A 44,686-nucleotide genomic window follows, 5' to 3' on the forward strand; every position below is an offset into this window, starting at 1 on the left:
GCAGCTTCACGCACGCGAAGAAACCCATGACGCAGTACGACTAATCCGCCCTACGATCTACCATCAATCCGGCAGCATCTCGCCGGAGCCGCCGAGCTCGGCGGGCAGGTCGGCATATTTCGGCAGGCCATCCCTGACCGAGACCATCTTGCTTACATAGTTCGCGTGCAAGGTCGGCTGGTGCTGATACCCCTTCAGCACATTGGCGTAGACGTCGATCAGGCGCATGCGCGGATGCTCGGTCATGACGTGGCCGCCGCAGCGCTTGCAGAACTTCCGATAGGAATGCTCGGTCTTGTTGAACGTCCCGAGCTCTGCTTCACCTTTGGTGATGCGCACGCTGTCCGACTTCCAGAGGCTGAAAGCATTGATCGGCGCAGCCGACCACGCCTGGCAGTCGGCGCAATGGCAATAGCCCGAAAACATCGCCTTGCCTGTGACCTCGACCTCGACGGCGCCGCAGAAGCAGCCGGCGCGATAGCTTACTTGCGGCTCGGCATGCGCATCGCCGTCATCCGCCAGGAGGTCGTTGTAGGCGGGATCCTTGCGCATGAAATTGCGGATGAAGTCGCACTCGACGGAAAGCGTGCGGCCCTGCGCCCGCACTGCATCCAGCGTGGCGCGGCCGAGCCTGGAGCCGATGCCGCGGCCACCGAGTTCCGGCGGCACCTCGGTATGCACCAGCGTGATCGCGCCGTCGGTCTTGCGGTAGGTGACGAAGGCGATCGGCCCGTCGACATCGAGCTCGAACCGCTCACGTTCTTCGTTGTCGCGAAAGGCTTCCGGCATCATCTCGCTCCCGGGTTCGGCTATTTGGTCTTGGCGCCTTCCGCCGCCGGAAACACCACGCGGTCGTCGGTGCGGCAGTAGCGGTCGGCGAACATGCGGCCGATCGGGTGATAGCGATCCATGTGCACGCGCATCGCCTCGTCGTCCCACAGCTCGTCGCGGATGTGGAAGTGGAGGCCTTCGCCCATGATCAGCTTGCGGTCGTCGTTGACGTCGATCAGCTTCCAGAGCTTGCACTCCATCGCCCAGGGCGTGTCGGCAAGCCGCGGCACGGCAACCTTCGTCGAGGGCGCGAGCTTCAGGCCTAGATAATCGGGCTCGCCGATTTCAGGGGGAAAGTCGCCGCTGCTCTCGTGCATCGCCCGCGCCAGCGGCTCGTCGGTGAGGTTGACCACGAACTCGCCGGTGCGCTGGATGTTGAGGAAGGTATCCTTGTCCTGCCCGTCAGGCTTGCGGTTCGCTGCGAACATGCACAGCGGCGGATCCTCGCAGAAGGCGTTGAAGAAGCTGAAAGGTGCGGCGTTGACCACACCCGTCGGCCCGATCGAGGTCACCCAGGCGATCGGCCGCGGCAGGATGAAGGACGTCAGCACCTTGTAGCGCTCGCGTGGCGTCAGCTCGCTGGCGGCGTAGTCCATGGTGGCTCCGTGGCAAGTCGTTATTGCCGGGCTTGACCCGGCAATCCATCAATCCCGAAGAATTGTTCTCTTCGACGGATGCGCGGGTCAAGCCCGCGCATGACGAGGAGGGCTCACGCCATGCTCAGCTCATGCCGGCCGACCACCATCCAGTGCACCTCGTCCGGACCATCGGCAAAGCGCAAATGGCGCACGTCCTGGTACATCTCGGCGAGCGGGGTCCAGTGCGAGATGCCGGTGGCGCCGTGCATCTGGATCGCCTGGTCGATGATCTTGCAGGCGCGCTCCGGCACCATGGCCTTGACCATGGAGACCCAGACGCGGGCTTCCTTGTTGCCGAGCACGTCCATCGCTTTCGCGGCCTTCAGCACCATCAGCCGCATCGCCTCGATTTCGCAGCGGGCCTGCGCGATGATCTGCATGTTGCCGCCGAGATGGGCGATCTTCTTGCCGAACGCTTCGCGGGTAAGGCCACGCTGCACCATCAGGTCGAGCGCCTTCTCGGCCTTGCCGATGGTGCGCATGCAATGGTGGATACGGCCCGGTCCGAGGCGAAGCTGCGAGATCTCGAAGCCGCGGCCTTCGCCGAGCAGCATGTTTTCCTTCGGGACTCGCACGTTGTTGAAGCGCATGTGCATGTGGCCGCGCGGAGCGTGGTCCTGGCCGAACACATACATCGGGCCGAGCACCTCGACGCCGGGCGTGTCGCGCGGCACCAGGATCTGCGACTGCTGCTTGCTCGGCGCCGCGTCCGGATTGGTCTTCACCATCACGATGAGGATCTTGCAGCGGGGATCGCCTACGCCCGAGATGTAATATTTCTCACCGTTGATGACCCATTCGTCGCCGACGAGCTTGGCGGTGGTCGAGATGTTCTTGGCGTCGGAGGAGGCGACGTTCGGCTCGGTCATGACATAGGCCGAGCGGATCTCGCCGTTCAGCAGCGGCTTCAGCCACTTCTCTTTCTGCTCCTTGGTGCCGACGCGCTCCAGCACCTCCATGTTGCCGGTGTCGGGCGCCGAGCAGTTCATGGTCTCGGATGCCAGCGGGCTCTTGCCGAGCTCGGAGGCGATATAGGCGTAGTCGAGGTTCTTCAGGCCCTGGCCGGTCTCGTCATCGGGCAGGAAGAAGTTCCAGAGGCCTTCCTGCTTGGCCTTGTTCTTGGCCTTCTCCAGCACCTCGAGCTGCTTCGGCGTGAAGCTCCAGCGATCTTCCTTGCCTTCGCCCGCCTTGGCGAACTCGATCGACATCGGCTCGACGGTGTCGCGGATGAACTTCTTGACGTGATCGTAGAGCGGCCGGACCTGGTCCGACATCCTGAGGTCGTTGAGCTCGTCGCCGGGATTGAGGGTGTAGTTGGTGGTGCGGGGAATGTAGGTGTGTTTTGTCATTGTTCCTCCCGGGGACGCTGAGATCGAATTGGCCGGAAGAATAGTCGCAGCGCCGCCAAAGTGCGAGCGCGTATTTTCTCACGCGAGCCATGCCATGCGATGGAATTTCGCGGGGACGTTTGAAATGTTGTTTGAATGGGGGTACGAGAAATCTTTCCAGTGTCGTCCCGGACAAGCGCGCCCCAAGCGCGCGCAGATCCGGGACCCATAGCCACAGGAAGAAGTTTGGCGAAGACTCGGAGTGTCCAGCTCGCCCCATAACCGCTCCCTGTGGTTATGGGTCCCCGCCTTCGCGGGGACGACACCGGTATTGTGGGCAACTCAGTTCGGCAGCCGATGCATCGCGCAGATCTTGTTGCCGTCGAGGTCGCGCAAGTAGGCGAGATAGAGCTTGCCACCCGGACCCTGGCGGATGCCGGGCGGATCCTCGATCGGCTTGCCGCCGGCGGCAAGGCCGGCTGCGTGCCATTGGTCGACCTGCTCGGGCGAGCTGCAGGCAAAGCCGATCGTGCCGCCATTCGCGCACGTTGCCGGCTCGCCGTTGATCGGCTTCGACACCGAGAACACGCCGGTCTTGGTGATGTAGAAAATGCGATGGCCGTCGACCCTGGCCGGTCGCACCTCGAGCGTGCTCAGCAAATTGTCGTAAAACGTCTTGGCCTTGTCGAGATCGTTGGTGCCGATCATGATGTGCGAGAACATTTGCCCATTCCCTCAGTGTTGTAGCCCGGATGGAGCGAAGCGAAATCCGGGTCTTGCTTGCTTTTGGCCGTCCCGGATCGCGGTTCGCTCCATCCGGGCTACGAGAATCAAAACGCCGTATAGCCACCGTCGATCACGAACGTATCCGCGGTGTGATACGACGACGCCTTGCTCATCAGATACACGGCGATGCCGCCGAAATCGCTGGGCTCGCCGAAGCGGCGCATCGGAATGCGCGGCATCACGTTGGCGACGAATTTGTCGTTGGCCATGATGCCCGCGGTCATGTCGCTCTTGATCCAGCCGGGCAGGATCGCGTTGGCGGTGACGCCGTGGCGGGCGAGCTCGACACCGAGCGCGCGCACCAGCGCGTTGATCGCGGCCTTGGTCGCCGCATAATGCTCGTTGCGCGCCGTGCCGAAGATCGAGGCGAGGCTCGAGGTCGCCACCAGCCGGCCGAAGGGATCGCCGGCATTGGCGCGTTCGGTCATGTGCTTGGCCGCGGCCTGAAACGCGTGGAATACGCCGTCGAGATTGGTTGCGAACATCGTGCGCCATTCCTCCTCGGTGCGCTCGATGAAGGACCTGCGGCCGCCGCCGCCGATGCCGGCATTGGCGAAGCAGCCATCGACCCGGCCAAAGGTGTCGAGCGTCGCCTTCATCGCGGCATTGACCGAGGCCGGATCGGTGACGTCGCAGACACGGGTGTCGACCTTGCCTGACAGGCCCGCCATGCTTGCGGCGGCGGCCTTGTTCTTGTCGGCGTTGCGGCCCCAGATCGAGACGTTGCAGCCCTGGCCCGCGAGCGCCTGCGCGATGCCGAGGCCGATGCCGCCATTGCCGCCGGTGATCACGGCGACGCGGCCGGAGAGGTCGAAAATCGTCATGGCGCGTTTCCTGTTTTTTGGTCTGCAGCCCATCAGCCGCTGCGCGCAAGATTGCTTGCTATGCTCTGATCACCATGGACAAGACCGCGCCAAAAATCAAATATGCGCCCCGACAAAGCGAATTCCGGTCTGCGAAACTGACGCAGGCCGCAACCGACGAGGAAACCATGCAGTTCAAACACGTCACGCTCGATTTCGATGGATCGGTCGCAATCCTCAGGCTCGACCATCAGGAGGTGATGAACGCGGTGTCCGTCGACATGCTGGGCGGCCTTGCCGAGGCGCTCGATGCGATCGAGGAGAAGAAGGACGAGGTGCGCTGCGTCGTGCTGACCGGCGCCGGCCGCGCCTTCTGCACCGGCGCGAATCTGCAGGGGCGCAACAACCAGTCGAAGAAGACCAAGGCCGGCCTGACGCTGGAGACGGGCTTTCACCCGTTCCTGCGCCGCATCCGCAATCTGCATTGCCCCATCGTCACTGCGGTCAACGGCCCGGCTGCCGGCGCCGGCATGAGCTTTGCGCTGCTCGGCGATATGATCCTGTGCGCGCGCTCGTCCTATTTCCTGCAGGCTTTCCGCCGCATCGGCCTCGTGCCGGATTGCGGCTCGACCTGGCTCTTGCCGCGTCTCGTCGGCCGGGCGCGCTCGATCGAATTGTCGCTGATGGGCGAGCGGCTGCCGGCGGAGAAGGCGCTGGAATGGGGCCTCGTCAACCGCGTCCATGACGACGCCGTGCTGATGGAGGAGGCGATGAAGCTCGCGCGCGATCTCGCCAGCGGCCCGACTGTGGCGCTGTCGCTGATCCGCAAGCTCTATTGGGACAGCCCCGAAAACTCCTTCGAGGATCAGCTCAATCTCGAATTCCAGTGCCAGCTCCGTGCCGGCGACACCCAGGACTTCCGCGAAGGCGTCGGCGCGTTCCTGGAGAAGCGGCCCGCGCAGTTCAAAGGCAAATGATCGAGGCCGAGCTTTCCCGCAGCGTACGGCGCTGGTGCAAGGGCGCGACCGGCGCGACCTCTGCGGCCAAACTGTCGGGCGGCGCCAGTCAGGAAACCTGGCGCTTCGACATCACCCATCCCGATGGCGCGATCGGCGCGATCCTGCGGCGCTCGCCGAAGGGCTATGGCGCCGCGCCGACGCGCGCGGCGGGCCTCGCCGCCGAAGCGCAGCTGATGCAGCTCGCCTTCGATGCCGGCGTGCCGTCGCCGCGCGTGCTGCACGTGCTGGTGCCCGAGGACGACCTCGGCACCGGTTTCATCATGCAGCGGATCGAGGGCGAGACCATCGCGCGCAAGATCCTGCGCGACGACGATTATGCGGCGGCAAGGCCGCGTCTGGCGCGGCAGATCGGCGGCATTCTCGCCGGTCTCCATCGCCTGCCCATGGACAAGCTGCCGGAGCTGCGCAGCCGCGGCGCGACCCAGGAGATCGCCGAGTTCGATCGCGACTATCGCAGCCTGAACTGGCCCAAGCCCGTGTTCGAGCTGGCGCTGCGTTGGCTCCGGGATCACGATCCCGGCCCGTCGGCCGAGACGACGCTGGTGCACGGCGATTTCCGCAACGGCAATCTCATCATCGGTGCGGATGGCGTGCGCGCCGTGCTGGACTGGGAGCTCGCCCATCTCGGCGACCCCATGGAGGATCTCGGCTGGGTCTGTGTCAATTCCTGGCGCTTCGGCGAGATCGACAAGCCTGTCGGCGGCTTTGGTTCGCGCGAGGAGCTGTTCGCGGGCTATGAGGCTGCGGGCCGCAAGGTCGACCCTGCGCGCGTGAAATTCTGGGAAGTGATGGGCACGCTGCGCTGGGGCATCATGTGCGGGGGCATGATGCAGCGGTTCCGCGACGGCCCGGATCATTCCATGGAGCGCGCCATGATCGGCCGCCGCGCATCCGAGACCGAGATCGATCTGTTGCGGCTGCTGGCGCCGCGCGGGAGCTGACACATGCAGGACGAGCCGACCCCGATCGAGCTGACCAGATCGGTCGCCGATTTCCTCCGCAACGACATCACCCCGCTGATCTCCGGCCACCAGGCCTTCAAGCTCCGCGTCGCCATCAACATCCTCGACCTCGTGACGCGGCAGATGACGCGCGAGAAGGGAAGCGATGCTGCGGAAGTCGAACGGCTGCGCGCGCTGCTTGGTGTCGATGGCTCGATTACCGACCTCAACCGCGCGCTCGCCGAGCGCATCGCCAAAGGCGAGGTCGATCTCGCGACGCCGGGCCTTGCCGAGCACCTCTGGGCGACCACGATGGACAAGCTCGCGGTCGATCAGCCGAATTACGCGTCGTACAAGCGCGAACAGAGACGAGGCGGGTAGCTCTCTCGCCGTCATTGCGAGCGCAGCGAAGCAATCCAGGCTGCCTCCGCGGAAAAGAGTCTGGATTGCTTCGCTGCGCTCGCAATGACGGCGGTGAGAGCGGCGTCGCTCTCCATCGTCATGCCCGGGCTTGTCCCGGGCATCCACGTTCTTCGTGCCGCCTCAAGACGTGGATGGGACAAGCCCGGCCATGACGCTGAGACAGCGTGCTTTATTTCCCCACCCATTTCGGCGGCCGCTTCTCTGAGAACGCCTTCGGGCCCTCGATGTAATCCTGCGAGGCCGCCATCGCCTTCACGGCCGGATAGTCGCGCTGCTCCGCGATCGCCTGCTCCAGCGAGACGCCGAGGCCCTTTTGGATCGCCTGCTTCGAAGCCCGGATCGACATCGGCGAATTCTTGGTGATCATCTCCGCCCAGCGCAGCGCGCCGGCGAGTGCTTCGCCCTGCGGCACCACCTCGTTGACGAAGCCGAGCTCGAGGCCTTCCTTGGCGCCGACATGGCGTGCGGTGAGGATCATGCCCATGGCGCGCTTCAGCCCGATCTGCCGCGGCAGGCGGTGCAGGCCGCCGGCGAGCGCGGCAAGGCCGACGCGCGGCTCGGGCAGGGCGAAGGTCGCATTCTCCGAGGCGATGATGAGATCGCAGGCGAGCGCGATCTCGAAGCCGCCGCCCATCGCGACGCCGTTGACCGCCGCTATGATCGGCTTGTCGCAATCGAATCGCGCCGTGAGGCCGGCGAAGCCGCCCTTGTCCCAGCCGCGCTTGCCGCCCGCGGCCTGCCACTTCAGGTCGTTTCCGGCGCAGAACGCCTTGTCGCCGGCGCCCGTGACGACGGCGATCCACTGCTCGGGATCAGCGGAGAAATCGTCGAACACCTTCTGCAGCTCGAAATGGGCGTCGGTGTGCAGGGCGTTGTAGACCTCGGGCCGCGACAGCGTCACGATCGTGATCGGTCCCTTGCGTTCCACCTTGGAAAATTTCAGCTCCATCGCGCGCTCCCCGCATTTTCTTCCGAAGGAATATTGGCGGCATACTACCGCGCCACAGTGCCCGGGCACCATCCAATTGCGCAAGGAGCCTTGCGTATCCGTCACGTCTCACCTTGCTTGACTTGGATGCGCTCTTCTCCGCTTAATCGTTGCGAAGCAAAAATGCGCCTAGCGCCTTAACGCAAAACGATAAAATCAATCCGGGAGAGAACCTGTGGACTTCTCATTGCCTGCCGATCTCGTCGCGTATCTCGGAGAGCTGGATCGTTTCATCGAACGCGAGATCAAGCCGCTGGAAGAGGCCGACGACAACATCCGCTTCTTCGATCATCGCCGCGAATGGGCACGCACCGATTTCGAGAATGGCGGCCTGCCGCGTCACGAATGGGAGGCCTTGCTGCGCAAGGCCAAGGATCTCGCGGATGCCGCCGGGCATTTGCGCTTTCCGGTGTCGAAGCAATACGGTGGCAAGGAAGGCTCCAATCTCTGGATGGCCGTGATCCGCGAGCATTTTGCCGCGAAGGGCCTGGGTCTGCACAACGATCTCCAGAACGAGCATTCGATCGTCGGCAATTTTCCCGTGGTCACCATGCTCGACCGCTACGGCCGCGACGACCAGAAGGCGATGATCGACGGCTCGATCAAGGGCAAGTACCGCATCACCTTTGGATTGACTGAGCCGCATCACGGCTCCGACGCCACCCACATGGAGACGCGCGCGGTGCCGGCGACCCGCGACAACGTCAAGGGCTGGATCATCAACGGCGAGAAGATGTGGACCACCGGCATGCATGTCGCCACCCATTGCGCGCTGTTCGCGCGCACCAGCGGCAACGACGGCGATGCCCGCGGCATCACCTGCTTCCTGGTGCCGGCCAAGAGCGATGGCGTCAGGATCGAGGAGTACATGTGGACCTTCAACATGCCGACCGACCATCCGCGCGTCAGCTTCACCGACGTGTTCGTGCCTGAGGATGCGCTGTTCGGCGAGGTCGGCCGCGGCCTGTCGCTGGCGCAGTGCTTCGTGCACCAGAACCGCATCCGCCAGGCGGCGAGCTCGCTCGGCGCTGCCGTCTACTGCATCAACGAGAGCGTGAAATACGCGCGCGAGCGAAAGCCGTTCGGCCGGGCGCTGGCGGAGAACCAGGCGATCCAGTTCCCGCTGGTCGAGCTCGCGACGCAAGCCGAGATGCTGCGCCTTCTGATCCGCAAGACCGCCTGGGAGATGGACCAGCTCACCGAGGAGCAGATCGAACGCACGCTCTCCGACCGCGTCTCGATGTGCAACTACTGGGCAAACCGCCTCTGTTGCGAATCCGCCGACCGCGCCATGCAGGTCCATGGCGGCATGGGCTATTCACGCCACAAGCCGTTCGAGCACATCTACCGCCACCACCGCCGCTACCGCATCACCGAGGGCAGCGAGGAGATCCAGATGCGGAAAGTGGCGGGATTCCTGTTCGGCTATATGGGACCGGGGAAGCACTAGAGGCCTGCACCGCTCGCGTAGGGTGGGCAAAGCGTAAGCGTGCCCACGCATTTTACATGATCGAGAGAAAGCGTGGACACGGCGCCTTGCGGCTTTGCGTACCCTACGGCACCGCGTCCTAGTTCACCCGCCGATCCTTCCCCGCCCAGTGCGGCTCGCGCAACTGCCGCCGCAAGATCTTACCGCTCGGATTCCGCGGCAGCGCCGGCAGGAATTCCACGCTCTTCGGCGTCTTGAAGCCGGCGATGCGCGTCCGGGTGAAGTTGATGATGTCGGTGGCGCTCGCCTCCTTGCCCGGCTTCATCACCACCACCGCCTTCACGGCCTCGCCCCATTTGTCGTCGGGCACGCCGATCACGGCGGCCTCGGCGACGTCAGGGTGATCGCACAGCGCGCTCTCGACCTCGGCAGGGTAGATGTTCTCGCCGCCGGAGATGATCATGTCCTTGATGCGGTCGTGGATGTAGAGATAACCGTCCTCGTCCATGTAGCCCGCATCGCCGGTGCGCAGCCAGCCATCGCCGCGCAGCGTCGAAGCGGTTGCTTCCGGCAGGTTCCAGTAGCCGGCCATGTTGGAGCCCGAGCGTGTCGCGATCTCGCCGACTTCGCGCGGCGGCAGCGGCTTGCCGTCCGCGTCCAAAATCGCGATCTCGACGCCCGGCAGCGCCTTGCCGGCGGAACGCATCCGCTCCAGGCCCTCGACGTGGTCCTCCGGCGGCAGCGCGACGATCGTGCCCGTCGTCTCGGTCATGCCGTACATCTGCACGAAGCCGCATTTGAAGACCTCGATGCATTCCTTCAGCAGCGCCGCCGGGATCGGCGAGGCCCCGTAGAGCATGTATTTCAATCGCGAGAAATCCACGGTCTTCGCGCGCGGCTGCCGCACCACGAACTGCATCGCCGCCGGCACCATGAACAGCTTCGTGATGCCCGACTGCTCGAAGAAATCCAGCACCCTGGTCGGATCGAACTCGCGCGCGATCACGCCGCGGGCGCCGTGATAGAGGCCCATCACGCCCCAGCCGGAGCCGCCGATGTGGAAGATCGGCATCGCGACCAGCGAGACGTCGTCGGTCGACCACCGGTTCCATTCCGGCTTGTCCTCGGCATTGCCGGTTTGAACGAGGTTGAGGAAGTTGGCGTGGCTCAGCATCGCGCCCTTCGGCTTGCCGGTGGTGCCCGAGGTGTAGAGCTGGATCGCGATGTCCTTCGTGTCGATCGGCAGCTTCGGATCATCGCCGCTCTGCGCATCGCGCCAGGCCGTAAAATCCTGCCATTCCGGCGCGCCGCCCTCGGTGGTAATGATGGTGCGCACGCCCGGCAGCTGGTCCTTGATCTGCCGCACCTGGGTGATGAACTCCGGCCCGACGAACAGCACCGGCGCCTTGCAGTCGGCAACGATGAAGGCGACCTCGGGTCCCGCGAGCCGCCAGTTCACCGGCGCCATGACGATTCCGGCCTTCATCGCACCCATCAGCAATTCGAAATAGAGATCGCTGTTCTTGCCGAGATAGGCGATGCGGTCGCCCTTCTTCACGCCCATCGCGACAAGCGCGTTCGCGACCTTGTTGGTCTTGACGTCGAAGTCGGCAAAGGAGGTCGCGCGTCCCTCGAACTCGTAGGCGATCGCATTGCAGCGGCTCCTGGCGCGCTCGCGCACCATGTCGGCAAGATTAGCCAATGGCTGTGTGGACATGTCTCTCCCTTAGGCGGTGTTGTTTTTATGCCGGAGAGTGTGGCGGCATCCGCGGGGGAAGACAAGATGAAGGGCCCGCTGTCGTCCCGGACAAGCGCGCCTTAAGCGCGCGCAGATCCGGGACCCATACGCCGCAGCAAGGATTTGGCGAAGGCTCGGAGTTGCCTGTCTCGCGCCACATGTCTCCCTGTGGTTATGGGTCCCCGCCCCCGTGCGCAATTGCGCACTAGGCGGGGACGACAGCTGAGAGCGTGGTGAATGCTGCAGTCCCTGACGCCTCCTCGCGACCTCACCCCCGCTTCGCGCGATCCTTCTCGTTCTGCGCCATGATGCTCTCGCGCGCGGTCTTCCAGTCGTCGTCGCTCCAGTCGCGCAACTGGTAGAAATTGCCGCCCATGGCGAGCGCCTGCGCGCCGTCCATTGCGATGGTCTCGCCGTTGATCCAGTCGCAGCCGCCGGAGATCAGGAACGTCGCGAGGTTCTGCAATTCCTCCATGGTGCCGACGCGGCCCATCGGGTTCATCGCCTTGGTGCGCGCGCCGGCCTCGTCGCCGGGCTTGATGCGCTTGCTCATGCCCTCGGTCGGGATCTCGCCGGGCGCGATGGTGTTGAGGCGGATGCCGTAGCGGCCCCATTCGGTGGCGAGCGACATCGTCATGGCATGGATTGCCGACTTGCTCATCGCTGATGGCACCACGTAAGGCGAGCCGTTGCGCACCCAGGTCACGGTGATCGAGACGACGTTGCCGGGTTGCTTCGCCGCGATCCAGCGCTTGCCGACCGCCTGCGTCACGTAGAACGTGCCGTGCATGACGATGTTGGCGACGGCGTCGAAGCCGCGCGGCGACAGCTCCTCGCTACGCGAGATGAAATTGCCGGCGGCGTTGTTGATGAGATCGGTGAGGCCGCCGTCGCGGAAGATGTTCTCGATCATCTCCTCGACCGCGAGCGCGTTGCGGATGTCGACGCCGTGGCTGGTGACGCGGCCGCCATAAAGATCCATCAGCTCGGTCGCGGTCTCGTCGCAGACGATCTTGCGGCGGCCGCAGATGTGAACTTCGGCGCCGAGCTGGAGGAAGCGCGCCGCCATCGACTTGCCGAGACCGGTGCCGCCGCCGGTCACGAGAATGCGCCGCCCAGCCAGAAGATTTTCCTTGAACATGGCTGTTTCTCCCGTAGGGATTGTCAGTTAATTGGTCGATTGACTAAATCCGGCCGCCGTCTTTCTGTAAAGCGGCACCGAACAAGAACAGGCAGGAACCAGGGGAGAATTCGTCCATGGAAGAGCGCGTCTCGATCTCGATCTCGGAAGGCGTCGCCGACGTGCGCCTGGTGCGCGCGGACAAGATGAACGCGCTGGATCAAGCCATGTTCGAGGCTCTCGTCGCCGCAACCGACCGGCTTTCGAAGGAGAAAGGCGTGCGCGCCGTCGTGCTCTCGGGCGAGGGCCGTGCCTTCTGCGCCGGACTCGACATGGGTCGTTTTGCCGCCATGAAGGAGAAGGGCGGCAACGGAATTCCGGGTGGCGAAAATCGCGATCTCACCAAGCGCACGCACGGCCAGGCGAACTTCCCGCAACAGGCGGTATGGGGATGGCGCCAGCTTCCGGTGCCTGTCATCGCAGCCGTGCATGGCGTCGCCTTCGGCGGCGGCTTCCAGCTCTCGCTCGGCGCCGACATGCGCTTTCTCTCGGCGGATGCGCGGATGTCGATCATGGAGATCAAATGGGGCCTCGTGCCTGATATGGCGGGCACGCCGATCCTCGCAAGCCTGGTGCGCGACGACATCCTGCGCGATCTCACCTACACCGGGCGCATCTTCTCGGCGCAGGAGGCGATAACTTACGGCCTCGCCACCCGCATCTGCGACGATCCGCGCGCCGCGGCGCTCGAAGTCGCGCGCGAGATCGCCGGCAAGAGCCCGGATGCGATCCGCGCCGCCAAGCGCCTGCTGAACAATCTCTCGGTCGATCCCGGCCCGGCCCTGCTTGCGGAATCCGTCGAGCAGCAAAAGCTGATCGGCAGCGCCAACCAGACCGAAGCGGTGCGCTCGAACCTGGAGAAGCGCGCGGCGAAGTACGCGGATTAGCAGCTCCCGTCATTCCGGGGCGCCGCGTAAGCGGCGAGCCCGGAATCCATAACCCCGATCCGTGGTTATGGATTCCGGGCCTGCGCCTTCGGCGCATCCCGGAATGACGAGTGAGTTTGTGACTAAGCCCTTCAACCCGACGAAAGATCGGAAAAACAACAATGAGCGAAACGCCTCCATTTCTCGGCATCGTCTCCGGCGACCGCCGCCGCACCCACGCCGAGGTCGCATCCCGCGCCGACCGCATCGCATCGGGCCTTGCCAAACTTGGCGTCCGCCAGGGCGATTGCGTCTGCATGCTGATGCGCAACGACATCGCGTTCATCGAGGCCGCCTACGCCGCGATGCGCCTCGGGGCCTATGGGGTGCCGATCAACTGGCACTTCAAGCCGGAGGAGATCAATTACATCCTCGGCGACACCGGCACGTCCGTGCTGATCGGCCACGCCGACATGCTGCACGCCTTGCGCGATGCGATCCCCGCCGGCGTCACCGTGCTCAGCGTGCCGACTCCGCCGGAGATCCTGTCCAACTACAAGATCGATCCGGGTCACCTGACGACACCGGACTTCGCGATCGATTTCGAACCCTGGCTTGCACAATTCCAGCCCTATGAAGGGCCGGTGGTGCCGCAGCCCATGAACATGATTTACACCTCCGGCACGACCGGCCATCCCAAGGGCGTCCGCCGCAACGCGCCGACGCCGGAGCAGCAGGCCGCCGGCGAGCGCATGCGCGCGATGATCTATGGGCTCAAGCCCGGCGCCCGCGCGATCCTGCCGGGGCCGCTCTATCATTCCGCGCCGAATTCGTTCGGCATCCGTGCCGGCAAGCTCGGCGGCGCCTTGGTGCTGATGCCGCGCTTCGAGGCGGAGGAGTTCCTGGAAGCGATCGAGCGCTACAGGATCGACACCATCTTCATGGTGCCGACCATGTTCATCCGCCTGATGAAGCTGCCGGAGGCGGTGCGCATGAAGTACGACGTCTCCTCGCTGCGCCACGTCATTCATGCCGCAGCGCCGTGTCCGGCCGACGTCAAGCGCGCCATGATCGAATGGTGGGGTCCGGTGATCTATGAGTTCTACGGCTCGACCGAATCCAGCGCGGTGACCTTCGCAACCTCCGAGGACGCGCTAAAGAAGCCCGGCACGGTCGGAAAGGTCTCGCCCGGCGCCGAGCTGCGCTTCATCGGCGACGACGGCCGCGTGCTCGGCGTCGGCGAAATCGGCGAGATCTATTCCCGCATGGCCGAGCTTGCCGATTTCACCTACCACAACAAGCCGGAGAAGCGTGCCGAGATCGACCGCGACGGTTTCATCACCTCGGGCGATGTCGGTTATATCGACGCGGACGGCTACGTCTTCATCTGCGACCGCAAGCGCGACATGGTGATATCGGGCGGTGTCAACATCTATCCGGCCGAGATCGAATCCGTGCTGCACGCCGTACCAGGCGTGCACGATTGCGCGGTGTTCGGCATCCCCGATGTCGAATTCGGCGAGGCCTTGATGGCGGTCGTGGAGCCGCAGGCGGGCGCCACGCTCGATGCCGCCGGCGTTCGCGCCGCGCTGAAAGCGCATCTGGCCGACTACAAGGTGCCCAAGCACATCGAGATCCGCAGCGGTCTGCCGCGCGAAGACTCCGGCAAGATCTTCAAGCGCCGCTTGCGCGATCCCTATTGGGAGCAGGCGGGACGGAATATCTGACGAGGTGCCGTAGGGTGGGCAAAGCGAAACGTGCCCACGAAAACTCCCCTACGGAAACAGATCGTGGGCACGGCGCAAACGCGCCTTTGCCCACCCTACGAGACAACGGATGGGGAAAGAGATGACCGACGCCGCCAACGAAGTCCTCTACACTGTCGCCGACCACATCGCGACCATCACGCTGAACGCGCCGGAGCGCATGAACACGATCTCCGGCCCGATGCTGAACGATCTGGCGCGGCTGCTCACCGAGGCCAACGAGGACAGGAACGTCCGCGTCATCATCCTCACCGGCAAGGGCAGGGCGTTCTGCGCCGGCCTCGACCTGCGCAAGGAGCGCGACGGCAACGGCCTCAGCGCGGCGTCCTCGCCGACCACGATCAATTTGCGCAACACCCCGCCGACGGTGCTGCACGCCATGGACAAGCCGACCATCTGCGCCGTCAACGGTGGCGCGGCCGGCTACGGCATGGACACCGCGCTCGGCTGCGACATCCGCATCATGGCGGAATCCGCAAAACTCGCCGCCGCCTTCGTCAAGCGCGGCGTGGTGCCGGAATCCGGCGGCACCTGGCTGCTGCCGCGCATGCTCGGCTGGGCCAAGGCCTCAGAGCTGATCTTCACCGGCCGCACGCTGAGCGCCCGGGAATGCCTGGAATGGGGCCTCGCCAACGAGGTCGTGCCGGATGCCGAGCTGATGACCCGCGCCACCGCCGTCGCTCGCGAAATCGCCGCCAACGCGCCGCTCGCCGTGCAGGCCTCCAAGCGCATGATGCGGATGGGCCTGAACGAAAACTTCTCCGACCACGTCCATCACGTCTATCTCCAGCTGCTGCCGCTGTTCAAAACCCAGGACATGGCCGAAGGCATGAAGGCCTTCATGGAGAAGCGCGAAGCGAAGTTCGAGGGGCGATAGCGGGTTGTCAGTAGCCCCAGAGCAATCGCATATGGGAGCGATTTCGCCTGCGGCCATCCTTCGAGACGCCCGCCGTCGGCGGGCCCTCAGGATGAGGACCTGATGTGCGGTACCAGTTTCGACTTGCGCCAATGCTGCTTAGCCTCATCCTGAGGAGACCGCGAAGCGGTCGTCTCGAAGGACGAGGCGCGCGCTCCGCTCGCGGATAATGCGATATGCGTCCATCCGGCCCGGCGCCGTCTTAGCAGAGACAGATTCCGCTCCTATATAGTCGGGATCGTCCACCTCCGGATCATCCTATGTCCCCCGTTTCCATGCTGCTCAACATCCTCTGGATCCTCATCGGCGGCGCCTGGATGGCGTTCGGCTGGCTGGTGGCCGCGGTCATCATGGCCGTCACCATCATCGGCCTGCCCTGGGCGCGGGCGGCGTTCAACATCGCCATCTATACGCTGCTGCCGTTCGGCTCACGGGCGGTCAACCGCTACGACGTCACCGGTGTCGAGGATATCGGCACCGGCCCGCTCGGGGTGATCGGCAACATCATCTGGTTCGTGCTGGCCGGCTGGTGGCTGGCACTCGGGCACCTCCTGACCGCACTGGTGCTCGCCGTCACCATCATCGGCATCCCCTTCGCCTGGGCGCACCTCAAGCTCGCGGGCATCGCGCTGTGGCCGATCGGCAAGGTGATCGTGCCGGCATAGTCGGCGCACCCGAGATCAAATCTCCTTCCACCAGCGCCACGTCATCGCCATCGCCAGCAGGCCCAGCGCGCCTGTTACGGCCGTCGCATTGTGGGATCCGATGCGGTCGGCGAGCCAGCCCAGCCAGAAGAAGCCGAGCGGACCGATGCCGATGCAGACGGTGAGGACGCCGAGGATACGCGAGCGCATCTCCGGCGGGGAGGCGAGGTAGACCAGCGTGGCCTGCATCGTTCCAAAGCCGGCGCCGCCGATCCCCGTCACGATCAATGCCGCACCGGCCAGCGCCGGGCTTTGCGACAGCGCGAAAGCCACGACCGTGACCATGTAGCAGAGCACGCCGCCGACGAAGGCCCGGCCGTACCATCTCGGCGTGAGCCACAGCGCCAGCACGAGGGCGCCTGCGAAAGCGCCGATCCCGTCCATGGTCGCGAGCAGGCCGACGCCCTCCGGGCCCAGATGCAGGCGATCGCGCCCGATCACCGGGATCATGCTGGTGAACGGCCATGCAAACACATTGTAGATGATGGTCACGATCAGCACGCCGCGGATACGCTTGTCGCTGCGCGCGAGGGCGAGACCCTCGGCGATGCGCGCCAGCACGGGCCCCGTCTGCACAGCGTGAGCATGGTGCGCGCGGACCGTCAGAACGGTCGCCAGCGCCGCGCCATACATCAGCGTGCTCAAGAACAGGACGCCCTGGAGACCCGCGCCGGCGAGCAGGATTCCGCCAATCACCGGACCGACCATGCGGCTGGCGTTGCTGGCGCCGACGTCGAGCGACATGGCAAGGCTCATCTTGTCGCGGCCGACGGCCTCGCCGATCATCACCCGGCGCACCGGATTGTCGGTGCACCAGCCGCAGCCATTGACGAAGCTGGCGAAGGCGAGATGCCAGATCGCGAGTTGCCCGATCGCGTTCAGCACTGCGAGCACTGCGGAGGTGCCGGCCATCAGAGCCACGACGACGAAGAGCATCCGGCCGCGGTCGAGGCGCTCGGCGAGCGCGCCGAGAAACACGCCGAACAACCCCATCGGAAGCAGACGGAGCATGGTCATCATGGCGACGAGGAACGCGGACTCGGTGCGCTGGTAGACGACAATCCCGACCGCGACGGTTTCCACCCAGCGGACAGTGGCGACGACCAGCCCCACCCACCACAATCGCCAGAAGTCCGGTGCGTCGATGATCCGCCGGAACGGCGATTTGCTCACTGCTTGTTTCCTCGCGGGCGCTGCTTGGCCCTTATCCCTCCCTATCGGAAGCTCGGCGCAAGAAACAAGCTCTTTTCAACAAGCAATTCTGGGAACCACATGTCGGCGCAGCTCATAGGATGGCTAGAGCGCCAGCGAAGTCCAACGCCCTGTTCGTCGATGGCAAGGCATGATGGGTTTCGCGGGGGCTCAACCCATCCTGCGCGCTGTTCCCTCAAGGGCGAATGCGGATGATCGTATTCCCTTTGCGCCGCCCGGTCGGGTTCAGGGCGGCGACCGCGTCGTTGAAGTTCGAGACGTTGCCGATGTTCGTCCGCAGTCGCCCGTCACGTACCCGCTGGACGATCTCACTCAATTGGGCACGATCGGCCTCGACGACAAAGTCGATCGCCAGGCCGTCGGAGGGCCGCGCCTCGGCCGGTCCCACGATGGTGACCAGGGCTCCCCCGGCTCGAATCAGTCCTGCGGACCGCTTCTGGATGTCGCCGCCGATGACGTCGAACACCAGGTCGACCTTGCCGATGTCTTCCAGGGCGTCGTTGTCGAGGTCGACGAATTCCTTTGCGCCGAAGCCGAGCACCGTCTGACGGTCGGCGGCGCGTCCGGAGCCGATGACGTAGGCGCCGGCCTCCCGCGCGAGTTGCGTCACCATCGAACCGACTGCGCCGGCCGCGCCGTGTGCGAGGACGCTCTGCCCCGCCCGGAGACGGCCGTGCTGGAACAGCCCTTGCCATGCGGTGAGGCCCGAGACCGGCAGGCTCGCGCCCACCGTGAAGTCGACGTCACCCGGCAGCGGCGCGAGGTTGCGCGCCTCGATCGCCACATATTCGGCGAGCGTGCCGTCGCGATACCAGTCCGCGAGGCCAAACACCCGCTGTCCCACCGACAACCCCGTCGTGCCATATCCGAGTGCGGTGACCACGCCAGCCAGCTCGTGCCCGGGGATCGACGGGGTTCGGTCACGCTCGAGGCGATCGGTCCAGGTCGAGGGCCACGTCAGCTCGGTCGGGACAAATCCCGACGCATGAATCCGAACAACGACGTCGTTTATCGATGGCTGCGGCTCGGGCCGGTTGGCCAGCTTCATCCCGGCGGTTCCCGCGGCCTGCTCCGTTACAACGATCGCCTTCATGGGATTATCTCCTCGGTCATTGTTCCCTCATGCAACTGTTGCAGGCAGCACGAGCGCGACGGCTATCTTCGCTGTCTGCATGGACCGGGGCTCCCAATGAGACTGATCGGGATGCTTCGGTCGTGGTACTGGCGGGTAGATGCTTCGCGCCTCGTCATGACACCAGTACCAAGATTGCAAAATCTGGCTGTACCAAGCGCATCGAGGCGGAGAGCAGGTTCAGCTCGGAGGACGAGTGGAGCGTCAGCGAAGCCCATGAATCCCGCCGCCTCTGACGAAACACGATGGATTTCGCAAGGGCTCGACCGATCCTGCGCCCCCATCATGTCGAGGCATCCTCCGACAACGCGGGGTGCGGGGCTGCGTCTCAAATATTCTGATCGACCGAATTAAAAATTTCGGCTAAACCGCATTCATCCCGGCCCGCCGAAGGGGCGTTTCGCGATCGTCACGATACGCAGGCCGGGATGCAATGGACGCGGTAGCGCCGGCGCGTGAGGTGATGGCAGGGCGGGCGACCCCCGTGAGCCATTACGATCCGCGGCACGACACGGCGCGGTCACAGCGTTTCGTTTCGGCGTTGGGGGCGAGCACGCGCGAGCTCCCGACTGTCCGGGGCGGGACGTCCGCGGACGGCAAAAGCGTGTGGTCCTGACGCCCGCAGGCTGGCGTCAAGGCTTGCGGTGATGAAGCGGCCCGACCGGGTGCGCGCATCTGAGAGCCGCAAGGCGACGGGGGCAATAGTGCATCGCTCCCCGGGGAGAGCGCGCCATAAGCCGTAACACCATTGCGCAGGGAAGGCCGGGCGTCCGGCATCACCTGTGGTCACCCCGCGTGCGTTCTTCGCGTGCGGACCTTCGGGTGCCAGCCGGCGCCCGGCCTTCCCTGCGCCCTCCGTTCTCGATGAGGGCGAAACGGACAGCAAAGCTCGGGCGGAATACGCCGCGAGATCGCGAAAGTGTGTTTGGCGAAAAGGCTGCTTCTCGCGTGCCCCGGACGCAGCGCAGCGCGCCCCCGGCGATGCGAAGCATCGTCCGGTGCGGCGTGATGCGCTGCAGAGCCGGGGCCCATCTCTCGACTTGCCCTCTGTAGCTCCCGGGTCCCGGCTCTGCGCCGCAACGCTAAGGGGCGTTGCAGCGCGTCAGGGACACAAGCGGCAGCAGTGTGCGCCGCTCCCAAGTTCATCTTGCGCTGCGGTAGAAAAATATCGCACACTCGTTCGCGCCGGGGAGCCACTGGGAGCTCTGCAAGAGGAGCGAGCCATGTCCCTCCAGACCGTATCATCCGACAGCACCGAGTCCCGCGCCAACCGGCCCGAGGACGTCCAGGTCACGGAAGCGGAAGCGCGGCTGCGCGACGACATCCGTCTGCTCGGGCGCATCCTCGGCGACACCGTGCGGGACCAGGAGGGCGCCGACGTGTTCGACCTGGTCGAGCGCATCCGCCAGACATCGATCCGGTTCCACCGCGACGAGGACCGGCTCGCCCGCCGCGAGCTCGAGCAGATCCTCGACAGCATGTCGACCTCCGAGACGGTGCGGATCGTCCGCGCCTTTTCCTATTTCTCCCACCTCGCCAATATCGCCGAGGACCAGAACAACATCCGCCAGATGCGCGCCCGCAGCGCCGCCAAGGAGACTGCAGCGCGCGGCGGCTCCGGCGTGCTGGCGGAAACGCTCGCCCACGCCAAGGCGGCAGGCATCGGCCCCGATCAGCTCCGCAGCTTCTTCAAGTCCGCGCTGGTCAGCCCGGTCCTGACCGCGCACCCGACCGAGGTGCGCCGCAAGAGCACCATGGATCGCGAGATGGAGGTCGCGGGCCTGCTCGACCGCCGCGAGCGTATGGTGCTGACGACGGAGGAGCTTGACGCCAGCGACGAGCAGCTTCGCCGCGAGGTGCTGACGCTGTGGCAGACCAATCTACTCCGCCGCACCAAGCTCACCGTGCTGGATGAGGTCGGCAACGGCCTGTCATTCTACGATTACACCTTCCTGCGCGAGGTGCCGCGGCTGGTCAACGCGCTGGAGGACAGGCTGGAGGAGGGTGGCGAAGCGGCAGCCTCCGAGCTCGCCTCGTTCCTGCGCATGGGCAGCTGGATCGGCGGCGACCGCGACGGCAATCCGTTCGTCACCGCCGACGTCATGCGCGGCACGCTACGGCTGCAGTCGAGCCGCGTCATGCAGTTCTATCTCAACGAGCTGCACGTGCTCGGCTCGGAATTGTCGATCGCGGCGCATCTGGCCGACGTCTCCGAAGAGCTGCGTAACCTTGCCGAACGTTCGCCGGATACCTCGCCGCACCGGAGCGGCGAGCCCTATCGTCTGGCGGTGTCCGGCATCTATGCGCGCCTGACCGCAACGGCCGAAAAGCTCAAGGTCGAGATCACGCGCCGGCCGGTCGGCAGGGGCGCGCCCTACGGGAGCGTGAAGGAGCTGCAGGCCGATCTCGACGTGCTGCACCGCTCGCTGATCTCCAACAATGCCCGCGTCATCGCCCGCGGCCGGCTGCGGCTGCTCAGGCGCGCGGTGGACTGCTTCGGCTTTCACCTCGCCCGGCTCGACATCCGGCAGAACTCGGCGGTGCACGAGCGCACCATCGCCGAGCTGATGGATGCGGCCAACCCCGGCATGTCCTATCTCGCGCTCGGCGAAGAGGCGCGCATTTCGCTGCTGACGAACGAGCTGCGCTCGACGCGCGCGCTGGTCTCGCCCTTCGTCAAGTACAGCGACGAGACCATGGGCGAGCTCAACGTGTTCCATGCGGCCGCAGAGGCGCATGCGATGTTCGGCTCGGACGCCATTCCCCAATGCATCATCTCGATGTGCAAGGGCATGTCCGACATGCTCGAGGTCGCGGTGCTCCTGAAGGAGGTCGGCCTCGTCCATCCCTCCGGGCGCAGCGCCATCAACATCGTGCCGCTGTTCGAGACCATCGAGGATTTGCAGGCCTCAAGCGGCATCATGGACCGCATGCTGTCGCTGCACGATTACCGCCGTCTGGTCGACAGCCGCGGCAGCGTGCAGGAGGTCATGCTCGGCTATTCCGACAGCAACAAGGATGGCGGCTTCGTCACCTCGGGCTGGGAGCTCTACAAGGCCGAGATCAATCTCGTCGAAGTGTTCGAGCGTCATCATGTGCGCTTGCGCCTGTTCCACGGCCGCGGCGGCTCTGTGGGGCGCGGCGGCGGGCCGAGCTATGATGCCATCATCGCGCAGCCCGGCGGCGCGGTGAACGGCCAGATCCGCATTACCGAGCAGGGCGAGATCATCTCGTCGAAATATTCCAATGCCGAGGTCGGCCGCAACAATCTGGAGATCCTCGCCGCCGCGACGCTGGAAGCGAGCCTGCTCAATCCGCGCCAGAGCGCGCCGCGCCGCGAATATCTGACTGCGATGGACGAACTGTCGAACCTCGCGTTCAAGGCCTATCGCGGCCTCGTCTACGAGACCGAGGGGTTCGTCGACTATTTCTGGTCGTCGACCGTCATCAACGAGATCGCGACGCTGAACATCGGCAGCCGTCCGGCCTCGCGCAAGAAGACCCGCGCGATCGAGGATCTGCGCGCGATCCCCTGGGTGTTCTCCTGGGCCCAGTGCCGCCTGATGCTGCCGGGCTGGTACGGCTTTGGCAGCGCCGTCGAGCAGTGGATATCAGAGCATCCCGACAAAGGCATGCCGTTCCTGAAGGAGCTCTACAGGGAATGGCCGTTCTTCCGCATGCTGTTGTCGAACATGGACATGGTGCTGGCGAAAAGCTCGATCGCGATCGCCTCGCGCTATGCCGAGCTCGTCCCGGACGAGGCCTTGCGCGAAAAGATCTTCGGCCGCATCCGCCGCGAATGGCATGCCTCGATCGAGACGCTCTTGGACATCATGGGCCAGGACCGGCTGCTGCAGGGCAACCCGCTGCTGGAGCGCTCGGTCCGCCACCGCTTTCCCTATCTCGATCCGCTCAACCACGTACAGGTCGAGCTCCTGAAGGAGCATCGCGCGCAGAACCCCGACGAGCAGGTGCTGCGCGGGATTCAGCTGACCATCAACGGGATTTCGGCGGGGTTGAGGAATACGGGGTAGCAGCGAATGGCGAATAGGGAGTAGCGAATGGAGTCCATTTGCCATTCGCCACTCACCATTCGCCCCACTCAACAGAAGTGCGCCCCTTGCGTCTCCACATAGACGGCATAGAGCGATTGGCTCGCAGTCATGAACAGGCGATTGCGCTTCTTGCCGCCAAAGCAGACATTGGCGCAGGTCTCCGGCAACAGGATCTGTCCGATCCGCGCGCCGTCGGTTGGTGCGAACACCTGCACGCCGTCATAGCCGGGACCGACCCAGCCGGCGCCGACCCAGATGTTGCCCTCGGTGTCGACCCGCAAGCCGTCGGGGAAGCCCGACTTGCCGTCGAGCGTCATGTCGATCAGCTTCTTCGGATTGGACAGCTTGGCTCCGTCGATGTCGTAGGCCCACACCACGTTCTTGGCATCAGGGTAATGCGTGATGCCGGTGTCGCAGACATAGAGCTTCTTGTAGTCGTGGGAGAACGCGATGCCGTTCGGCTTGAACGGCTCGTCGGCGACCTTGGCGAGCTGGCCGGACTGGGTGTCGAGACGATAGACCGCCTCTTTCTGGTGCGGCTGCAGCGACCCGGTATTGGCGAGCTTGCCTTCGTAGATGCTGATCGCGCCATAGCCGGGATCGGTGAACCAGATCGACTTGTCGTTGGGATGCACGACCATGTCGTTCGGTCCGTTCAGCGGCTTGCCATTGGCTTGTTCGGCCAGCGTCGTCAGCGAGCCGTCGTGCTCATAGCGGACGAGGCGGGTGCGCTCGGCGCTGAGCTGGCGGCCCTCGGTGTCGAACGAGTTGCCGTTGGCCTCGTTCGACGGCTTGTGGAACTGCTCGGAGATGTGGCCGTCGTCGTCGAGATAGCGCAGCTGCCGGTTGGCGGGGATGTCGCTCCAGACGAGATATTGTCCTTGCGCATTCCACGCCGGCCCCTCCGCCCACAGGCAGCCGGTATAGAGCCGCTTGATCGCGGTGTTGCCGACCTTGGCCTTGAAGCGCTTGGGATCGATCGGGATGATGTCGGGGTCGGGATAGCGCTGCGGCTCGGCGTTGGCGCCGAAGTCGCGAGCGTCCGCATTGGACGCGAGCAGTGTCGATGCGGCGAGTGTCGCTGCGCCCTGCAGCAAGGTGCGGCGGGCGAGGCCGCCGCTTGCAGTCGTGTCGTCGGAGTTGGTCAGTATTCTTGTCATGGTTTCCTCCCAAAGTGTGTTGGGAGGCGCACCATTCGCCCGCATTCAGGCTTAAAGCGGAGCAATCTCCGGCCGAGACAACCGGAGATCGCAGGGCAGGGATGCCGGAAATGCGGCTAGACGGGATCCCAGGTCTAGACGGGATCCCAGGTGAAGATGTCGGCGGAGCGGTCGAGCTTGTAGAACGAGCCCTTCAGCGCCGGCATGCCGTGCTCGGCGATCGACTGCGGCGTCCAGCCCTCGCTCCGCTGCACCGAACGGATCGGCCGGTTCTGGCTGAACAGGAAGATCTCGTTCATGCGCACGCCGAAGATCTGCCCGGTGACGTCCTTGGCGGAATCGGAGATCAGATAGCCGCAGAGCGGGGCGATCTTTTCCGGCCCCATCTGCTTGATCTTCTCGACGCGCGCCTTTTCCGCCTCGGTCTCCGTCGGGATGGTGCCGATCATGCGCGTCCAGGCGAACGGCGAGACGCAGTTGGAGCGGACGTTGAAGCGGCCCATGTCGAGTGCGATCGACTTGGAGAGGCCGACGATGCCGAGCTTGGCTGCGGCGTAGTTGGCCTGGCCGAAATTTCCGATCAGGCCGGAGGTCGAGGTGAAGTGCACGAAGGAGCCGCTCTCCTGCTCGCGGAAGATGCGCGCCGCGGCGTGGCTGACATAGAACGAGCCCATCAGATGCACCTTGATGACGGCCTCGAACGCCTCCACGCTCATCTTGTGGAAGATCATGTCGCGCAAAATGCCGGCATTGTTGACGACGCCGTCGAGCCGCCCGAAAGCATCGGTCGCGGTCTTCACGATCTTGCTGGCAGGGATCGCTTCCGCGACGCTTTCGAAATTGGCGACGGCGGTGCCGCCGCGCTTCTTGATCTCCTCGACCACCTCCTCGGCGGGCGCCGCGTTCGAACCGGCGCCGTCGGCGGCACCGCCGGGATCGTTGACGACGACCTTGGCGCCTTCGGCGGCACAGAGCAGCGCGATCTCGCGCCCGATGCCGCGGCCTGCGCCGGTGACGATGATGACCTTGTCCTGCAGTGATTTGCTCATGTGAGTTACCTCTCGTTCGTAAACACGATCGTGCCACTGGCGGCGAACATGCCGCCGACGCCGTGACACACCGAAATCTTCGCGTTCGGCACCTGCGCCGGCGCGATGCCGCGCATCTGGCGCACGCTCTCCTGCAGCGCATACATGCCGTACATGCCGGAGTGCATGTAGGAGAGTCCGCCGCCATTGGTGTTGAGCGGCAGCTTGCCGCCGGGCCGCGTGTTGCCGTCCGCGATGAATTGTCCGGTCTCCTCATGCGGCATGAAGCCGAGATCGCCGAGGCCGAACAGCGGCAGATGCGCGAACGCGTCGTAGATCATGAGATGGTCAACGTCCTTGTGGGCGATGCCGGCTTCCTTGAACGCCAGCGGCCCCGCGGTCTTGAACGCGCGCGAGGAGTTGAAGGTCTCCATCTGGCTGACCATCGGCGTTTCAACGCTCTCGCCGGTGCCCATGATGTAGACGGGCTTCCTCGGAAAATCCCTGGCGCGGTCGGCCGAGGTCAGGATCAGCGCGCCGCCGCCGTCGGTGACGAGGCAGCACTGCAGCAGCCGGAACGGATAGGCGATCATGCGCGAATTGAGGACGTCGGCGACCGTAATCGGGTCCTTCATCATCGCCCGCGGATTCTTCGCCGCCCATTCGCGCTGCACGACTGCGACCGAGGCGAGCTGCTCATGCGTGATGCCGTAGGTCTTCATGAAGCGCAGCACGGGGATCGGGAACATGCTGGGCGGGCCGTAGACACCATAGGGCGCCTCGAACTGGCCGTTGAGACTGTCCGCCGGCGTCGAGCGCGGCAGCTTGCCGATCATCGACTTGCCGCTCTCGGCATGGGTGATCAGCTCGGTCTTGCACAGGCCGGCCTCGATCGCCGCCGCGGCGTGGCGGACGTGCAGCATGAACGAGCAGCCGCCGACCGAGGTGCCGTCCACCCAGGTCGGCTTGATGCCGAGATAGTGGCAGACCTGCTGCGGCGTTTCGACCGCGGTGGCAAAGCCGTCGATGTCGGACAGCTTCAGGCCGGCGTCCGCAATGGCGTTAAGTGCGGCATCGGCGTGGAGCTGAAGCTGCGACATATTGGGGATGATACCGAGCTCGGTGGTCTCGGCCGCGCCGACGACGGCAACCTGATTCCTGCGCATGCCTTACCCCTTCGCCGGACGGAACACGGGGAGGGTGATCTTGTCGTCGAGCGCCTCGAAAGCCACCTCGAGCTTCATGTCGAGCTCGAGCGCCTCGGGCGTCTGCGGGCAATCGATGATGTTGCTCATCATCCGCGGGCCCTCGTCGAGCTCGACCACGGCGATCGCGTAAGGCGGCGTGAAGCCGGGCGCGGCGGGGCGGTGGTTGATGACGTAGCTGTAGAGGAAACCCTTGCCGCTCGCCTTGAAGACCGAAACCTTGCGCGAGGCGCAGGACGGGCAGAACGGGCGCGGCGGGAAGTAGACATGCGCGCAGGCGTCGCAGCGCTGCAGGCGCAATTCGCCGGCTTTGGTGCCGTCCCAGAAATGCTGGGTCTCCGGCGTCGGTTTCGGTCGCGCGCGCTGCGGTTCGGCCATCTCGAAAAGCCCTCCCAAACGGCAGGCTTCACGCCCGCCTGTTTCGATCTTGATGCGACAATCGACCATGGTGCGTCAACGGTCCAGCAATACGCATGCATGCCATCATGCGCACAATGCTTGTGTCGAACTGAGCCAGCGCTATAGATTGCGCGCGCCAATATTCCGTGAGACAGACATGCCCGATTTTCCGACACTGGCGAAGCTCGCCGAAGACCTCGAAAGCGGCCGCACCACCTCCCGTAAGCTGGTCGAGGCCTGCATCGCCAGGATCGCCGATCCCGCGGGCGAAGGGCAGCGCACCTTCATCCATGTCGACAAGGACGCCGCGCTCGCGGCCGCCGACGCGATGGATGCCTTGCGCAAGGTCAAGGCGGCGCCGTCGCGCTATGCCGGCATCCCCGTCTCGATCAAGGACCTGTTCGACATCAAGGGCCAGGTGACGCGCGCCGGCTCCCGCGCCCTCGACGATTCCCCGCCGGCCGAGCAGGATGCTGCGACGGTGGCGCGGCTGCGCAAGGCCGGCTTCGTCGTGATCGGCCGCACCAACATGACCGAGTTCGCCTATTCCGGCATCGGCATCAATCCGCATTACGGCACGCCGAAGGGCGCCTGGAACCGGGCCGAGGGGCACGTGCCCGGCGGCTCGTCCTCGGGCGCGGCGGTCTCCGTGCTCGACGGCATGGCGCATGCCGGGCTCGGCACCGACACCGGCGGCTCGTGCCGGATTCCGGCGGCCTATAACGGCATCGTCGGCTACAAGCCGACACAGCGGCGCGTGCCGCTTGACGGCTCGGTGCCGCTGTCGTTCTCGCTCGACAGCATCGGCCCGCTGGCGCGATCGGTCAGCTGCTGTGCCATACTCGACGCTGTGCTTGCGAACGAGCCGGTCACGGCGCTGAAGCCGCGCCCGGTGAAGGGCATGCGACTCGCCGTGCCGACCACGATCGCGCTCGACGATCTCGACCCAGAAGTCTCCGAGACGTTCGAGCGCGCGCTGAAATCGCTCGCCGATCACGGTGCCATCATCGAACGCATCGAGATGGCGGAATTCCACGATATCGGCCCGATGAACGCCAAGGGCGGCTTTGCCGCGTCCGAGAGCTATGCCTGGCATCGCTATCTCATCACTGCGAAGGGCGACGTCTACGATCCCCGCGTCTCCGTCCGCATCATGCGCGGCGAAGCGCAGAGCGCGGCCGACTACATCGATCTCCTCAACGAGCGCCGCTCGCTGATCGCCCGCGTCAACGCCCGCATCGCGCCCTATGACGCGCTGGTGCTGCCGACCACCGCCAACACGCCGCCGAAGATCTCGGATTTGGCGGACGACAAGGCCTTCACCACGCAGAACCTGCGCGCTCTGCGCAACTGCACCCTCATCAACATGATCGACGGCTGCGCCATCTCGATCCCTGCGCATCGCCAGGGCGACGTTCCCGTCGGCCTGATGCTGGCGGGCGCGGGCGGCTCGGATCGTCGTATCTTTGAACTTGCTGCCGGCATGGAGGCCGTCATTCGTGTTTGATCTCACTTTCACCGTCGACGCCCAGGACACCACCACGCCGCTGACGCTCGCGATCGACCAGATGGTCATCGCCGGCTGGACCGGCCGCGATCCCGTCGCGCGCGACAAGCACATCAAGGAGCTCGAGGAGATGGGCATCGCCCCGCCGGCCTCGACGCCGATCTACTATCGCGGTGCGGCGCGACGGCTGACCCAGGAGGACAGTATCGAATGCACCGGCGGTGACTCCAGTGGCGAAGTCGAGTTCGTGCTGATCGGCTGGCAGGGCCGCATCTTCGTCGGCTGCGGCTCCGACCACACCGACCGCAAGGTCGAGGCCTACAATGTCACGGTCTCCAAGCAGATGTGCGACAAGCCGGTTGCCTCGACACTGTGGGAGCTCGAGGACGTCATCGGCCATTGGGACAGGATGATCCTGCGCTCCTACGCCACCATCAAGGGCGAGCGCGTGCTCTACCAGGAGGGCACGCTCGACGCGATGCTGCCGGTCAAGGACCTGATCGCGCGCGGTTTCGACGGCGGTAAATTCCCCGACGGCTGCGCCATGTTCGGCGGTACGTTCGCGGCCAAAGGCGGCATCCGCCCGGCGGAACGGTTCGACTTCGAGCTTGAGGATCCCGTGCTGAAGCGCACGATCAGGCACGGCTACGACGTGGTGACACTGCCGGTCAGGGGCTGAGGCCTCTCCTCCGTCATTGCGAGCGCAGCGAAGCAATCCAGACTGGTTCCGCGGAGGGATCCTGGATTGCTTCGTCGCAAGGGCTCCTCGCAATGACGGGGAGATCGTCATCGGAAATCGGGTGGCGGCGCGAACGTCCGGGCGCGAAGGTGATTGCATGACAATGACCCTGCGAAAATCAGCGCATTCCGCCGCCGACCTCGCCGCCCACGTCGACACCCTCGACTGGCCCGAAATCACCGCCGAGCTCGACTCCCAGGGCTGCGCCGTCCTCAAGGGCCTGCTGACGCCGGATCAGTGCCGCGCCATTGCTGCGCTCTATCCTGACGATGCCGGCTTCCGCAGCCGTATCGTCATGGGCCGCCACGGCTTTGGCCGCGGCGAATACAAGTACTTTTCCTATCCGCTGCCTGACCTGATCGCGCAGCTCCGTCCGGCGCTGTACGCCCATCTGCAAGGCGTCGCCAACCGCTGGAACGAGGCGATGGGCATCGACATCCGCTATCCCGCCGCACATGCAGCCTTCCTGAAGCGCTGTCATGAGGCAGGCCAGGCCCGGCCGACGCCGCTGCTGCTGCAATACGAGGCGGGCGACTACAACTGCCTGCACCAGGACCTCTATGGCGAGCACGTGTTCCCGCTCCAGGTCGCGATCCTGCTGTCCGAGCCGGGCCGGGATTTCACGGGCGGCGAATTCGTGCTGACGGAGCAGCGCCCGCGCATGCAGTCCCGCGCCGAAGTGGTTCCGCTCATGCAGGGTGACGCAGTGGCTTTTGCCGTGCATCACCGCCCGGTGCAGGGGACACGCGGCACCTACCGGGTTAATCTGCGCCATGGCGTCAGTCGGATTCGCTCCGGCCAGCGCCACACGCTGGGTGTGATCTTTCATGATGCCAAATGAGTGCTGCGATTGACGGCTGATCTGTTCGACTCGGTTGCCGAGGTACAGCCGTCGCGCGAGGAGATCGCCGACGGTGCCGTCCTGCTGCGCGGCTTCGTCAGGCCGATCGAGAGCGAGCTGATCGAAGCCGTGCGCGCCATCGTGGCGCAGTCGCCGTTCCGGCGGATGACGACGCCCGGCGGCCATCTGATGTCGGTGGCCATGACCAATTGCGGCGAGCGCGGCTGGATCACCGATCACACCGGCTATCGCTACGATCCCATTGATCCCCGCACCGGCGCGCCATGGCCCGCGATGCCGCCGGTGTTGCGTGATCTGGCCTTGCGCGCGGCGGAGCAGGGCGGCTTCCGCGGCTTTGCGCCGGATGCCTGCCTCGTCAACCGCTACGAGCCCGGCACGCGACTGTCGCTGCACCAGGACAAGGACGAGCTGGACTATTCGGCGCCGATCGTCTCGGTCTCGCTCGGCCTGCCCGCGACCTTCCTGTTCGGCGGCCTGGCACGCAGCGACAAGCCGCGCCGCTTCCGCCTGGTGCATGGCGACGTCGTGGTCTGGGGCGGCCCGTGGCGGCTGGCCTATCACGGTGTGGCGCCGCTTGCCGATGGCGAGCATCCACTGCTCGGGGCAAAGCGCATCAATTTGACCTTCCGCAGAACGCGCTAACGCGTTTCCTCGCCCGCTTCGCTCGTCTAAGCTCCCGCACCGGGGAGGCGGCGACATGACGATCACTGAGCAAACGGCCAATGCCGGGACGGCCAATCGCACCGGCCTTTATCTGGCCGCGCTGCAACTGGTGTTCACGCTGGGCTGGACCACTTATGTCATCTACCTGCCGAAGCTCGCCGCCGAGGTCGGCATCGCGCCGTCAGCCGTCATCCTCATCCTGATGCTGGATCAGGCGATTTTCACCATGGCCGATACTGCAATGGGCATCGCGGCCGACAGGATTGCGCCCCATGTCGGCAGGCTCGGCCTGTTCGTCGGGCTCGTCGCTGCGATCTCGTGCGCTGCGTTTGTCGCGCTGCCGTTCGTGGCCGGGGCCGGCGCGGCGGCACAGGGCTGGTTCATCGCATTGATCGTGGTGTGGTCGGTCACGTCCTCGGCGCTGCGCGCACCGCCGCTGACCTTGCTCGGCAAATACCGCGCCAAGCCGCAGGTGCCGTTCCTCGCGGCGCTGGCGATGCTCGGCTACGGCATTGCCGGCGCGGTCTCGCCCTATCTCGGCGTCGTGCTGCGCGAGCACGATGCGCGGCTGCCCTTTGTCATCTCCAGCGTGGTGCTGCTGCTCACGGCGCTCGGGCTGTCGCGCATCGAGCACGACGTGGCGCGCGACACCGTGCCGCCGAGGCCGGACGAAGCCGCAAAGCCGCTCGGTCTCGTCCCGATCGCCTTCATCGTCGCGATGGTCGCGCTCGCGCTCGGCTACCAGTTGCACTTTGCCATGAACAGCGCACCGTCTTACTTGCGATTCGCCGCACCCGGCGAGCTACAATGGCTGATGCCGGTGTTCTGGATCGGATTCAACATCGCGATGTTTCCGGCGAGCCTCGTCGTCAAGCATCGCGGCGGCCTGATCGTGATGGGCGCGGCCGGACTGCTCGGCGCGGTCGCGATCGCGGCGGCCGAGCTTGCCGGCAGCCTCAACACCTTGATCGCCGCGCAATTCCTCGCCGGCGCCGCCTGGGGCTGCATGCTGATGAGTGCGATCTCGGCCGCGCTTGCAATCGGCTCGACTGGCGCGGAAGGCAAGGTCACGGGCCTCGTGTTCTCCGCACTCGCGCTCGGCACCTTCGCGCGAATGGCGGCCGTCGCCGGCGGCCTGCAGAAGATGCCGGACTACGCACCGCTGCTGCACTGGGCGCCGGTCGCCTGCTGGTCGGTCGCAGGCGCGGGCCTGCTGGTGATCGCGGCGGCGCGGCTACAGGGCGGTGCTCACCTCAAGGCTTCGGCGGGTGGATGAACGCCCACGGGCTGACTTCCGAGTCCCTGGTCACCTCGACCGAGATCAGATACGGCCCGCCATGGCTGAGCGCCTTCTCCATCGCGGCCTTGAACTGGTCCGGTGCGGTGACGCGCGCTGCCGCCACGCCGAAGGACTCCGCGAGCTTGACGAAGTCCGGATTGACGAGGTCCGAGGCCACAACGCGGCCGTCGAAACGCTCGCGCTGGTCGCGGCGGACGTTGCCGTAGGCATTGTTGTTGAACACCAGCGTCACCACGCCGATGTTGAACTGCACCGCAGTGGCAAGCTCCTGCACGCCGAACATGAAGCCGCCGTCGCCGGTGATGGCGACCACGGGCTTGTCGGGATTGGCGACCTTGGCGCCAAGCGCGGTCGGGAAGCCCGAGCCGAGCGTGCCCTGATAGCCTGAGGTGATGAAGGTGCGGGGCTCGTAGACCGGAAAGCCGTACCAGGAGGCGAAGCCGAACTGCGACAATTCATCGGTCACGATCGCGTTCGCCGGTAGCACCTCACGCAGGATGTTGAGATAGGCCATCTGCGGCTGGATGCGCTGGATCTCGGCTTGCGCGGCGGCAGCGGCCTCGCGGATCTCTCCGCGCCGGCCATGGCCCTTGGCGTAGCCGGCGCGCTTCACGGCGGCGACGAGGTCGGCGGTGCCGTCCCTGGCGTCGGCGACGATGGCGACATCGGCGGCGAGCCGGCGCATCTCGGCCGGATCGATGTCGATGCGGATGGATTTGAGGCCGCTCGGCTGATAGGGCCAGCGGAAGCCGGATGCCGGCAGCTCGGCGCGCGTGCCGATCGCGATCATCAGGTCGGTCTTCGGCCACAGCTTGTAGGCGGCGGCCATGGTGAGGCCGAGCTCGTGCGCGTTGGAGACGATGCCGCGGCCGCTGCGGAAGGCGACGACCGGCGCGTCGATCATCTCGGCGAGCTCGAGGATTTCCTCGCCCGCCTCCATCGCGCCGCTGCCGACGAAGATCATCGGCGCCTTGCTGGCCTTGATCAGCGCCGCCGCCTGCTTGACGAGGTCAGGATCGGGTTGCGGGGCGGGCAGCGGCTCCAGCACCTGTGCGGCCGCCGTCGCGGCGCGCTGGGTGAAGACATCCCAGGGCATCTCGACCGAGGCCGGGCCGCGCCGCCCCGACATCATCTCCTGGAAGGCGCGCGCGACGACCGTCGGCGCATTGGCGGGATATTCGATCCGGTCGGCCCATTTCACGTAAGTGCGTAGCGTCGCGAGCTGGTCCGGCATCTCGTGCAGATGACCGCGGCCCTTGCCCAGAAACTGCGTCGGCACCTGGCCCGTGACGCACAGCACCGGCTCGTTGCAGCCGAAGGCGGTCAGCAGCGCCGCGCTGGCGTTGAGCACGCCGGGGCCGGGTACGACGCTGAATACGCCAGGCTTGCCGCTGGAGCGTGCATAGCCGAACGCCATGTAGCCACAGGCCTGCTCGTGCCGCGCGCCGATCACCTTGAGCTGGGCCTGGTGGAAGGCGTCGAACAGGCCGTAGACCTGCGCGCCCGGCAGGCCGAACACGGTGTCGACGCCATGGGCGACAAGCCCGCTTACGATCGCTTCGCCGCCGGTGAGGGTGGTCATTGCATCATTCCACTTCGATTGTTGGTCAGGCTTCGTCGACGACACCGTTGCGCAAGCGCCCGATGCCGTCGGCCTCGATTTCGACGACATCGCCGGGCTTCAGGTAACGCGGCGGATCGAACCGGGCTCCGGCGCCGGTCGGCGTGCCCGTGACGATGATATCGCCGGGGACGAGGGTTGCGAAGGTCGAGATATAGTTCAAGAGATAGCGGAACGGAAACATCAGCCGGCTGGTGCGATCGTCCTGCCTGAGCTCGCCGTTGACATGCGTGGTGAGACGGATGTCGGCGATCTGCGATTCCCTGATGTAGGGCACCAGCCAGGGGCCGAGGCTGCCGCTGGAATCGAAATTCTTGCCCTGCGTGACGTTGAACTTGGCGTGGCGCAGCCAGTCGCGCACCGAGCCTTCGTTGCACAGCGTCAGCGCGGCGATGTGGTCGAGCGCGGTGCTTTCGGGAATGTGCCGGCCGGCCTTGCCGATCACCAGCACGATCTCGCCCTCATAGTCGAGCTGGCTCGATGCGCGCGGGCGCACCAGCGGCGTGTCGTGGCCGACGAAAGAGCGAGGCGAACGCATGAACATGCTCGGATATTTCGGTGCGTCCTGGCCGTCCTTGTACTCGGCATTACGGTCAGGATAGTTGACGCCGATGCAGATGATCTTTTCCGGCGCCGGCACCGGCGGCAGCCAGGTGATATCAGCGAGCGCATGGTCGGGCGTGCGGCCGGCGGCCTCTTCGGCAAGGCTCACGAGCTTGCCGGCCGCGATCACCTCGCGCAGCGTCGGATAGTCTCTTGCATATCGCTTGGCGAGATCGACGATGCCGCCTTCGAGGACGGCGCCGTAGCTGACGTCACCTTTGACGGAGTAAGTAGCGAGGCGGGGGAGCTTCATCGGTAACTCATCACTTCCTGTCGTCCCTGCCTAGTGCGCAATTGCGCACGGGCGCAGGGACCCATACCGCGCGATCTATCGATGTAGTCTGCAGGCGTACCGAGCGACCAGTCTTCACCAAACCACGTCCTGCGGGTATGGGTCCCTGCTTTCGCAGGGACGACGGGGAGAGAGGTTGTTACCAGCATCAATCCGCCACCAGCACATCCGCGACGAACTTCGGCTCGCGCACGGCCTGGCCGCTAAACGGCGAACCCTGCTCGAACCACGAGCGCGGGGCAGGGGCGCCCCACAGTGTCTGGCGGCGCGGATCGCGCAGCGACCAGCGCAGCGGTTCGTGGTCGTGATCCCCGGTGAAATAATCGCTGGTGTAGAGCTCGAGCCGGTGTCCATCAGGGTCGCGGACATAGAGGAAGAACGCATTGGAGATGCCGTGGCGTCCCGGACCGCGCTCGATGTTCTTCACGAAGCCCTGCGAGGCCATGACGTCGCAGAGATGGATGATGTTCATCGCCGTCGGCGTCCAATAGGCGAAGTGATGCAGGCGCGGGCCCTTGCCGTTGGTGATGGCGAAGTCGTGCACGTTGCCCTTGCGATGCATCCAGGCCGCGGCGATGCGTCCGTTCGGTCCGTCCTCCTCGGCATATTCGGTGAGACGGAAGCCGAGCCGCGCATAGAACTCGACGGTGTCCTGCACCTCGGCGGCGAAGACGTTGAAATGATCGAGCCGCTGCGGATGGCAGCCCCGGTAAAGGTCGTAACGACGCAAGAGATGCGGCCGGCGATCCATCGACGCATAGAGCTCGATCTGGAAGCCGAAGGGATCGGTGAATTGCAGCGTGCGGCCCTGGAACGGCTGGTCGACGAAGGCGTAGGAAAGACCGTTTTCGGACAAGAACCCGGCGGCCTTGTCGAGATCCCCGTCGTTGCCGACCTTGAAGCCGAGCCGCGCGCAGGCGGGTACTGCCGCCTTCCGCAGCACCAGCGAGTGATGCTGATGTTCCTCGGCGGCGCGCAGGTAGACGACCTTGTCGTCGGCATCCTCGACATGCAAGCCGACAATGGTCTCGTAGAACTCGCGGCTCAGCTTCAGATCGGTCACGTCAAGGACGACGTGGCTGGAGCGGATGATGTTGAACGGCGGCTCGAAGATGTGTTGCGGTACGGGCATGTGCGTTTCCCCTCTTTCTCGTCATTCAGGGGCGGCTCGCAGAGCCGAACCCGGAATCCATCGCGCAGCAGAGTTGGTGGATGAATGGATTCTCAGGTGCGCAATTGCGCACCATAGCTTCGCTTCGCGCCCCGGAATGACTCAAATTCCCAGCTTCTGGATCTTGTGCGTGCCCCGCGCCAGCGAGACGTGCTTGGTTTCCATGTAGAAGTCGAACGAATAGTCGCCGCCGTCGCGGCCGATGCCGGAGGCTTTCATGCCGCCGAACGGCGTCGGCAGATGGCGGACGTTCTCCGAGTTCAGCCAGATCATGCCGGCCTCGAGCGCATCGGCGACGCGCAAGGCGCGGCCGACGTCGTTGGTCCAGACATAGCCGGTGAGGCCGTAGCGGATGTCGTTGGCGATCGCGATCGCGTCGGCCTCGTCCTTGAACGGCAGCACAGTGAGGAACGGCCCGAACACCTCCTCTTGCGCCACGCGCATCTTGCCATGCGCGCCGGTGACCAGCGTCGGCTCTACATAATGTCCGCCGCCCGGGCCGTCATGGGCCTTGCCGCCGACGGCGATGGTTGCGCCGTCCTGCCGCGCGACGTCGAAATAGGAGCAGACTTTGGCGAGGTGTCGCTCGTGGATCAGCGGCCCGATCTCGGTTAAGGGATCGAGGGGATGGCCGACCTTCAGCGCCTTCACGCGCGCGGTCAGCTTTTCCACGAACTTGTCGGCGATGCTCTGCTGGATCAGCAGACGGCTGGAGGAGGTGCAGCGCTCGCCGTTGAGCGAGTAGATCATGAACACGACGGCGTCGAGCGCGCGGTCGAGATCGGCGTCGTCGAACACGATGACAGGATTTTTGCCGCCGAGCTCGAAATGCACGCGCTTCAGGGTCGGCGCGCCCTGAACCATGATCGCAGAGCCCGTCGCGCTCTCGCCGACGAAGCCGATGGCCTTGATGGCGGGATGCTCGGTCAGCGCCTTGCCGGCCTCCTCGCCGAAGCCGTGCACGGTGTTGAGAACTCCGTCGGGCACGCCGGCTTCCTTGACCAGCTTCGCCAGGATCGACGCCGTCACCGGCGACCATTCGGCCGGCTTGTGCACGACGGTGCAGCCGGCGGCCAGCGCCGGGGCGATCTTCCAGGTCGAGAGCATGAACGGCGTGTTCCACGGCGTGATCACGCCGACCGGGCCGATCGGCACGCGCGTCGAGACGTTCCAGTGCTCGTCGCTCGGCGTGTTGAGGCCGTCTCTCGCTTCCGCGCATTTGTCGGCGAAGAAGCGGAAATTCTCGGCGGCACGGATCGCGGCCTTGGCCATGAAGCGGTAGGCCTGGCCGGTGTCGATGCATTCGAGCACGGCGATGTCGTCGGCATTGTCCTCGATGGCATCGGCGACGCGATGCAGCAGCTTCTTCCGCATCGCCGGGCCCATGTCGCGCCAGGACTTGAAAGCGAGCGTGGCGGCCGTTGCTGCCGCGTCGATATCCTCGGCGGTGCCGCGTGCGACGCTTGCGAGCGTTGCGCCGTCGACCGGAGATTTCGTTTCGAACGTCTCGCCGGAGATCGAGGCAACGGTCTTGCCGTCGATCATGTGACCGATGCCGTCGGCACGCAGCGTCTTCAGAAGCGGCGCGACGCGGTCGCAATTGGCCTGAAACACATCGGTTTTCGGAGTGGGCTTATCCATGGGCGGCTTCCGCTTTCAGGGCATCGTGGATGTTGTTGCGCTTCCAGCTGGTGTCCTTGTCGTTGATCTGCATGTCGAACGACAGAGCGAACCTGCTGGCGGCGAAGACGGGATCGAGATGTCTTGAGAGCGCCTGGAAGACATGCTCGCCGGCCTTCTGGCGCGTGGGAAGGTCGCGGCCCTCGCCGATGCGCAGCACCATGTCGAGAAAACCGTAGTCCTGCCTGGCGTCGGCGATCGCATAGTGCTCGCACCTGACGGCGCGCACGCGGATGCCGCCGAGTGGGAAGATGCCGGTCTCGACCGCCGCCTTGCGCACGACCTCGCACACCAGCTTGATATCGAGACGGTTGTCGAGATTGGCCGAATATTCGATGGTGAAATGCGGCATCGCGGTTTCACTCCCTGGATCGTCTTGTTGTCTTCAGGCGAAGTAGCAGCTGACCGAGCCGTAGGCGCCATAGTCGGCCTGAATTGTGTCGCCCTTGCGGGTCTCGATCGGGCGGATGAAGGAGCCCGCGAGAACGACTTGCCCCGGCTCGAGCGCAAGGCCGAGCGGCGCGATCTTGTTGGCGAGCCAGGCAACGGCCGTGGCGGGATGATTGAGCACGCCGGCGGCAAGGCCGGTCTCCTCGAGCTGGCCGTTCCTGAAGCACAGCGCGCCGATCCAGCGCAGGTCGGCGTCGAGCGGGCGGATCGGCCGTCCGCCGAGCACGATGCCGGCATTGGCCGCATTGTCGGCGATGGTGTCGTAGATCTTGCGCGTCGCCCTGGTCCTGGGATCGACGCGCTCGATGCGGGTGTCGAGGATCTCAAGGGCCGGCACCACGAAGTCGGTGGCGTTGAGCACGTCGAACAGGGTGCAGTCGGGGCCGAACAAGCGCTTGCTCATGACGAAGGCGAGCTCGGCCTCGACCCGCGTCGCGATGAAGCGCTCGGTCGGAACGATCCCGCCGTCGGCGAAGAACATGTCGTCGAGCAGCACGCCGGAATCCGGCTCGTCGATGTCGAGCGCGCTCTGCATCGCCTTCGAGGTCAGGCCGATCTTGTGGCCTTTGACGATGCGGCCCTCCGCGATCTTGACGTCGACCCAGGCCTTCTGAATCGCATAGGCATCGGCGATGGTGATGCCGGGGAAGTCCTGCGAGAGCTGGCGGATCTGCGTGCGGGTCTTCTCCGCCTGGTGCAGACGCCGCGCGCAAGCTTGGATATCGTCGTTGGAAAGCGCCATTTGTGATCTTACAAACTAGGGTGCTGGAAGATACTTAACATGTTAAGTGAATGCGTCAAACACAAATCCGGCTTGCTGCACTGCAAACGTTTGGCGGCTTGAAAGGGCGTCATGGTGAAGAGACCGGCTGATCCGGCCAATGGAAACGCCCCCGCCGCAGGGTCTACCGCGCGCCAGGTGCCGATGCGCGATTTCTCGCGCTCGCTGCCGATGTCGCTGCTGCGGGCCCGCGAAGCGGTGATGCGGCAGTTTCGCCCTTCGCTGCGCGAGCACGGCCTGACCGAGCAGCAATGGCGCATCCTGCGCGCGCTGGCGGCGATCGAGGCGGTCGAGGTCACGGAACTGGCGCGCACGGCGTTCCTGCTCGGGCCGAGCCTGTCGCGCATCCTGCGCGATCTCGAGGCGCGAAATCTGATCGAGCGCAAGACGGCGAAAGCAGACCAGCGCCGCAGCATGGTCTCGATCTCGAAGGAGGGGGTGAAGCTGATGGCCTCGGTCGCGCCCACATCGGAAGCGATCTATGCCGAGATCACGCGGCGCTTCGGCGCGCGCAAGCTCGCCGAATTGCAGGACATGCTGGGTGCGCTCGAACAGAGCCTGGCTGAGCTCGGCAGCGCCGAGGAGGCAAGTGCCGAGGAGTGAAAGCTGATATGCGCGTGCACGCGGCAACGTCGATGGACATCAGCTGCCCCGTTCGCTCAAACTGACGGCCAAGCCGATCGCTGCAGAATCGGCGGGCGGATGGAGAACGCTGTGTCGGCGCGCCTCCGCCTGAAACAAGGGAGGCAAGCGAACGTCCATGGTCACCATTCAGGTCCAGAATCTGATCGACTTCGTCACTGACGTCTTCGCGCATGCGCAATCCTCGCCGGAGGAAGCAAGGCGCATCGCCACCTATCTGACCACCGCGAACCTGACCGGCCATGATAGCCACGGCGTGATCCGCGTTCCCGTCTACATCCGCTGGCAGAAGACCGGCTCTGTGGTGCCCAACCAGACCGCCGAAATCGTGCTGGACACGCCTTCGCTCGCAGTGGTGGACGGCAAGTTCGGCTACGGCCAGACCGTGACGCCGCAGGCCGTCCGGATCGGCATCGAGAAGTGCCGCAAGGCCGGGCTTGCCGCGGTCGCGCTGCGCAACGCCGGGCATATCGGCCGTGTCGGCGACTGGGCCGAAATGGCTGCGGCCGAAGGTCTCATCTCCGTGCATTTCGTCAATGCCGCGGGCTCGCTGCTGGTGGCGCCGTTCGACGGCGTCGAGAAGCGGCTGTCGACGGCGCCTTACTGTGTCGGCATCCCGCGCCTGGGGCAGGACCCGATCGTGCTGGATTTTGCGACCTCGGTGGTCGCCGAGGGCAAGGTGCTGGTCGCAAGCCGCGGCGGCAAGAAGCTGCCGAAGGGCGCGCTGGTCGATGCCGACGGAACCCTGAGCGAGGAGCCAGCCGTGCTGTACGGGCCCTACACGCCGGACGGGCCGAGGGATCATACCAAGGGGACCGGCGCCATCCGCGCCTTCGGCGAGCACAAGGGATCGGGTCTTGCCTTCATGTGCGAGCTGCTGGGCGGCGCGCTGACCGGAACCGGAGCCACGTCGGGCGGCCGCCGCTTTGCCAACGGCATGCTGGCGTTCTATGTCGATCCAAAGGTGGTCGACACCTCCAACCTGTTCGACGGCGAAGTGTCGCGCTACGTCGATTTCATCCGCGCCACCAAGCCGATGGCCGGGGTCGATCATGTGCTGATTCCCGGCGATCCCGAGCGGAAAACCCGGGCCGACCGGACCCGGAACGGCATCCCCTTGCCGGATGACACCTGGGCGGCAATAGTGAATACGGCCCGCGAGGTCGGCGTCAGCGAAGCCAGCATCCAGAGGGCAACCGCATAGGTCTTGCGCCATTGCGAGCGTAGCGCGGCGCCCCGGTTCGCGGTAACAGCAGGTTCGTGCTGTCGCGGCGCTCGTCGTGGTGACGATGGTCCAAATCACACGGTCCAAATAACACGGTCGAAACAACAAAGAAGGAAGGCAACGTGGCGAACAAGGTCAAGGAAATCTGGAAGTCGGGCAAGGCCGTGGTCAACGCGTGGCTCGCAATTCCCTCCGGCTTCTCGGCCGAGATGATCGCGCAATGCGGCTTCGACAGCGTCACCGTCGACATGCAGCATGGCGTGCAGGACTATCTCTCGATGGTGCAGTGCTTCCAGGCCATGGACAAGCATCCGGTCACCCCGATGGTCCGCGTGCCCTGGAACGAGCCCGGCATCATCGGCAAGGTGCTCGACGGCGGCGCCTATGGCGTGATCTGCCCGATGGTCAATACGCCGCAGGAAGCCAAGAACCTCGTCTCCTATTCCAAATATCCGCCGCAGGGCGTCCGCTCCAACGGCCCGATCCGCGCCGGCATGTACGGCACCGCCGGCTCGTATCAGAAGACCGCGAATGCCGACACCATCCTGCTGCCGATGATGGAGACCAAGACCGCGGTCGAGAACATGGAAGCGATCCTCGACGTCGAGGGCATCGACGGCGTCTATATCGGACCGTCCGATCTCGGCTTCTCCTACGGCCTCGAGCCCAAGCTCGACCGCTCGGAGCCCGAGATCCTCGCGATCTACGAGAAGATCATCAAGGAGTGCGGCAAGCGCGGCCTCAATCCGGGTATCCATTGCAGCGGCGCGGAAGGCGCGGCGCGCGCCATCAACATGGGCTTCAAGCTGGTGACGCTCTCGAACGAGGTCGGCCTGATGACGACCTACGCCAAGATGCAGGTCAACGCGACCCGGAAGGATTCCGGCGGCAAGGCCTGATCTCTGGCGAATGGCGAATAGGGAGTGGCGAGTGGCGCCGCTCCCTTTTTCCATTCGCTACTCCCTATTCGCCATTCGCCTCCGAAGGAGACCTGCCATGACCATCAGCCCCGTCATCCGCCTGCATCCCGATGATGGCGTGCTGATCGCGCGCGCCAGCCTGCCGCCGGGAACGGTCGTCGCCGACGGCGTCACCGCGGTCGAACGCATTCCCTCCGGCCACAAGGTCGCGATCAAGTCGTTTTCGGTGGGCGAGCCCGTCATCCGCTACGGCCAGATCATCGGCTTTGCGACCCAGGCCATCGCGCCGGGTCAGCACGTTCATGTGCAGAACATCGGCATGGGCGATTTCGCCAAGGACTATGCCTATTGCGCCGACGTCAAGCCGACGCCGAATTTCGACCTGCCGGCGACCTTCGAGGGCATCCGCCGCCCGGACGGTCGCGTCGCCACGCGCAACTATATCGGCATCCTCACCTCGGTGAATTGCAGCGCGCATGTCGCGAGCCTCGTCGCCGACGTCTTCAAGAAGAATCCCTTCACCGGCGACAATCCGCTGGCCGATTTCCCCAACGTGGACGGCGTGGTCGCGCTGACCCACAAGACCGGCTGCGGCATGACGCAGAACGAGCCGCTGGCACTGCTCCGCCGCACGCTCGGCGGCTATGCGCGGCACGTCAATTTCTCCCATGTCATCGTGCTCGGCCTCGGATGCGAAGTGAACCAGATCGGCGGCCTCATGGAAGAGCAAAAGCTCGCCGGCCGCCTGCGCGCGATGGACATCCAGGAGGTCGGCGGCACCCGCAAGACGGTGGAGGCCGGCATTGCGTTCGTGCGCGAGGCGCTCACCGATGCGAACAAGGTGACGCGCGAATCCGTGCCCGCGAGCGAGCTCACCGTGGCCCTGCAATGCGGCGGCTCGGACGGCTATTCCGGCGTGTCGGCCAATCCGGCGCTCGGTGCTGCGAGCGATCTCATCGTCCGCCACGGCGGCACCGTCATTCTGTCGGAGACGCCGGAGACCTACGGCGCCGAGCATCTGCTCACGCGCCGCGCGGTGAGCCGCGAGGTCGGCGAGAAGCTGGTCGACCTGATGCGCTGGTGGGACGAGTACACGGAGCGCGAAGGCGCCGAGATGAACGCCAATCCGAGCCCCGGCAACAAGGCCGGCGGTCTCACCACCATCCTGGAGAAGTCGCTCGGCGCGATGGCGAAGGCCGGCACCACCAATCTCGTCGAGGTGCTGCGCTACGCCGAGCCCATCACCAAGAAGGGCTTTGTGTTCATGGATACGCCTGGTTACGACCCGGTCGCGGCCACCGGCCAGGTCGCAGGCGGTGCCAATCTCGTCTGCTTCACGACGGGGCGCGGCAGCGTGTTCGGCTGCAAGCCGGCGCCGTCGATCAAGCTCGCCACCAACACGCCGATGTACAAGCGCATGGAAGAGGACATGGACGTCAATTGCGGCACCATCCTCGAAGGCGAGGAGAGCGTGCAGGAATGCGGCCAGCGCATCTTCGATCTCATTCTCAAGACGGCTTCGGGCCAGCCGACCAAGAGCGAGAGTTTTGATTTTGGCGGCGCCGAGTTCGCGCCCTGGGTGCTCGGCGCGACGATGTAATTGCAGCTGGCACAAATCGCTGCCGAAATTTGCAGCATAGCAGCGAGTGTTTACGTAACTTTACGGAGGCACCGCGTAGCCGCACGGGTTCCCTCGGTCACCTATGATTAATAATTCCCGTCGTAATCCTTGAGCAATGCGGGCCACTCCTTCGAGGGCGCTGCCCCTTCGACAGGATACGTCAACGATGACGCATGCGGTACGGCCAACTGGCGTGGAAAATCTCCTCGGCGAAGAGGAGCTGATCGTCTCGAAGACCGATCTCAAAGGCCGCATCACTTACGCCAACGACGTCTTTCTCCGGATGGCGAAGTACTCCTGGAAGGAGCTGATGGGCGCGCCCCACAGCCTGATCCGCCACCCGGACATGCCGCGCTGCGTCTTCAAGCTGCTGTGGGATACGCTCCAGACCAAGCAGGAAATCTTCGCCTACGTCGTCAATCTCGCCGGCGACGGCAGCCATTATTGGGTGTTCGCCCACGTCACACCGACATTCGACGATCGCGGCAACATCATCGGCTATCACTCCAATCGACGCAGGCCCGATCCGGCGCCGGTCGAGAAAATCAAACCGATCTACAAGGCGCTCTGCGCGGAAGAGGCGCGCCACGCCAATGCCAAGGACGGCATGCGTGCGAGCTTTGACATGATGGTCGGTCTGCTCAAGCAAAACAGTGTTGGCTATGATGAATTTGTGCTCTCTCTCTAAGGCGCAGGGAGCGACTGCAGTCGCGTGTCTTCTCGCCGGCGTCGCGTTCGTCGTCTCGCTGCTCGGCGGAAGCGGATTCATCAGCGCAGCGCCGCTCGGCGCGGCGATCCCGCTGCTCGGCTACGCGCTCTGGTGCCAGCACCGTGTGGCTGTGGCCGTCGATGAGGTCGCCGATGTCTGCCGCAAGGCGGCGCGCGGCGATCTCGAGGCGCGGGTCCTGAGCGAGCGCCAGGCCGGGCGGATCGGCGCCATTCAGAAATCCGTCAACGACATGCTCGACATCGCCGACGCCTTCGTCCGCGAGGCTTCGGCATCGATGGACTATGCCAGCCGCGGCAAGCATTTCCGCAAGATCCTCGCGCGCGGCTTACCCGGCTCGTTCCGCCGCTCGGCGACCGTCATCAATGCCGGCACCGACAGCCTCGGCCGCCGCGTCGTCGAGATCGGCGATCTCGCAAGGCAGTTCGGCACGCATCTCGATAAGGTCGCAGGCAGCCTCATGAGCGCCGCGACCGATCTCGAATCCGACGCCGGCCAGATGGCGGCCGCGGCGGAGACGACGAGCCGCCAGACCTCCGGCATGCGCAGTGCATCCGATCAGGCTTCGAGCAATGTTGCGACGGTAGCGAGTGCGGCGGAACAGCTCGCATCCTCGATCGCCGAGATCAGCCGCCAGGTGGCTGGTTCGACCACGAGCACCGGGCGCGCCGTCGACGAGGCCAACCGGGCCGGCAACGAAATCCGCACGCTCGCCGACGCCGCGATGCGGATCGGCGACGTCGTCAAGCTGATCAGCGAAATCGCCTCGCAGACCAATCTGCTGGCGCTCAACGCCACCATCGAGGCGGCGCGGGCAGGCGAGGCTGGTCGCGGTTTTGCGGTGGTGGCCTCCGAGGTCAAGAGCCTTGCCAACCAGACCGCGAAGGCGACCGAGGAGATCAGCGCCAAGGTCGGCGAGATGCAGCAATCGACCAGCAATTCGGTTGCGGCCGTCGAGGCGATTGCCCAGACCATTGCGGAGATCGACGGCATCACCGCGAGCATCGCGGCCTCGATCGAGCAGCAGGGCTCTGCGACGCGCGAGATCGCCCGCAACGTCCATGAAGCCTCCGCCGGCACCTCGCAGGTGTCCTCCAACGTGTCAGGCATCAGCGAGGCCGCCGCCGACACCGGCCGCGTCGCCAGCCGCGTCAACAGCGCCTCCGAGCGCGTCCACGGCGAAGTCGAGACGCTCCGCCGCGAGGTGACACAGTTCCTGCAGCGGCTGACCTCGGCGGCGTAAGGTTGCGCCACCCACCGCTGTCGTCCCGGACAAGAAATCGTAGGGTGGGCAAAGGCGCACTTGCGCCGTGCCCACGCAACGGAAGCCGTGGG

The 44,686-nt window shown here is 65.2% G+C and carries 40 protein-coding genes; 20 read left to right on the top strand and 20 right to left on the bottom strand.

Going from position 1 to position 44,686, the window contains the following annotated elements; genetic code table 11:
* Nucleotides 1–63 precede the first annotated feature (63 nt).
* The 5 genes from Q0743_RS34265 to Q0743_RS03060 all read right to left on the bottom strand — a co-directional run bounded on the left by Q0743_RS34265 (nucleotide 64) and on the right by Q0743_RS03060 (nucleotide 4,407).
* A complete protein-coding gene (locus Q0743_RS34265) occupies nucleotides 64–789 on the bottom strand; it encodes an N-acetyltransferase (RefSeq protein ID WP_367184837.1) in 726 nt (241 codons plus the stop codon).
* A 20-nt stretch (nucleotides 790–809) separates the two neighbouring features.
* Nucleotides 810–1,427: a flavin reductase family protein gene (locus Q0743_RS03045; RefSeq protein WP_298240120.1), complete on the bottom strand. Its 618-nt coding sequence runs from the start codon at nucleotides 1,425–1,427 to the stop codon at nucleotides 810–812.
* Between the two features lie 113 nt (nucleotides 1,428–1,540).
* On the bottom strand, nucleotides 1,541–2,818 hold the full coding sequence (locus Q0743_RS03050) for an acyl-CoA dehydrogenase family protein (protein WP_097665525.1): 1,278 nt from the start codon (nucleotides 2,816–2,818) through the stop codon (nucleotides 1,541–1,543).
* Between the two features lie 321 nt (nucleotides 2,819–3,139).
* Nucleotides 3,140–3,520, bottom strand: coding sequence for a VOC family protein (locus tag Q0743_RS03055; protein WP_298240121.1), 381 nt, complete (start codon nucleotides 3,518–3,520; stop codon nucleotides 3,140–3,142).
* Between the two features lie 107 nt (nucleotides 3,521–3,627).
* Nucleotides 3,628–4,407 (bottom strand): SDR family NAD(P)-dependent oxidoreductase, encoded by a 780-nt coding sequence (locus Q0743_RS03060; RefSeq protein ID WP_298240122.1) that lies wholly within the window; start codon nucleotides 4,405–4,407, stop codon nucleotides 3,628–3,630.
* A 167-nt stretch (nucleotides 4,408–4,574) separates the two neighbouring features.
* Here Q0743_RS03060 and Q0743_RS03065 point away from each other — a divergent pair, with 167 nt between their 5' ends.
* From Q0743_RS03065 to Q0743_RS03075, 3 genes are read left to right on the top strand one after another with little or no spacing between them, the layout of a single operon-like run.
* Nucleotides 4,575–5,363, top strand: a complete 789-nt coding sequence (locus Q0743_RS03065; RefSeq protein ID WP_298240123.1) for an enoyl-CoA hydratase/isomerase — start codon at nucleotides 4,575–4,577, stop codon at nucleotides 5,361–5,363.
* Nucleotides 5,360–6,346 carry a phosphotransferase family protein gene (locus Q0743_RS03070; RefSeq protein ID WP_298240124.1) on the top strand — a complete coding sequence of 329 codons (987 nt, stop codon included), beginning with the start codon at nucleotides 5,360–5,362 and terminating at the stop codon, nucleotides 6,344–6,346. Before Q0743_RS03065 ends, Q0743_RS03070 begins: the two co-directional genes overlap by 4 nt.
* 3 nt (nucleotides 6,347–6,349) lie before the next feature.
* Entirely contained in the window at nucleotides 6,350–6,727 is a 378-nt protein-coding gene (locus Q0743_RS03075) for a DUF6285 domain-containing protein (RefSeq protein ID WP_298240125.1), read from the top strand.
* A 211-nt stretch (nucleotides 6,728–6,938) separates the two neighbouring features.
* On the opposite strand, the gene Q0743_RS03080 is transcribed toward Q0743_RS03075, so the two are convergent.
* A complete protein-coding gene (locus tag Q0743_RS03080) occupies nucleotides 6,939–7,718 on the bottom strand; it encodes an enoyl-CoA hydratase-related protein (protein WP_298240126.1) in 780 nt (259 codons plus the stop codon).
* Nucleotides 7,719–7,932: 214 nt separating this feature from the next.
* On the opposite strand from Q0743_RS03080, the gene Q0743_RS03085 reads away from it, so the two are divergent.
* Nucleotides 7,933–9,207 (top strand): acyl-CoA dehydrogenase family protein, encoded by a 1,275-nt coding sequence (locus tag Q0743_RS03085; protein ID WP_298240127.1) that lies wholly within the window; start codon nucleotides 7,933–7,935, stop codon nucleotides 9,205–9,207.
* A gap of 118 nt (nucleotides 9,208–9,325) precedes the next feature.
* Here Q0743_RS03085 and Q0743_RS03090 read toward each other — a convergent pair whose 3' ends face one another.
* Nucleotides 9,326–10,903 (bottom strand): fatty acid--CoA ligase, encoded by a 1,578-nt coding sequence (locus tag Q0743_RS03090; protein ID WP_298240128.1) that lies wholly within the window; start codon nucleotides 10,901–10,903, stop codon nucleotides 9,326–9,328.
* A gap of 289 nt (nucleotides 10,904–11,192) precedes the next feature.
* Entirely contained in the window at nucleotides 11,193–12,065 is an 873-nt protein-coding gene (locus tag Q0743_RS03095; RefSeq protein WP_298240129.1) for an SDR family oxidoreductase, read from the bottom strand.
* A 116-nt stretch (nucleotides 12,066–12,181) separates the two neighbouring features.
* Between Q0743_RS03095 and Q0743_RS03100 the strand changes: the two genes are divergently transcribed.
* The 4 genes from Q0743_RS03100 (at nucleotide 12,182) to Q0743_RS03115 (ending at nucleotide 16,317) form a co-directional block, all read left to right on the top strand.
* Nucleotides 12,182–12,991 (top strand): crotonase/enoyl-CoA hydratase family protein, encoded by an 810-nt coding sequence (locus Q0743_RS03100; protein ID WP_298240130.1) that lies wholly within the window; start codon nucleotides 12,182–12,184, stop codon nucleotides 12,989–12,991.
* A gap of 161 nt (nucleotides 12,992–13,152) precedes the next feature.
* Nucleotides 13,153–14,697 carry an acyl-CoA synthetase gene (locus Q0743_RS03105; RefSeq protein ID WP_298240131.1) on the top strand — a complete coding sequence of 515 codons (1,545 nt, stop codon included), beginning with the start codon at nucleotides 13,153–13,155 and terminating at the stop codon, nucleotides 14,695–14,697.
* Nucleotides 14,698–14,818: 121 nt separating this feature from the next.
* The gene (locus Q0743_RS03110; protein ID WP_298240132.1) at nucleotides 14,819–15,613 is read left to right on the top strand and encodes an enoyl-CoA hydratase-related protein; all 795 of its coding nucleotides are present in this window, start codon (nucleotides 14,819–14,821) and stop codon (nucleotides 15,611–15,613) included.
* A gap of 299 nt (nucleotides 15,614–15,912) precedes the next feature.
* On the top strand, nucleotides 15,913–16,317 hold the full coding sequence (locus Q0743_RS03115) for a YccF domain-containing protein (RefSeq protein ID WP_298240133.1): 405 nt from the start codon (nucleotides 15,913–15,915) through the stop codon (nucleotides 16,315–16,317).
* 15 nt (nucleotides 16,318–16,332) lie between these two features.
* Here Q0743_RS03115 and Q0743_RS03120 read toward each other — a convergent pair whose 3' ends face one another.
* Together Q0743_RS03120 and Q0743_RS03125 are read right to left on the bottom strand one after the other, a co-directional pair.
* Complete coding sequence (locus Q0743_RS03120) at nucleotides 16,333–17,529, bottom strand: MFS transporter (RefSeq protein WP_298240134.1); 1,197 nt, start codon at nucleotides 17,527–17,529, stop codon at nucleotides 16,333–16,335.
* 214 nt (nucleotides 17,530–17,743) lie between these two features.
* Nucleotides 17,744–18,661 (bottom strand): NADP-dependent oxidoreductase, encoded by a 918-nt coding sequence (locus tag Q0743_RS03125; RefSeq protein ID WP_298240135.1) that lies wholly within the window; start codon nucleotides 18,659–18,661, stop codon nucleotides 17,744–17,746.
* Between the two features lie 1,262 nt (nucleotides 18,662–19,923).
* On the opposite strand from Q0743_RS03125, the gene ppc reads away from it, so the two are divergent.
* Nucleotides 19,924–22,734, top strand: coding sequence for a phosphoenolpyruvate carboxylase (gene ppc, locus Q0743_RS03130; RefSeq protein ID WP_298240136.1), 2,811 nt, complete (start codon nucleotides 19,924–19,926; stop codon nucleotides 22,732–22,734).
* A 68-nt stretch (nucleotides 22,735–22,802) separates the two neighbouring features.
* Here the strand turns inward: ppc and Q0743_RS03135 are convergent, their stop codons facing one another.
* The 4 genes from Q0743_RS03135 to Q0743_RS03150 all read right to left on the bottom strand — a co-directional run bounded on the left by Q0743_RS03135 (nucleotide 22,803) and on the right by Q0743_RS03150 (nucleotide 26,526).
* Nucleotides 22,803–23,915, bottom strand: coding sequence for an SMP-30/gluconolactonase/LRE family protein (locus Q0743_RS03135; RefSeq protein ID WP_298240137.1), 1,113 nt, complete (start codon nucleotides 23,913–23,915; stop codon nucleotides 22,803–22,805).
* 134 nt (nucleotides 23,916–24,049) lie between these two features.
* A complete protein-coding gene (locus Q0743_RS03140; protein WP_298240138.1) occupies nucleotides 24,050–24,964 on the bottom strand; it encodes an SDR family oxidoreductase in 915 nt (304 codons plus the stop codon).
* A gap of 5 nt (nucleotides 24,965–24,969) precedes the next feature.
* Nucleotides 24,970–26,109 carry a thiolase gene (locus Q0743_RS03145; protein ID WP_298240139.1) on the bottom strand — a complete coding sequence of 380 codons (1,140 nt, stop codon included), beginning with the start codon at nucleotides 26,107–26,109 and terminating at the stop codon, nucleotides 24,970–24,972.
* Nucleotides 26,110–26,112: 3 nt separating this feature from the next.
* Nucleotides 26,113–26,526: a Zn-ribbon domain-containing OB-fold protein gene (locus Q0743_RS03150; protein ID WP_200495202.1), complete on the bottom strand. Its 414-nt coding sequence runs from the start codon at nucleotides 26,524–26,526 to the stop codon at nucleotides 26,113–26,115.
* Between the two features lie 178 nt (nucleotides 26,527–26,704).
* On the opposite strand from Q0743_RS03150, the gene Q0743_RS03155 reads away from it, so the two are divergent.
* The 5 genes from Q0743_RS03155 (at nucleotide 26,705) to Q0743_RS03175 (ending at nucleotide 31,594) form a co-directional block, all read left to right on the top strand.
* Nucleotides 26,705–28,054: an amidase gene (locus Q0743_RS03155; protein WP_298240140.1), complete on the top strand. Its 1,350-nt coding sequence runs from the start codon at nucleotides 26,705–26,707 to the stop codon at nucleotides 28,052–28,054.
* Nucleotides 28,047–28,733, top strand: coding sequence for a DUF2848 domain-containing protein (locus tag Q0743_RS03160; RefSeq protein WP_298240141.1), 687 nt, complete (start codon nucleotides 28,047–28,049; stop codon nucleotides 28,731–28,733). The genes Q0743_RS03155 and Q0743_RS03160 overlap by 8 nt, the downstream gene beginning before the upstream one ends.
* Before the next feature lie 157 nt (nucleotides 28,734–28,890).
* The gene (locus tag Q0743_RS03165) at nucleotides 28,891–29,634 is read left to right on the top strand and encodes a 2OG-Fe(II) oxygenase (RefSeq protein WP_298240142.1); all 744 of its coding nucleotides are present in this window, start codon (nucleotides 28,891–28,893) and stop codon (nucleotides 29,632–29,634) included.
* Nucleotides 29,635–29,643: 9 nt separating this feature from the next.
* A complete protein-coding gene (alkB, locus tag Q0743_RS03170) occupies nucleotides 29,644–30,297 on the top strand; it encodes a DNA oxidative demethylase AlkB (protein WP_298240143.1) in 654 nt (217 codons plus the stop codon).
* A 55-nt stretch (nucleotides 30,298–30,352) separates the two neighbouring features.
* Nucleotides 30,353–31,594, top strand: coding sequence for an MFS transporter (locus tag Q0743_RS03175; RefSeq protein ID WP_298240144.1), 1,242 nt, complete (start codon nucleotides 30,353–30,355; stop codon nucleotides 31,592–31,594).
* On the opposite strand, the gene Q0743_RS03180 is transcribed toward Q0743_RS03175, so the two are convergent.
* From Q0743_RS03180 to hpaH, 6 genes are all read right to left on the bottom strand, one after another.
* On the bottom strand, nucleotides 31,572–33,200 hold the full coding sequence (locus tag Q0743_RS03180; protein WP_298240145.1) for a thiamine pyrophosphate-dependent enzyme: 1,629 nt from the start codon (nucleotides 33,198–33,200) through the stop codon (nucleotides 31,572–31,574). The genes Q0743_RS03175 and Q0743_RS03180 overlap by 23 nt on opposite strands.
* A gap of 25 nt (nucleotides 33,201–33,225) precedes the next feature.
* Nucleotides 33,226–34,095: a fumarylacetoacetate hydrolase family protein gene (locus tag Q0743_RS03185; RefSeq protein ID WP_298240146.1), complete on the bottom strand. Its 870-nt coding sequence runs from the start codon at nucleotides 34,093–34,095 to the stop codon at nucleotides 33,226–33,228.
* A gap of 187 nt (nucleotides 34,096–34,282) precedes the next feature.
* The gene (hpaD, locus tag Q0743_RS03190; RefSeq protein ID WP_298240147.1) at nucleotides 34,283–35,266 is read right to left on the bottom strand and encodes a 3,4-dihydroxyphenylacetate 2,3-dioxygenase; all 984 of its coding nucleotides are present in this window, start codon (nucleotides 35,264–35,266) and stop codon (nucleotides 34,283–34,285) included.
* A gap of 141 nt (nucleotides 35,267–35,407) precedes the next feature.
* Nucleotides 35,408–36,946 (bottom strand): 5-carboxymethyl-2-hydroxymuconate semialdehyde dehydrogenase, encoded by a 1,539-nt coding sequence (hpaE, locus tag Q0743_RS03195; RefSeq protein ID WP_298240148.1) that lies wholly within the window; start codon nucleotides 36,944–36,946, stop codon nucleotides 35,408–35,410.
* Complete coding sequence (locus tag Q0743_RS03200) at nucleotides 36,939–37,337, bottom strand: 5-carboxymethyl-2-hydroxymuconate Delta-isomerase (protein WP_298240149.1); 399 nt, start codon at nucleotides 37,335–37,337, stop codon at nucleotides 36,939–36,941. The genes hpaE and Q0743_RS03200 overlap by 8 nt, the downstream gene beginning before the upstream one ends.
* 33 nt (nucleotides 37,338–37,370) lie before the next feature.
* Nucleotides 37,371–38,177 (bottom strand): 2-oxo-hept-4-ene-1,7-dioate hydratase, encoded by an 807-nt coding sequence (gene hpaH / locus Q0743_RS03205; protein ID WP_298240150.1) that lies wholly within the window; start codon nucleotides 38,175–38,177, stop codon nucleotides 37,371–37,373.
* Between the two features lie 111 nt (nucleotides 38,178–38,288).
* On the opposite strand from hpaH, the gene hpaR reads away from it, so the two are divergent.
* The 6 genes from hpaR to Q0743_RS03235 all read left to right on the top strand — a co-directional run bounded on the left by hpaR (nucleotide 38,289) and on the right by Q0743_RS03235 (nucleotide 44,594).
* Nucleotides 38,289–38,819 (top strand): homoprotocatechuate degradation operon regulator HpaR, encoded by a 531-nt coding sequence (gene hpaR, locus Q0743_RS03210; protein ID WP_298240151.1) that lies wholly within the window; start codon nucleotides 38,289–38,291, stop codon nucleotides 38,817–38,819.
* Nucleotides 38,820–38,976: 157 nt separating this feature from the next.
* Nucleotides 38,977–40,062, top strand: coding sequence for a malate/lactate/ureidoglycolate dehydrogenase (locus Q0743_RS03215; RefSeq protein WP_298240152.1), 1,086 nt, complete (start codon nucleotides 38,977–38,979; stop codon nucleotides 40,060–40,062).
* Between the two features lie 143 nt (nucleotides 40,063–40,205).
* A complete protein-coding gene (locus Q0743_RS03220) occupies nucleotides 40,206–40,982 on the top strand; it encodes an aldolase/citrate lyase family protein (protein ID WP_100178928.1) in 777 nt (258 codons plus the stop codon).
* Between the two features lie 97 nt (nucleotides 40,983–41,079).
* Entirely contained in the window at nucleotides 41,080–42,603 is a 1,524-nt protein-coding gene (locus tag Q0743_RS03225; RefSeq protein ID WP_298240153.1) for a UxaA family hydrolase, read from the top strand.
* 187 nt (nucleotides 42,604–42,790) lie between these two features.
* Entirely contained in the window at nucleotides 42,791–43,312 is a 522-nt protein-coding gene (locus tag Q0743_RS03230) for a PAS domain-containing protein (RefSeq protein WP_298240154.1), read from the top strand.
* A complete protein-coding gene (locus tag Q0743_RS03235; protein WP_298240156.1) occupies nucleotides 43,290–44,594 on the top strand; it encodes a methyl-accepting chemotaxis protein in 1,305 nt (434 codons plus the stop codon). Before Q0743_RS03230 ends, Q0743_RS03235 begins: the two co-directional genes overlap by 23 nt.
* Nucleotides 44,595–44,686: the final 92 nt, after the last annotated feature.

Origin of the sequence: uncultured Bradyrhizobium sp. (assembly GCF_936943645.1) — a bacterium.
In the GTDB taxonomy this organism is placed as follows: domain Bacteria; phylum Pseudomonadota; class Alphaproteobacteria; order Rhizobiales; family Xanthobacteraceae; genus Bradyrhizobium.

What these genes read in the sequence shown, in the direction of transcription:
- Q0743_RS03045 (WP_298240120.1), bottom strand. Translation starts at nt 1,427, where the DNA reads ATGGACTACGCCGCCAGCGAGCTGACGCCACGCGAGCGCTACAAGGTG.
- Q0743_RS03095 (WP_298240129.1), bottom strand. Translation starts at nt 12,065, where the DNA reads ATGTTCAAGGAAAATCTTCTGGCTGGGCGGCGCATTCTCGTGACCGGC.
- Q0743_RS03145 (WP_298240139.1), bottom strand. Translation starts at nt 26,109, where the DNA reads ATGCGCAGGAATCAGGTTGCCGTCGTCGGCGCGGCCGAGACCACCGAG.
- Q0743_RS03165 (WP_298240142.1), top strand. Translation starts at nt 28,891, where the DNA reads ATGACAATGACCCTGCGAAAATCAGCGCATTCCGCCGCCGACCTCGCC.
- Q0743_RS03125 (WP_298240135.1), bottom strand. Translation starts at nt 18,661, where the DNA reads ATGAAGGCGATCGTTGTAACGGAGCAGGCCGCGGGAACCGCCGGGATG.
- Q0743_RS03115 (WP_298240133.1), top strand. Translation starts at nt 15,913, where the DNA reads ATGTCCCCCGTTTCCATGCTGCTCAACATCCTCTGGATCCTCATCGGC.
- hpaD (WP_298240147.1), bottom strand. Translation starts at nt 35,266, where the DNA reads ATGCCCGTACCGCAACACATCTTCGAGCCGCCGTTCAACATCATCCGC.
- Q0743_RS03050 (WP_097665525.1), bottom strand. Translation starts at nt 2,818, where the DNA reads ATGACAAAACACACCTACATTCCCCGCACCACCAACTACACCCTCAAT.
- Q0743_RS03200 (WP_298240149.1), bottom strand. Translation starts at nt 37,337, where the DNA reads ATGCCGCATTTCACCATCGAATATTCGGCCAATCTCGACAACCGTCTC.
- Q0743_RS34265 (WP_367184837.1), bottom strand. Translation starts at nt 789, where the DNA reads ATGCCGGAAGCCTTTCGCGACAACGAAGAACGTGAGCGGTTCGAGCTC.
- ppc (WP_298240136.1), top strand. Translation starts at nt 19,924, where the DNA reads ATGTCCCTCCAGACCGTATCATCCGACAGCACCGAGTCCCGCGCCAAC.
- hpaH (WP_298240150.1), bottom strand. Translation starts at nt 38,177, where the DNA reads ATGGCGCTTTCCAACGACGATATCCAAGCTTGCGCGCGGCGTCTGCAC.
- Q0743_RS03230 (WP_298240154.1), top strand. Translation starts at nt 42,791, where the DNA reads ATGACGCATGCGGTACGGCCAACTGGCGTGGAAAATCTCCTCGGCGAA.
- Q0743_RS03055 (WP_298240121.1), bottom strand. Translation starts at nt 3,520, where the DNA reads ATGTTCTCGCACATCATGATCGGCACCAACGATCTCGACAAGGCCAAG.
- Q0743_RS03155 (WP_298240140.1), top strand. Translation starts at nt 26,705, where the DNA reads ATGCCCGATTTTCCGACACTGGCGAAGCTCGCCGAAGACCTCGAAAGC.
- Q0743_RS03140 (WP_298240138.1), bottom strand. Translation starts at nt 24,964, where the DNA reads ATGAGCAAATCACTGCAGGACAAGGTCATCATCGTCACCGGCGCAGGC.
- Q0743_RS03090 (WP_298240128.1), bottom strand. Translation starts at nt 10,903, where the DNA reads ATGTCCACACAGCCATTGGCTAATCTTGCCGACATGGTGCGCGAGCGC.
- Q0743_RS03105 (WP_298240131.1), top strand. Translation starts at nt 13,153, where the DNA reads ATGAGCGAAACGCCTCCATTTCTCGGCATCGTCTCCGGCGACCGCCGC.
- Q0743_RS03180 (WP_298240145.1), bottom strand. Translation starts at nt 33,200, where the DNA reads ATGACCACCCTCACCGGCGGCGAAGCGATCGTAAGCGGGCTTGTCGCC.
- Q0743_RS03225 (WP_298240153.1), top strand. Translation starts at nt 41,080, where the DNA reads ATGACCATCAGCCCCGTCATCCGCCTGCATCCCGATGATGGCGTGCTG.
- Q0743_RS03135 (WP_298240137.1), bottom strand. Translation starts at nt 23,915, where the DNA reads ATGACAAGAATACTGACCAACTCCGACGACACGACTGCAAGCGGCGGC.
- Q0743_RS03150 (WP_200495202.1), bottom strand. Translation starts at nt 26,526, where the DNA reads ATGGCCGAACCGCAGCGCGCGCGACCGAAACCGACGCCGGAGACCCAG.
- Q0743_RS03060 (WP_298240122.1), bottom strand. Translation starts at nt 4,407, where the DNA reads ATGACGATTTTCGACCTCTCCGGCCGCGTCGCCGTGATCACCGGCGGC.
- Q0743_RS03070 (WP_298240124.1), top strand. Translation starts at nt 5,360, where the DNA reads ATGATCGAGGCCGAGCTTTCCCGCAGCGTACGGCGCTGGTGCAAGGGC.
- Q0743_RS03185 (WP_298240146.1), bottom strand. Translation starts at nt 34,095, where the DNA reads ATGAAGCTCCCCCGCCTCGCTACTTACTCCGTCAAAGGTGACGTCAGC.
- Q0743_RS03215 (WP_298240152.1), top strand. Translation starts at nt 38,977, where the DNA reads ATGGTCACCATTCAGGTCCAGAATCTGATCGACTTCGTCACTGACGTC.
- Q0743_RS03100 (WP_298240130.1), top strand. Translation starts at nt 12,182, where the DNA reads ATGGAAGAGCGCGTCTCGATCTCGATCTCGGAAGGCGTCGCCGACGTG.
- Q0743_RS03065 (WP_298240123.1), top strand. Translation starts at nt 4,575, where the DNA reads ATGCAGTTCAAACACGTCACGCTCGATTTCGATGGATCGGTCGCAATC.
- Q0743_RS03080 (WP_298240126.1), bottom strand. Translation starts at nt 7,718, where the DNA reads ATGGAGCTGAAATTTTCCAAGGTGGAACGCAAGGGACCGATCACGATC.
- Q0743_RS03175 (WP_298240144.1), top strand. Translation starts at nt 30,353, where the DNA reads ATGACGATCACTGAGCAAACGGCCAATGCCGGGACGGCCAATCGCACC.
- hpaE (WP_298240148.1), bottom strand. Translation starts at nt 36,946, where the DNA reads ATGGATAAGCCCACTCCGAAAACCGATGTGTTTCAGGCCAATTGCGAC.
- hpaR (WP_298240151.1), top strand. Translation starts at nt 38,289, where the DNA reads ATGGTGAAGAGACCGGCTGATCCGGCCAATGGAAACGCCCCCGCCGCA.
- Q0743_RS03110 (WP_298240132.1), top strand. Translation starts at nt 14,819, where the DNA reads ATGACCGACGCCGCCAACGAAGTCCTCTACACTGTCGCCGACCACATC.
- Q0743_RS03235 (WP_298240156.1), top strand. Translation starts at nt 43,290, where the DNA reads ATGAATTTGTGCTCTCTCTCTAAGGCGCAGGGAGCGACTGCAGTCGCG.
- Q0743_RS03075 (WP_298240125.1), top strand. Translation starts at nt 6,350, where the DNA reads ATGCAGGACGAGCCGACCCCGATCGAGCTGACCAGATCGGTCGCCGAT.